The organism is Plasticicumulans lactativorans (genome assembly GCF_004341245.1).
GTDB classification, from domain to species: Bacteria; Pseudomonadota; Gammaproteobacteria; order Competibacterales; family Competibacteraceae; genus Plasticicumulans_A; species Plasticicumulans_A lactativorans.
Genome location: NZ_SLWY01000001.1, coordinates 1 through 57042 on the forward strand (window position 1 = coordinate 1; position 57042 = coordinate 57042).

The 57042-nt window shown below is 69.3% G+C and carries 50 protein-coding genes (1 of these 50 only partly in view); 31 read left to right on the forward strand and 19 right to left on the reverse strand.

The window, feature by feature from the left end:
- The first annotated feature begins 712 nt into the window (after positions 1–712).
- The 16 genes from dctA (at position 713) to EV699_RS00080 (ending at position 15504) form a co-directional block, all read left to right on the forward strand.
- Positions 713–2050 carry a C4-dicarboxylate transporter DctA gene (dctA, locus tag EV699_RS00005; protein ID WP_132537897.1) on the forward strand — a complete coding sequence of 446 codons (1338 nt, stop codon included), beginning with the start codon at positions 713–715 and terminating at the stop codon, positions 2048–2050.
- A gap of 574 nt (positions 2051–2624) precedes the next feature.
- A complete protein-coding gene (locus tag EV699_RS00010) occupies positions 2625–3734 on the forward strand; it encodes a 4-oxalomesaconate tautomerase (protein WP_132538109.1) in 1110 nt (369 codons plus the stop codon).
- 183 nt (positions 3735–3917) lie between these two features.
- Positions 3918–4907 (forward strand): Bug family tripartite tricarboxylate transporter substrate binding protein, encoded by a 990-nt coding sequence (locus tag EV699_RS00015; RefSeq protein WP_132537898.1) that lies wholly within the window; start codon positions 3918–3920, stop codon positions 4905–4907.
- A gap of 113 nt (positions 4908–5020) precedes the next feature.
- On the forward strand, positions 5021–5485 hold the full coding sequence (locus tag EV699_RS00020) for a tripartite tricarboxylate transporter TctB family protein (protein ID WP_165903965.1): 465 nt from the start codon (positions 5021–5023) through the stop codon (positions 5483–5485).
- A gap of 10 nt (positions 5486–5495) precedes the next feature.
- Positions 5496–7007 (forward strand): tripartite tricarboxylate transporter permease, encoded by a 1512-nt coding sequence (locus EV699_RS00025; protein WP_132537900.1) that lies wholly within the window; start codon positions 5496–5498, stop codon positions 7005–7007.
- A 124-nt stretch (positions 7008–7131) separates the two neighbouring features.
- Positions 7132–7599 (forward strand): CYTH domain-containing protein, encoded by a 468-nt coding sequence (locus EV699_RS00030; RefSeq protein ID WP_132537901.1) that lies wholly within the window; start codon positions 7132–7134, stop codon positions 7597–7599.
- 37 nt (positions 7600–7636) lie between these two features.
- Positions 7637–8683 (forward strand): beta-N-acetylhexosaminidase, encoded by a 1047-nt coding sequence (gene nagZ / locus EV699_RS00035; RefSeq protein WP_132537902.1) that lies wholly within the window; start codon positions 7637–7639, stop codon positions 8681–8683.
- 85 nt (positions 8684–8768) lie between these two features.
- A complete protein-coding gene (locus EV699_RS00040; protein WP_132537903.1) occupies positions 8769–9137 on the forward strand; it encodes a DsrE family protein in 369 nt (122 codons plus the stop codon).
- A 19-nt stretch (positions 9138–9156) separates the two neighbouring features.
- Entirely contained in the window at positions 9157–9717 is a 561-nt protein-coding gene (locus EV699_RS00045) for a hypoxanthine-guanine phosphoribosyltransferase (RefSeq protein ID WP_132537904.1), read from the forward strand.
- Positions 9718–9751: 34 nt separating this feature from the next.
- On the forward strand, positions 9752–10495 hold the full coding sequence (locus EV699_RS00050) for an S-methyl-5'-thioinosine phosphorylase (protein WP_132537905.1): 744 nt from the start codon (positions 9752–9754) through the stop codon (positions 10493–10495).
- Positions 10492–10710: a hypothetical protein gene (locus tag EV699_RS00055; protein WP_132537906.1), complete on the forward strand. Its 219-nt coding sequence runs from the start codon at positions 10492–10494 to the stop codon at positions 10708–10710. The genes EV699_RS00050 and EV699_RS00055 overlap by 4 nt, the downstream gene beginning before the upstream one ends.
- Positions 10711–10730: 20 nt before the next feature.
- A complete protein-coding gene (locus EV699_RS00060) occupies positions 10731–11006 on the forward strand; it encodes a hypothetical protein (protein WP_132537907.1) in 276 nt (91 codons plus the stop codon).
- 18 nt (positions 11007–11024) lie between these two features.
- Positions 11025–11687, forward strand: a complete 663-nt coding sequence (locus EV699_RS00065; protein ID WP_132537908.1) for a response regulator — start codon at positions 11025–11027, stop codon at positions 11685–11687.
- A gap of 13 nt (positions 11688–11700) precedes the next feature.
- Positions 11701–13002, forward strand: a complete 1302-nt coding sequence (locus EV699_RS00070) for an ATP-binding protein (protein ID WP_132537909.1) — start codon at positions 11701–11703, stop codon at positions 13000–13002.
- 121 nt (positions 13003–13123) lie between these two features.
- The gene (locus EV699_RS00075) at positions 13124–13579 is read left to right on the forward strand and encodes a putative immunity protein (protein WP_132537910.1); all 456 of its coding nucleotides are present in this window, start codon (positions 13124–13126) and stop codon (positions 13577–13579) included.
- A 347-nt stretch (positions 13580–13926) separates the two neighbouring features.
- A complete protein-coding gene (locus tag EV699_RS00080; RefSeq protein ID WP_132537911.1) occupies positions 13927–15504 on the forward strand; it encodes an EAL domain-containing protein in 1578 nt (525 codons plus the stop codon).
- Positions 15505–15638: 134 nt separating this feature from the next.
- Here EV699_RS00080 and EV699_RS00085 read toward each other — a convergent pair whose 3' ends face one another.
- The 4 genes from EV699_RS00085 to EV699_RS00100 form a co-directional block, all read right to left on the reverse strand.
- Positions 15639–16457 carry a sulfite exporter TauE/SafE family protein gene (locus EV699_RS00085; RefSeq protein WP_132537912.1) on the reverse strand — a complete coding sequence of 273 codons (819 nt, stop codon included), beginning with the start codon at positions 16455–16457 and terminating at the stop codon, positions 15639–15641.
- A 61-nt stretch (positions 16458–16518) separates the two neighbouring features.
- Positions 16519–16950 (reverse strand): DUF6691 family protein, encoded by a 432-nt coding sequence (locus EV699_RS00090; protein ID WP_132537913.1) that lies wholly within the window; start codon positions 16948–16950, stop codon positions 16519–16521.
- A gap of 1 nt (position 16951) precedes the next feature.
- A complete protein-coding gene (locus tag EV699_RS00095; protein ID WP_132537914.1) occupies positions 16952–17386 on the reverse strand; it encodes a YeeE/YedE family protein in 435 nt (144 codons plus the stop codon).
- A 15-nt stretch (positions 17387–17401) separates the two neighbouring features.
- On the reverse strand, positions 17402–17719 hold the full coding sequence (locus EV699_RS00100; RefSeq protein ID WP_132537915.1) for an ArsR/SmtB family transcription factor: 318 nt from the start codon (positions 17717–17719) through the stop codon (positions 17402–17404).
- Positions 17720–17815: 96 nt separating this feature from the next.
- On the opposite strand from EV699_RS00100, the gene EV699_RS00105 reads away from it, so the two are divergent.
- The 8 genes from EV699_RS00105 (at position 17816) to EV699_RS00145 (ending at position 33790) form a co-directional block, all read left to right on the forward strand.
- The gene (locus EV699_RS00105; protein WP_132537916.1) at positions 17816–18676 is read left to right on the forward strand and encodes an MBL fold metallo-hydrolase; all 861 of its coding nucleotides are present in this window, start codon (positions 17816–17818) and stop codon (positions 18674–18676) included.
- Between the two features lie 311 nt (positions 18677–18987).
- A complete protein-coding gene (locus tag EV699_RS00110) occupies positions 18988–20406 on the forward strand; it encodes an FAD-binding oxidoreductase (RefSeq protein WP_132537917.1) in 1419 nt (472 codons plus the stop codon).
- A 491-nt stretch (positions 20407–20897) separates the two neighbouring features.
- Positions 20898–21572 (forward strand): SOS response-associated peptidase, encoded by a 675-nt coding sequence (locus EV699_RS00115; protein ID WP_132537918.1) that lies wholly within the window; start codon positions 20898–20900, stop codon positions 21570–21572.
- A gap of 774 nt (positions 21573–22346) precedes the next feature.
- Positions 22347–25676 carry an AAA domain-containing protein gene (locus tag EV699_RS00125; protein ID WP_165903966.1) on the forward strand — a complete coding sequence of 1110 codons (3330 nt, stop codon included), beginning with the start codon at positions 22347–22349 and terminating at the stop codon, positions 25674–25676.
- A gap of 52 nt (positions 25677–25728) precedes the next feature.
- A complete protein-coding gene (locus EV699_RS00130) occupies positions 25729–27159 on the forward strand; it encodes a coiled-coil domain-containing protein (RefSeq protein WP_132537920.1) in 1431 nt (476 codons plus the stop codon).
- A 15-nt stretch (positions 27160–27174) separates the two neighbouring features.
- Entirely contained in the window at positions 27175–29634 is a 2460-nt protein-coding gene (locus tag EV699_RS00135; protein ID WP_132537921.1) for a hypothetical protein, read from the forward strand.
- Positions 29631–31295 (forward strand): DUF2357 domain-containing protein, encoded by a 1665-nt coding sequence (locus tag EV699_RS00140; protein WP_132537922.1) that lies wholly within the window; start codon positions 29631–29633, stop codon positions 31293–31295. The genes EV699_RS00135 and EV699_RS00140 overlap by 4 nt, the downstream gene beginning before the upstream one ends.
- Positions 31292–33790 carry a hypothetical protein gene (locus EV699_RS00145; protein ID WP_132537923.1) on the forward strand — a complete coding sequence of 833 codons (2499 nt, stop codon included), beginning with the start codon at positions 31292–31294 and terminating at the stop codon, positions 33788–33790. Before EV699_RS00140 ends, EV699_RS00145 begins: the two co-directional genes overlap by 4 nt.
- 316 nt (positions 33791–34106) lie before the next feature.
- Here the strand turns inward: EV699_RS00145 and EV699_RS00150 are convergent, their stop codons facing one another.
- The 6 genes from EV699_RS00150 to EV699_RS00175 form a co-directional block, all read right to left on the reverse strand.
- Positions 34107–34595 (reverse strand): ester cyclase, encoded by a 489-nt coding sequence (locus EV699_RS00150; protein ID WP_132537924.1) that lies wholly within the window; start codon positions 34593–34595, stop codon positions 34107–34109.
- 152 nt (positions 34596–34747) lie between these two features.
- A complete protein-coding gene (locus EV699_RS00155) occupies positions 34748–36172 on the reverse strand; it encodes a gamma-aminobutyraldehyde dehydrogenase (protein ID WP_132537925.1) in 1425 nt (474 codons plus the stop codon).
- Between the two features lie 74 nt (positions 36173–36246).
- Positions 36247–37056 (reverse strand): ABC transporter permease, encoded by an 810-nt coding sequence (locus tag EV699_RS00160; RefSeq protein ID WP_132537926.1) that lies wholly within the window; start codon positions 37054–37056, stop codon positions 36247–36249.
- Positions 37046–38002 carry an ABC transporter permease gene (locus tag EV699_RS00165; RefSeq protein ID WP_243662508.1) on the reverse strand — a complete coding sequence of 319 codons (957 nt, stop codon included), beginning with the start codon at positions 38000–38002 and terminating at the stop codon, positions 37046–37048. Before EV699_RS00165 ends, EV699_RS00160 begins: the two co-directional genes overlap by 11 nt.
- Positions 37999–39033 carry an ABC transporter ATP-binding protein gene (locus EV699_RS00170; protein WP_132537927.1) on the reverse strand — a complete coding sequence of 345 codons (1035 nt, stop codon included), beginning with the start codon at positions 39031–39033 and terminating at the stop codon, positions 37999–38001. The genes EV699_RS00165 and EV699_RS00170 overlap by 4 nt, the downstream gene beginning before the upstream one ends.
- A gap of 102 nt (positions 39034–39135) precedes the next feature.
- Positions 39136–40293, reverse strand: coding sequence for an ABC transporter substrate-binding protein (locus EV699_RS00175; protein WP_424450007.1), 1158 nt, complete (start codon positions 40291–40293; stop codon positions 39136–39138).
- A gap of 229 nt (positions 40294–40522) precedes the next feature.
- On the opposite strand from EV699_RS00175, the gene EV699_RS00180 reads away from it, so the two are divergent.
- Positions 40523–41956, forward strand: coding sequence for a Do family serine endopeptidase (locus EV699_RS00180; protein WP_132537928.1), 1434 nt, complete (start codon positions 40523–40525; stop codon positions 41954–41956).
- 14 nt (positions 41957–41970) lie between these two features.
- On the opposite strand, the gene cysE is transcribed toward EV699_RS00180, so the two are convergent.
- Positions 41971–42780 carry a serine O-acetyltransferase gene (gene cysE, locus EV699_RS00185; protein ID WP_132537929.1) on the reverse strand — a complete coding sequence of 270 codons (810 nt, stop codon included), beginning with the start codon at positions 42778–42780 and terminating at the stop codon, positions 41971–41973.
- 83 nt (positions 42781–42863) lie between these two features.
- Between cysE and EV699_RS00190 the strand changes: the two genes are divergently transcribed.
- Genes EV699_RS00190 through EV699_RS00200 form a run of 3 tightly spaced genes read left to right on the forward strand, consistent with a single transcriptional unit; the run spans position 42864 to position 44444 of the window.
- On the forward strand, positions 42864–43277 hold the full coding sequence (locus EV699_RS00190) for a hypothetical protein (RefSeq protein WP_132537930.1): 414 nt from the start codon (positions 42864–42866) through the stop codon (positions 43275–43277).
- Between the two features lie 40 nt (positions 43278–43317).
- Positions 43318–44229 (forward strand): NAD(P)-dependent oxidoreductase, encoded by a 912-nt coding sequence (locus tag EV699_RS00195; protein WP_132537931.1) that lies wholly within the window; start codon positions 43318–43320, stop codon positions 44227–44229.
- On the forward strand, positions 44226–44444 hold the full coding sequence (locus EV699_RS00200) for a DUF2970 domain-containing protein (RefSeq protein ID WP_132537932.1): 219 nt from the start codon (positions 44226–44228) through the stop codon (positions 44442–44444). Before EV699_RS00195 ends, EV699_RS00200 begins: the two co-directional genes overlap by 4 nt.
- Before the next feature lie 10 nt (positions 44445–44454).
- On the opposite strand, the gene EV699_RS00205 is transcribed toward EV699_RS00200, so the two are convergent.
- From EV699_RS00205 to ppk2, 5 genes are all read right to left on the reverse strand, one after another.
- The gene (locus EV699_RS00205; RefSeq protein WP_132537933.1) at positions 44455–44643 is read right to left on the reverse strand and encodes a PEP-CTERM sorting domain-containing protein; all 189 of its coding nucleotides are present in this window, start codon (positions 44641–44643) and stop codon (positions 44455–44457) included.
- Between the two features lie 161 nt (positions 44644–44804).
- Positions 44805–45557: a metal-dependent hydrolase gene (locus EV699_RS00210; RefSeq protein WP_132537934.1), complete on the reverse strand. Its 753-nt coding sequence runs from the start codon at positions 45555–45557 to the stop codon at positions 44805–44807.
- 67 nt (positions 45558–45624) lie between these two features.
- Entirely contained in the window at positions 45625–46695 is a 1071-nt protein-coding gene (locus tag EV699_RS00215; RefSeq protein WP_132537935.1) for a DUF2333 family protein, read from the reverse strand.
- A 167-nt stretch (positions 46696–46862) separates the two neighbouring features.
- Positions 46863–49037: a malate synthase G gene (locus EV699_RS00220; RefSeq protein WP_132537936.1), complete on the reverse strand. Its 2175-nt coding sequence runs from the start codon at positions 49035–49037 to the stop codon at positions 46863–46865.
- A 181-nt stretch (positions 49038–49218) separates the two neighbouring features.
- On the reverse strand, positions 49219–50061 hold the full coding sequence (gene ppk2 / locus EV699_RS00225; protein WP_132537937.1) for a polyphosphate kinase 2: 843 nt from the start codon (positions 50059–50061) through the stop codon (positions 49219–49221).
- A gap of 207 nt (positions 50062–50268) precedes the next feature.
- Here ppk2 and ovoA point away from each other — a divergent pair, with 207 nt between their 5' ends.
- Positions 50269–52671 (forward strand): 5-histidylcysteine sulfoxide synthase, encoded by a 2403-nt coding sequence (gene ovoA / locus EV699_RS00230; RefSeq protein WP_132537938.1) that lies wholly within the window; start codon positions 50269–50271, stop codon positions 52669–52671.
- 67 nt (positions 52672–52738) lie between these two features.
- On the opposite strand, the gene EV699_RS00235 is transcribed toward ovoA, so the two are convergent.
- Positions 52739–53122, reverse strand: a complete 384-nt coding sequence (locus EV699_RS00235) for a hypothetical protein (RefSeq protein ID WP_132537939.1) — start codon at positions 53120–53122, stop codon at positions 52739–52741.
- 33 nt (positions 53123–53155) lie between these two features.
- Entirely contained in the window at positions 53156–53404 is a 249-nt protein-coding gene (locus EV699_RS00240; RefSeq protein WP_132537940.1) for a DUF1272 domain-containing protein, read from the reverse strand.
- A gap of 202 nt (positions 53405–53606) precedes the next feature.
- Between EV699_RS00240 and EV699_RS19775 the strand changes: the two genes are divergently transcribed.
- Together EV699_RS19775 and EV699_RS00245 are read left to right on the forward strand one after the other, a co-directional pair.
- Positions 53607–53756 (forward strand): hypothetical protein, encoded by a 150-nt coding sequence (locus EV699_RS19775; protein ID WP_165903967.1) that lies wholly within the window; start codon positions 53607–53609, stop codon positions 53754–53756.
- A gap of 1 nt (position 53757) precedes the next feature.
- Complete coding sequence (locus EV699_RS00245) at positions 53758–54783, forward strand: ChuX/HutX family heme-like substrate-binding protein (RefSeq protein ID WP_132537941.1); 1026 nt, start codon at positions 53758–53760, stop codon at positions 54781–54783.
- A gap of 18 nt (positions 54784–54801) precedes the next feature.
- On the opposite strand, the gene uvrA is transcribed toward EV699_RS00245, so the two are convergent.
- Positions 54802–57042 carry the 3' portion of an excinuclease ABC subunit UvrA gene (gene uvrA, locus EV699_RS00250; RefSeq protein ID WP_132537942.1) on the reverse strand. The gene runs 585 nt beyond the window's last position, so the window shows 2241 of its 2826 coding nt (coding positions 586–2826); the start codon falls outside the window, past its right edge; it ends in the stop codon at positions 54802–54804.

Consider the following 57042-nt stretch of genomic DNA (forward strand, 5'->3'; position numbering starts at 1 on the left):
TACACGGCCAACATCGGCGTGATCAACGCCCAGGCCGCCGACATCTACCGCTACATGAACTTCGACCAGATCGACGACTTCCGCCGCCTCGCCGAAACCGTCGTGCGTGTCTGACGCCCCCACGCAGCTCCGCACCCACCGGTGCGGAGCTTTTTTTGTGTCGCCTGGATCGGGTGGCGTAGAGGCCGTTGAGTGCCTGCTCGCCCTCCCTGCCGAGCCTCCCGGCTTCGCGGTGGCCCATCCCGTGCCTCTATGGCGTGCCCAACGGCCCCGGTTCGCCTGCGCATCGGGCCTGGCCCGTCAAGACGCACTGCGCAGACCCGACGCTCAACGGGCTTGACGCTCTTCTCCCTGACTAGCGGGGACTTCTCGGTTCGTTCTCTACCCTCCTATTGATAATAAATAAGCAATAAAAATAAATATATTTGCATTTGAATCATTAAGTCGCCGATGGCAATCTGCTCTTCAAGGCAACAATCAAGTTTACTGTTGCTTTAAACGCATGTGTCCAGTGACTGAAACCGCGCAGACCACGCCTGTCAGGCCGTCGCGGCAGGCGCGACCGGTTCCTGAGCCAGGGGCACGGCGAGCACCATCGGGCAATGACACCAACGACGCCGAAGCCGGTGCGGCGAGGGCAGGCACGGAGCGATCCGGCCCCACACGCCCAGCATGTGGCCCTACCGAACACAGCAACCGAGGAGAACGAAACATGAAGATTACTGAGCAGGCTCCCGCAAAGCGCGTGCCCATCTACAAAGCGCTTTATTTCCAGGTAATCGTCGCGATCACCCTGGGCATCACCTTCGGTCACTTCTATCCGGATCTCGGTGCCGGGCTCAAACCGCTCGGCGACGCTTTCATCAAACTCGTCAAGATGATGATCACGCCGGTGGTGTTTTGCACCATCGTGCTCGGCATCACCAGCATGCCCAATTCCAAGGAAATCGGGAAAACCCTGCTGAAGGCGATGCTGCTGTTCTACGCACTGACCATCATCGCGCTCGCCACCGGCCTGGTCGCCGTTTACCTGATGCAGCCGGGCACCGGCATGAACATCGATCCCACGCACCTCGATGCCTCGGTGGCGGCGAAATACCTGAAGGCGGGGACGTCGATGAGTTTCGTGGACTTCGCCCTGCACATCATTCCGACCTCCTTCTTCAGCGCTTTTTCGGAGGGTGAGGTTCTGCCGGTGCTGCTGGTCGCGATCATCGTCGGCTTTGGTCTGAACCATGTCGGCAAGGCGGGCGAGCCCGTGCTTACGGCCATCGACTCGTTCTCGCACGTGATTTTCGTCGCCTTCGGCTACATGATGAAATTGGCTCCGGTCGGTGCCTTTGGCGCGATGGCCTTTACCGTCGGCAAGTACGGCATCCAGTCGCTCAGTTCGCTGGCGATGCTGATCGTCACCTTCTACGTCGCCTGCCTGTTCTTCATCTTCGTGGTGCTCGGCATCCTCGCCCGTACGCACGGTTTCAGCCTGCTGAAGATGCTGCGCTACATCCGCGAAGAACTGCTGATCGTGCTCGCGACCTCGTCCAGCGAACCTGCGCTGCCGCGCATGCTGCAGAAGCTCGAGAAGCTGGGCTGCAAGAAGGGTGTCGTCGGGCTCGTGCTGCCCACCGGGTATTCGTTCAACCTCGACGGCACCGCCATCTACCTGACGCTCGCTTCGGTCTTCATCGCCCAGGCCTGCAACATCCACCTGTCGCTCGGCCAGATCCTGTCGATGCTGTTCGTGATGCTGCTGACCTCGAAAGGTGCCGCGGGTGTCACCGGCAGCGGCTTCGTCGCCCTGGTCGCCACGCTGACGATCATGCCGGAGATCCCGGTCGCCGGTGTCGCGCTGATCGTCGGTATCGACCGCTTCATGTCCGAAGCCCGTGCGCTCACCAGCCTGGTCAGCAACGCGGTCGCCGTGGTGGTCGTGTCGAAGTGGGAGAACGCGTGCGACGACGCGGTGCTGCAGGCCGAACTCGATCGCCGGGACGCGACGGGCGACGAACTGCTGGCCGAAGAGGAGACGCATGTGGTGGCCGCACGGTGAACCGGCTTGATCTGATCTAGGACCAGCGCCGCCTGAGCGCCGACCCCGCCAAGGGCACGGCCTCCGCGAAAGCGGCTGCCGTGCCCTGGCCGCGCCCGACACAGCCACCGAAACGGACACCCTCGGGTGTCCGTTTGCTTTTCCCCCTGACCCCTGACCCCTGACCCCTGACCCCTGACCCCTGACCCCTGACCCCTGCATCCGGCAGTGCCCGTCGCTTTCCCGGTAGGGGGGGCCTTGCACCGTGCCACCCGCGTTCGCTGGCGTGCTTCTCCAACGCCGCGTGGTCGTTCCAGCCGACGCCGGGGGGCTCCCGAGTCGTTTCCACGCGCTCCGGGCCGCATTCCGTGCCGCCATGCCGTCGTCGCCGGGCCGGATTTGTGGCGATCAGCAGAGGAGGCGTTTTTAATGCATAAAATAAAATAAAAATAAAAATATTTGCATTTGAATCATTAAATGGTCGATGGCAATCTTCTCTTTAAGGCAACAATCAATCTAACTGTTGCTCAAGAGACATATGTCGAGTGGTCCGTACGAAGAGGCCCTCGTCAAGCTATCGAGGAACCGCCAGATGATGACCCGTATTCCCTGTGTGTTGATGCGTGGCGGTACGTCGCGCGGCCCGTACTTCCTGGCCTCGGACCTGCCCGCCGACGAACGTGCACGCGATGAAGTGCTGCTGTCGGTGATGGGGTCCGGCCACGAGCTCGAGATCGACGGCATCGGCGGTGGTAACCCGCTGACCAGCAAGGTCGCCATCGTCAGTCCGTCGATGCACCCGGAGGCCCAGATCGACTACCTGTTCGTGCAGGTGCTGGTCACCGAACGGCGCGTCGACACCGCGCCGAACTGCGGCAACATGCTGGCTGGCGTCGGACCCTTCGCCATCGAGGCGGGGCTGGTGCCCGCCGTGTCGCCGGAAACGACGGTGCGCATCCGCAACGTCAACACCGGCAAGCTCATCGAGGCCGTGGTGCAGACCCCGAACGGGCGGGTGAGCTACGAGGGCGATACCTCGATCGATGGCGTGCCGGGCACCGCGGCGCCGATCCGGCTGACCTTCCTCGATGCCGCCGGGGCCAAGACCGGGCGGCTGTTCCCGACCGGCCGCCACGTCGACACCGTGCAGGGCTGCGAGATCACCTGCATCGACATGGCGACGCCGATGGTGCTGATCGCGGCCGCGAGCCTCGGCAAGAGCGGACACGAAACGGCCGATGCCCTCGACGGCGACCGCACCTTCATGGCGCGGCTCGAAGCGATCCGCCGCGAGGCCGGTGCCCTGATGGGGATGGGCGACGTCACCCACTCGGTACTGCCGAAGCCCGTGCTGCTGGCCGAACCGGTGCACGGCGGCACCATCAGCGCGCGCTACTTCATGCCGCACGCCTGCCACAAGGCGATCGCCACCACCGGTGCGATCGGCATCGCCACGGCGTGCGTGGTCGAGGGCACGGTCGCCCAGCGACTGCTCGGAGCCTCCGCCGCCGGGCTGCGCACGATCGCCGTCGAGCACCCGCGCGGGCGCCTCGAAGTCGCCCTGCAAGCCGACCCGCAAGGGTCGGTCGAGGCGCTGCGCGCCTCGGTGATCCGCACCGCCAAGCGCCTGTTCGACGGTGCCGTGTACGTCTCCGACGCGATTTTCGGGCCCGCCGGCCGCGCCGTCGGTCCGCTCGTCTCCTGAGCGCCCACGCCGCCGTTCGCCATCGTGGCGGGCGGCATCCCGTTCAACCGGTTCACGGGCATTCGGGCAGGAGGCGGCAATGACCGGAACCGGCTCCCTGGCGGGCTGAATTCGGAGGTCTGGCGGATTCCACCCCGACGGCCCAGTACCGCTATCACATAAGAAAATTCTGGAGGAGAAGAGATGTCCACATTCAAGCGCTTTACCCGCTCGTTCATCGGTGCCGGTCTGCTGGCCGCGGGTCTGGTCGCTCCGCTGATGGCGGCGGCTGAAACCTATCCGGACAAGCCGATCCGCATGATCGTGCCAACCGCGCCGGCGGGCGGTAACGACTTCATGGCCCGCATCATCGGGCAAAAGTTGCAGGAGCGCCTGGGCAAGCCGGTGGTGGTCGAAAACAAGACCGGTGCCGGCGGCACCATCGGGACGGATTTCGTCGCCAAGGCCAAGCCGGACGGTTACACGATCCTGTTCGGCTACATCGCGACCCACGGCATCAATCCAGCGATGAGCAAGCTGCCGTACGACGCGGTCAGGGATTTCGCACCGATCACGCAGGTGGCGGAAGCGCAGACCGTGATCGTGGTGAACCCGTCGGTTCCGGTGAATTCGCTGCAGGAACTGATCACGCTGGCCAAGGCCAAGCCGGGCACGCTCAATTACGCCTCCGCCGGCAAGGGCACGCTGCCGCATATTGCCGGTGAACTGTTCAAGCAGTTGACCGGCACCGACATCGGCTACGTGCACTACAAGGGCTCGTCGCCTGCCGCCACCGACACCCTCGCCGGTCACACCCAAATCATGTTTGGCAGCCTGGTAACGGCGATCAGCCACATCAAGGCCGGAAAGCTGAAGGCGCTCGCGGTGACCGGGTCGAAGCGCTCGCCGCTGCTGCCGGACGTGCCGACGGTGAGCGAGGCCGGACTGCAGGGCTTCGAGGTGGCGCAGTGGTACGGCCTGTTCGCGCCGGCGAACACGCCCAAGGCAATCATCGACAAGCTCAACCAGGAAACCATCGAGGTGCTCAAGAACCCCGAGGTCGCCACCAAGTTTGCGGAACAGGGCGCGGACGTGGTCACCGGTTCGCCGGCTGATTTCGGTCGACTGGTCGAGGCCGAGATCGCTCGCTGGAGCGAGGTCAGCAAGAAAGCCAACATCACCGCGGATTATTGAAGCTGGAATCAGGCCACATAAGCCAAGCAGCATGGCTGCCCTGCCGGATGGTGGCGCGGCAGTCACGCGACGGGACCCACCAGAGACAAGCAGCAATCGAGAGAGGAGGCCATATGCGCGGCATTTCCGATAAACGGGATTTCGTCGCCGGACTGATGTTCACGACATTCGGTCTGGCGGTGGCATGGATTTCCAGCGGTTACGAGATCGGTTCGGCGCGGGCGATGGGGGCGGGCTATCTGCCCCTGGTGCTGGGTGGCCTGCTGGCCGTGATCGGGCTGGTGATCGCCGGTGCGGCGCTCAGGCAGGGCACGCCATCGCTGCCGCGGGTGTCGCCGCGCATCGACTGGCAACCGTTGCTGGCCATCACGGCGACGGTGGTGCTGTTCGCCCTGGTCATCCAGGTCGCCGGCGTGGTGCTGACCACGGCGGCCGTGGTGATCGTCAGCCGTCTGGCGCGCCGGGGCTATGCGTGGTGGGAGACGCTGATCCTCGCGGCGGCGCTGACCGCGGTGTGCGTCGCGGTCTTCTATTACGGGCTGGGGCTGCAGTTCCCGCTGTGGCCGGCATTCGGTTGAGGGGGCCGGCATGGAACTGATCGACAACCTCGTGCTCGGCTTTTCGGTCGCGCTCACCATCCAGAACATCCTGTACTGCCTGCTCGGCACCATCCTCGGCACCCTGGTCGGGGTGCTGCCGGGGCTCGGCCCGTTGGCGACCATCGCGATGCTGCTGCCGATCAGCTTCGGTCTGGAGCCGACGACGGCGCTGATCCTGCTGGCCGGCATCTACTACGGTGCCCAGTACGGCGGCTCCACGACCGCGATCCTGGTCAACCTGCCGGGTGAAACCAGCGCCGTGGTGACCGCGCTCGACGGTTACCAGATGGCGCGCCAGGGGCGCGCCGGCGAAGCGCTGATGGTCGCGGCGCTGGGCTCGTTCTTCGCCGGTACCGTCGGCACGCTGCTGATCGCCGCCTTTGCCCCGTCGCTGTCGGAGATGGCGCTCAGGTTCGGGCCGGCCGAGTACTTCGCGCTGATGGTGCTGGGGCTGATCGCCGCGGTGGTGCTGGCGCACGGCTCGGTGATCAAGGCGATCGCGATGATCATCGTCGGCCTGCTGCTCGGCCTGGTGGGCACCGACGTCACCAGCGGCGACGCCCGCTTCACCTTCGGCTCGTCGCACCTCGCCGACGGCATCGACTTCGTGGTGGTGGCGATGGGGCTGTTCGGCATCGCCGAGGTGATTTCCAACGTCGCCGGCCCCGAGGAGGAGCGCAAGGTGCTCGGCAAGCTCGGCCTGTGGAAGCTGTCGAAGGAGGACTTCCGGCGGGCGGCGCCGGCGGCCGTGCGCGGCACCTTCCTCGGCTCGATCCTGGGCATCCTGCCCGGCGGCGGTGCGGTGCTCGGCTCGTTCTCGTCCTACATGCTGGAGAAGAAGCTGTCGAGGACGCCGCAGGCGTTCGGCAAGGGCGCGATCGAGGGCGTGGCGGGGCCGGAAGCCGCCAACAACGCCGGCGCGCAGACCTCGTTCATCCCGATGCTGACGCTGGGACTGCCGTCCAACGGCGTGATGGCGCTGATGATCGGCGCGCTGACCATCCACAACATCCAGCCCGGGCCGGGCGTGATGAGCAGCAATCCCTCGCTGTTCTGGGGCCTGATCGCCAGCATGTGGGTGGGCAACCTGCTGCTGGTGATCCTGAACCTGCCGCTGATCGGCGTGTGGATCAAGCTGCTGACGGTCAGGTACCGGTTGCTCTACCCGGCGATCGTCGTGCTCTGCTGCATCGGCGTGTTCAGCGTCAACAACTCCGAGTTCCACGTGCTGCTGATGGCGCTGTTCGGCGTGCTCGGCTACGTGTTCACGAAACTGGAGTGCGAACCCGCGCCGTTGCTGCTCGGTTTCGTGCTGGGGCCGATGATGGAGGAGAACCTGCGCCGCGCGATGTCGCTGGCCAAGGGCGATCCGAGCGTGTTCGTCACCCGGCCGCTGTCGCTGGTGCTGCTGCTGGTCGCGGCGGGCCTGCTGGTGATGATGCTGGCGCCGGCGGTGGCCAGGCGGCGCGAACAGGCGTTCGAGGAGTCCCACGAGGCCTGAGCCGCCCCGCGGCGGATCGACGCGAGGGCCGACGTCCGCACGGGCGCCGGCCCTCGCGCTATCCCGCCGGCGCGGGCGATTGGCTACCATGCCCGCCTCTGCAACCGCCGGAGCGCGTCCCCGCATGGCCACCGAGATCGAGCACAAGTTCCTGGTCGTCGATGACGGCTGGCGCGCCGGCGTCGAGCGCGCGGTGGCGATGCGCCAGGGCTACCTGGTCAGCGACGCGGTGCGCTCGGTGCGCGTGCGCGTCGAGGGCGACAGCGCCGCGCTCAACGTCAAGGGCGCGGTGGTCGGCATCGCCCGGCGCGAGTACGAGTACGCCATCCCGCTCGCCGATGCCGCCGAGATGCTCGACGAGCTCTGCGGGCAGAAGGTCGAGAAGACCCGCCACTACGTGCGCCACGCCGGCCACCTGTGGGAGGTCGACGTGTTCGAGGGTGCCAACGCCGGGCTGGTGGTGGCCGAGATCGAACTGGCGCACGCGGGCGAGCCCTTCGTCCGGCCGCCGTGGGTGGGCGCCGACGTCTCGCACGATCTGCGCTACTACAACTCGCAGCTCGCCGTGCACCCCTACCAGGACTGGCGCTGAGCGCCGGCCTGTTCCGCCCGCCAGGAGGACCCCGCCGATGTCGCTCGGCCCCGTCATGCTCGGCCTCAGCGGCCTGCGCCTCGATGCCGAGGAGCGCGAACTGCTGCGCCACCCGCGCGTCGGTGGCGTGATCCTGTTCAGCCGCAACTACGCCGACCCCGACCAGCTCACCGCCCTCACCGCCGAGATCCACGCGCTGCGCCACCCGCGGCTGCTGATCGGCGTCGACCACGAGGGCGGGCGCGTGCAGCGCTTCCGCGAAGGCTTCACGCGGCTGCCGCCGGTGCGCGCGCTCGGTGCGATCTACGACGTCGACCGCATGCGTGCCAAGGCGCTGGCGCGCGTCAGCGGCTGGCTGATGGCCGCGGAGCTGCGCGCCTGCGGCGTCGACTTCAGCTTCGCGCCGGTGCTCGACCTCGACGTCGGCGCCAGCACGGTGATCGGCGACCGCGCCTTCCACGGCAACCCCGAGGCCGTCGCCGACCTCGCCCACGCCTACCTGAGCGGCATGCAGAAGGCCGGCATGGACGGCGTCGGCAAGCACTTCCCCGGCCACGGCCACGTGCAGGCCGATTCCCACCACGAACTGCCGGTGGACCGGCGCCGCTACGCCGACATCGCCGCCTGCGACCTGGTCGCCTTCGAGCGCATGGTCCACTACGGGCTCGCCGCGGTGATGCCGGCGCACGTGCTCTACCCGCAGGTCGACGACCGCCCGGCCGGCTTCTCGCCGGTGTGGCTGCGCGAGGTGCTGCGCGGGCGCCTCGGCTTCCAGGGCGCGATCTTCTCCGACGACCTCGACATGGCCGGCGCGCACGTGGCCGGCGGCCCGCTGGCGCGTGCCGAGGCCGCGCTCGCCGCCGGCTGCGACATGGTGCTCGCCTGCAACGACCGCGACGCGGCGCTGGCGATCGTGCGCGGGCTCGCCGATCCGGCCGACCCCGCCGCGCAGCTGCGCCTGGTGCGCCTGCACGGGCGCGGGCGGCTGGCGCGTGCCGAGCTGCAGGCGAGCGAGCCGTGGCAGCGCGCGGTGCGCCTGGTCGCCGACTACGACGCCCACCCGCTGCTCGACATGGACATCTAGGCGCGGCTGGCGGGGGCGGGGGGCGCTCCCTATAATCCCGCGTCCTCGCACCGCTGCCCGCGGGCGCCCCCGCGCGGAACCGAAGATGGCCGACAAGCTGTTGATCCTGATGACCAATACCGATCCGGAGCAGGGTCAGGCGCTGGCCGCGGTGTTCGCCCAGGCGACCGTCGCCGCGGCGATGGAGTACGAGGTCGAGATGGTCCTCACCGGCCTCTCCGGGCGCCTCGCGATCCGCGGCTACGCCGAGAGCGTGCGCCTGGGGCACGACGACCAGCGCAGCGCCTACGACCTGATCCGCGACGCCGCCGACAACGGCGTGGTGTTCAAGGTGTGCACCAACACCCTCGAAAGCTGGGGGCAGGACCTGATCCCCGAGGTGCGCGAGACCGTCGGCGCCGCCTACATCATCAGCGAGGCGATGGACGACGCCACCGTGACCTTCACCTACTGACCGCGCCCGAGGCCTCCCGATGACCACCGTGCTCCCCGAAGAGGTGCGTGCCGTGCAGGCGCGCGCCGACCTGCTGCACTCCGCGGCCGAGGTCGATGCCGCCTACGACCGGCTGGCGGCGGCGATCACCGAGCGCCTGCACGACGCCAACCCGGTGGTGCTGGTGGTGCTGAACGGCGGCGTGGTGCCGGCCGGGCAGCTGCTGCCGCGCCTCGCCTTCCCGCTGCAGATGGGCTACCTGCACGCCACGCGCTACCGCGGCGACACCCGCGGCGGCACGCTGCACTGGGTGGTGAAGCCGCGCCCCGAGGTCGCCGGGCGCACCGTGCTGGTGCTCGACGACATCTTCGACGAGGGCTACACGCTCGAGGCCATCGTCCGCGAGCTGCACGCGATGGGCGCGCGCGAGGTGCTGAGCGCGGTGCTGGTCGACAAGGTGCACGCGCGCAAGGTGCCCGGCTTCAGCGTCGACTTCGTCGGCCTGCAGGTGCCCGACCGCTACGTGTTCGGCTGCGGCATGGACTACCACGAATACCTGCGCAACCTGCCCGGCGTGTACGCGGTGGGCGCCGGCGACTGAACCCGTTCCCCCCCGCAACCGAGTACCCGCGCCCATGTCCGACCTGCTTGCGATCATCGGCGGCACCGGCCTGACCGCGCTCGCCACGCTGCAGATCACCCGCAAGGAGATGGTCTCCACGCCGTACGGCGAGCCCTCCGGGCCGCTCACCCACGGCGTGCTCGCCGGCCACGACGTGGTGTTCCTGGCGCGCCACGGCTACGGCCACACCATCCCGCCGCACCAGGTCAACTACCGCGCCAACCTGTGGGCGCTGCGCCACATCGGCGTCGAGCGGGTGATCGCCGTCGCCGCGGTCGGCGGCATCACCGCGCGCATGGCGCCGGGCCTGCTGGTGTTCCCCGATCAGATCGTCGACTACACCTACGGCCGCCACCACACGCTGTTCGAGGGTGACCTCAGCCACGTCACCCACATCGACTTCACCTGGCCCTACGACGAGACGCTGCGCCAGAGCCTGATCGAAGGCGCGCGCAGCGCCGGCATCGCCGCGATCGAGTCCGGCACCTACGCCGCCACCCAGGGGCCGCGGCTCGAAACCGCCGCCGAGATCTGCCGCCTGGAGCGCGACGGCTGCGACATCGTCGGCATGACCGGCATGCCCGAGGCCGCGCTCGCCCGCGAACTCGGCCTCGCCTACGCCTGCTGTGCGGTGGTCTCGAACTGGGCCGCCGGCCGCGGCGAGGGCGAGATCACGATGGAACAGATCGAGCAGACGCTGATCGGTGGCATGGAGCAGGTGCGCCAGTTGCTCGGTGTCGTCATTCCCACGCTATGAACCCGCAGACCGCCTGGCTCGCGAGCGTGCCCTGGCTGCCCTGGGTGCTGCTCGTCGCGGGGGTGTTGAACCTCGCCTTCGCGTGGCGGCTCAAACGCCTGCTCGCACGCCACCCCGACGCCGCCACCGGCGTGCTGCGCGCGGTGCCGGCGCTGACCCTGATCTGTGCCGGCGTCGCCCTCGCGGTCGGCGTCGGCCTCCTGCTGTTGCGCTGAAAATTCCCGGAGAAACCGCCATGTCGGTACTGAACGAACTGCTGCAGGGCCACTTCACCGCCGAGGTGCTGCAGGCGCTGGCGCGCACCAGCGGCCTGATCTGGGCCGGCGTGCTCGGCCTGCTGCTCGCGCTGTGGGTGTGGTCGGAGGCCATGCTCGGCCTCGCCGGCGGGCTGCGCGGCGGCGCCCGCACCGCCGTGTTCGCGCTCCTGTTCGTGCTCACCGCGGTGGCGCTGCCGCTCGCGCTGCTGGCGCTCGCCCCGCACCTGCTGCCCGTCGTCGCCCCGCAGCCCTGAGCCGCGCCGGCGCGCGCCATGCGCCTGCTGCTGGTCGAGGACGACCCGATGATCGGCGAGGCCGTCGTCAGCGGCCTGCGCCACGAGGGCTACACCGTCGACTGGGTGCGCGACGGCCGCGCCGCCGAACTCGCGGTCGAGCAGCACGCGCACGACCTGGTGCTGCTCGACCTCGGCCTGCCGCGCAAGGGCGGGCTGGAGGTGCTCGCCGGCCTGCGCGCGCGCGGCGAGCAGGTGCCGGTGCTGGTGCTGACCGCGCGTGACACCGTCGGCGAGCGCGTGCGCGGCCTCGACGCCGGCGCCGACGATTACCTGGTCAAGCCCTTCGACCTCGACGAACTCGCCGCGCGCGTGCGCGCGCTGCTGCGCCGGCGTGCCGGCCGCGCCGAGCCGCGCCTGCAGCTCGGTGACCTCGCGCTCGACCCGGCGACGCACGAGGTGTGGCTGAAGGGCGAGCCGCTCAGCCTCACCGCGCGCGAGTTCGCGCTGCTCGCCGCGCTGGTCGAACGCCCGGGCACCGTGCTGTCGCGTGCCCAGCTGGAGGAGAAGCTCTACGGCTGGGACCGCGACATCGACAGCAACGCCGTCGAGGTCCACATCCACGCGCTGCGCCGCAAGCTCGGCGCCGACTTCATCCGCAACCTGCGCGGCGTGGGCTATTTCGTGCCCAGGCCCGACTGAGCGCGCCGCGCGCGTGAACTCGATCCGCCGCCGCCTGCTGCTCGGCCTGCTCGCCGGGCTCGTGCTCGCCGGCATCGCCGCCACCCTCGGCGTCTACTTCCAGGCGCGCGAGGAGGCCAACGCGCTGTTCGACTACCAGTTGCGGCAGATGGCGGCGTCGTTCCCGAGCGGCGTGCTGGTGCTGCCACAGGCGGGCGAGCCGGGCGCCGGCGAGGACGTGGTGATCCAGATGTGGAACCGCAGCGGCGTGCGCCTGTACCTGTCGCGCCCCGGCGTGCGCCTGCCGCCGCGCGCCGAGCTCGGCTACACCACGCTGGTCACCGAGGACGGCCACTGGCGCGTCTACAGCGCCTTCGTGCGCGACAACCTGGTGCAGGTGGCGCAGCCGCTCGCGGTGCGCCAGGAACTCGCCGCCGCGCTGGCGCTGCGCTCGGCGGCACCGCTGGCGCTGCTGCTGCCGCTGCTCGGCGGCCTCGTCTGGTGGGTGGTGGGGCGCGGCCTGCGCCCGCTCGCACGCGTCACCCAGGCGCTGTCGCGGCGCAGCGCCGTCGCCCTGCAGCCGCTGTCGGAAGCCGGTCTGCCGAGCGAGGTGCGCCCGCTGGTGCAGGCGCTCAACGAACTGCTCGGCCGCCTCGACCATGCGCTCGCCGCGCAGCGGGCCTTCATCGCCGACGCCGCACACGAACTGCGCACCCCGCTCACCGCGGTGCGCCTGCAGGCGCAGCTCGCCGAGCGCGCCAGCGGCGACGCCGAGCGCGCCCGCGCCTTCGTCGCGCTGCGCAGCGGGCTCGACCGCGCCACCCACCTGGTCGCGCAACTGCTCACGCTGGCGCGCAACGATCCGGGCGTCGCCGAGCGCCCGCTGGTTCCGACCGCACTGCTGCCGATCGCCGAGCGCGTGCTCGCCGAGCAGGCGCCGATCGCCGCCGCGGCCGGCATCGACCTCGGCCTCGCCCGCGCCGACGCGGTCAGCGTCGCCGGCGATGCCGAAGCCCTGCGCACGCTGCTCGGCAACCTGGTCGACAACGCCATCCGCTACACGCCCGCCGGCGGCCACGTCGACGTCGACGTCGGCAGCGAGGCCGGCGTCGCGCGGCTGGTGGTGCAGGACGACGGCCCCGGCATTCCCGCCGCCGAACGCGAGCGCGTGTGCGACCGCTTCTACCGGCGCGAGGACAGCCCCGGCGCCGGCAGCGGCCTCGGCCTCGCCATCGTGCGCAGCATCGCCGAGCGCCACGGCGCCACCCTCGCGCTCGACGCGGGCCCGGACGGGCGGGGGCTGCGGGTGACGCTGCGGTTTCCGCCGGCGGCGTGAGCCCGACGTCCGCGGCGAACCCGTCTGCGCCGAGGCGCAGGCGTGATGGCGATGCCCGGCATGGCCGCGACCGCCGCAGGTGTTCCCCGCATTCGACCCCACCCCTGGACACGGAGGCACGATGAACCAGGCTCTGGCTGAACTCGCCGCGGCGGCGGAGCTGGCGCAGCCGTCGCAACAGGCGCTACGCCTCGCCTTCGGCCTGGCGTGCGTGGAGCGCATCGCGCATCTGCTGGAGGACCCGCGCGCCGTGGCCGGCCTGGAGGTGCTGCGCCGCTACGTGGCGGGGGCGGCGGACCGCGCGGCGCTCGACGTCGCCGCGGCCGAGCTGCAGGCGGTGGCGCGCAGCCACCACGGCTCGCCGTCCCTCGACGGTTCGGCGCACGCGGCCGTGTCGGCCACCTATGCGGTGGCCAACGCGCTGGCCGGCCGTGCGCTGGAGGCTGCCGGCTACGCCGCGTACGCAGCCGTCTACGCCTACGGCGGCTACGCCGTCAGCGACCCCTCGGCCTTCGCGCCGGAGTACGCGTGGCAGCTGCGGACCTTGGAGCAGCTCCTGTCCGGCACCGATCCCTAGCGCGCCGGCATGCGGCGCCGGGGTGACGGGGCGCCGAACACCGGCGTAGGCGGCGCCCGGCACGCTGGGCTACGCTTGCGTCGGTTCGCGCGCTCCGGTGTCACGGGGGCCTTCCCGTGCGACGGCGGGGCCGGGCTGCCGTGTTCCCCACCCGATGATGCGCCCGACCGTCCAGCCGCGGACGGTACGGCGCGTGGGCCCGTGGCGCCGGCGGGGCTTTCGGCACGTCAGACGGTCGACCGCGGGCGCGCCGCCGGCGGCACAGTGCCGGTGCGAACCACCGACCCTCTCGGGGATGTCCACAGGAGCGTCATCAGGATGCCGTCGCGCACGGGGTCGACCCCGCCATGAGGAAGCGCACTGCCATCATCGTCACATCGATCACGGCCCTGCTCGCGGTCGCGCTGCCGATCCTGCTGGCACTCCACATCGCCAGTCGCGAAGGGCTCAAGGGCGAAATGGAGCGCGCGCTGTCCTACGCCCGGGATACCCTCGGCCGCTCGGAGCGCACCGCCGAGCAGATCGACGCCGGCATCAGGACCCTGGCCGGCGCGGGCACCGGCGACCCGTGCTCCGACGCGAGCCTCGCGCTGATGCGGCGCATCGACCTGGCCTCCAGCTACCTCCAGGCGATCGGCCACCTGCACGGCGACCGCCTGATGTGCACGTCGCTGGGCCGGGAGGAGGGTGAGGTCGATCTCGGCCCGGCCGACCTGATTCAGCCGACGGGCGTGCGGCTGTGGACCGACGTGGCCTTGCCGTGGGCCAGCGACTTCAAGTTCATGGTCGTCGAGCGTGACGGCTATGCGGCGATCATCCACAAGGACCTGCCGATCGACGTGACCCGCGACGTCCGGGACGTGTCGCTCGCCACGCTGTCGGGGGTCGAGCGGCAGATCCTGACCTCGCGCGGCTACGTCAAGCCGGAATGGGTCGCGGCGCTGCGCGGCAAGCACGAGGCGGCGTTCGTCGATGGCGATTACGTGGTCGCCGCGGTCGCGTCGCGGCGTTTCTACATCGGCGCCGTCGCCGCGCTGCCGATCGCCCACCTCGCCGAGCGCACCCGCGCCGCCGCGCTGACGCTGGTGCCGGTGGGCATCGCCGCCGGCCTCGCGCTGGCGTTCGCCGCCTTCCAGTTCGCCCGGATGCAGCTGGCGATGCCCGCGGTGATCAAGGCGGCGCTGAGCCGCGACGAGTTCCAGCTCGTCTACCAGCCGATCGTCGACCTGCGCACCGGCGCGTGGGTCGGCGCCGAGGCGCTGATCCGCTGGCAGCGGCCGGGCGACGGCATGGTGCGCCCGGACGTGTTCATCCCGGTCGCCGAGGACGCCGGGCTGATCCAGCGCATCACCGAACGCGTGGTCGAGCTCGTCGGGGGAGATGCGGCGGGCCTGTTCCGGCGCTGGCCGAACTTCCACCTCGGCATCAACCTGTCGTCGGCGGATTTGCACGCCGGGTCCACGGTCGGCCTGCTGCGCCAGCTGGCGCGCCGCACCGGGGCCGGTGCGGGCAACCTGATGGTCGAGGTCACCGAGCGCGGCTTCACCCGGCCCGAGACCGCGGGGCCGATCGTCCGCGAACTGCGCGCGGGCGGGGTCAGCGTCGCCATCGACGACTTCGGCACCGGCTACTCCAGCCTCTCCTACCTGGAGCGCTTCGAGCTCGATTTCCTCAAGATCGACAAATCGTTCGTCGACACGCTCGGCACCGGCGCCGCCACCAGCCAGGTCATCGTGCACATCATCGAGATGGCGAAATCGCTGCGTCTGGCGATGATCGCCGAGGGCGTCGAAACCGAGGCGCAGGCGCGCTTCCTGCGCGAGCACGGCGTCCAGTACGCGCAGGGCTGGCTGTTCGGCAAGCCGATGGCCTTCTCCGAGCTCGTCGAGGCGCTGCGCCGGGGCGAGACCGCTGCCGCGGCGTGAGCGCGCGCCGCACCCCGTGCGGGCGATCGCCCCCGGCGCGCAGGCTTCCGATGGGAGCAGGGCCGACGGGCCGGTCGAATGCGCAGCGGTGCCCGGACTGTCTTTCTGACCATCCAGTACGGGAGCGCCGACGCTCACGCGCTCATCATGACCCGCAGGACCATGCCGGCGGCGATGAGGCCGGCGACCACGGCGAATCCCTGCTGCAGCCTCGCCCCGCTGAGGCGGCCGGCGGCGAGCCTCCCGCCCAGCATGCCGACGATGGCGCCGGCCGCGAATGGCGCGCCGACATGCCAGTTCATGCGGCCCGCGAGGGCGGTCGAGACGACGCCGGAAGCCGATACCAGGGTGATCACGGCCAGCGACGTTGCCACGATCATGTGCATGGGGGCATGGGTGGCACGTTTCAGCGCCGGAACGATCACGAAGCCACCACCGACGCCCAGCAGGCCGGAGAGAAAGCCGGCGCCGACGCCTGACAGCGCAAGCGCACGGCTGCAGGGGCCCGTCCAGATGAATCGCCCGGTGTCGGCGTCCAGTCGGCAGGGCGGCGACGGGAAGGCGGTGTTCTCCGCATGTCGTTTCACCGCGGTCGCCTGCGTGAACATCCGCAGGGATACAAAGGCCAGGACGCCCGCGAACAGCAGGGTCAGGGGGCCGTTTGGCAGGCGATGCGCAAGCCATAAACCCAGGGGTGACGACAGCATGCCGGTGAGCGCCATCAGGCCGGCCGCCTTGTAACGAACGATGCCCGCGCGCAATCCGATGATGGCGCCGACGGCTGCGGACAGGCCAACCGCGAGCAAGGCCACGGGGGCCGCCTCGGCCACACCGAGATGCAGCACGAAGAGCAGTAGGGGCACGGCGAGAATGGCGCCGCCGGCGCCGGTCAGCGCCAGGATGAGACCGACGATGCCGCCCAGCACCGCACTGCCTGCAACGATGCTGTCCATTGCTTCACCCCCTCAGTGGCCTTGGCATTGGCGACCATCGCCGCCGTTCCTGCGCAGTTGGCTAGGCGCGCCGCCGGCTCGATCGCGCCCGCTCGATCATCTCGAAGACGCCCATGCCGACCAGCATCGCGGCGACGAAGCCCCATGCCTTCGGGTATCCGGCACCCAGGACGACGAGCGCAGGTCCCGGACAAAAGCCCGCCAGGCCCCAGCCGACACCAAACGCCGCACTGCCCAGAACGAGCCTCGACGTGATCGCCGCAGGGGCGGGCAACTGGATGGGAAGCCCCAGGAGCGACCGCTCGCGGCGTTTGGCCATCCGGAACGCGATGGCGCCGATGGCGATTGCGCCCGCCATGACGAACGCCAGCGAGGGATCCCAGCGTCCCGCCAGGTCGAGAAACCCCAGGACCTTGGCAGGGTTGGCCATACCGGACACCAGGAGCCCGATGCCAAAAAGGAGTCCGGCCATCAAGGCACTGAGCAGGGCCATTTCAGCCTCCCATCAGGTGTTGGTGCACGAAGACGGTCAGAAAGCCGGCCGCCATGAAGGTCGCCGTCGCAACGAGTGAACGGATCGCGCCCCGCGACAGACCGCAGACGCCGTGGCCGCTCGTGCAGCCGCTGGCATAACGTGTACCCAGGCCAACGATGAAGCCGGCCACGAGGATCTCGCCCCATCCGGCCTGGATATCGAGCGTCGTCGATCTGCCCAGCAGGCTGGCCAGGACCGGCGCACCGATAAGCCCGGCCAGGAAGGCCACGCGCCACGCGATGTCATGGCGCGGCAGGCTCAACAAGCCCCCGAGGATGCCGCTGATGCCGGCAATGCGTCCGTTGAAGAGGATGAGAACGGCTGCCGCCGCGCCAATACCGATGCCGCCGGCCAGCGACGGACCGGGCGTGAAGTGCACGAGATCGATCGACATATCGGTTCCTGTCACCTATTGGGCACAAAACTGCTCATACAGCACGGCGATTACGGCAAGCGCTGGTTTGCTCGCAATCGAATAGAAGATGTTTTTGCCCTCGCGACGCGTCGTCACGAGGCCGTTCTCACGCAGCACGCCGAGTTGCTGCGACAGCGTTGGTTGCCGAATCGCGAGTTGTGCCTCCAGTTCGCTCACGCACGCTTCCCCCTGCGACAACTGGCACATGAGCAGCAGGCGATCGGGGTTCGCCAGCACCTTGAGCAGGGCGCATGCTTCCGTGGCAGCGGCATGCATCGTGGCTACGTCGACGGGTGGGTGACTGTGCGTCATGTCGGTTCATCTCCACGCTGGGCCAAGCGTCATTATATTGACTGACAATATATCAATCAGTATATTGATGTGCAACCCGTATCGGAGCCCTTCGAGATGCAAGCCATCGTTCAGCCGTTCTTCGATCCCGCGACGTCCACGATCACCTATGTCGTCTATCAGGAAGGTCGACCGGAGTGCGCCATCATCGACTCCGTGCTCGATTACGACCCCAGGGCGGGGCGCACCTCTACCGCACGTGCTGACGAGGTCATCGCGTTCGTTCGCGAGCACGCTCTGCAGGTGGAGTGGATTCTGGAAACCCATGCGCACGCCGATCACCTGTCCGCCGCGCCTTATCTGCGGCGCGAACTGGGCGGCAGGATTGCGATCGGCCGCAACATCCGCATCGTGCAGGAGACGTTCAAGAAGCTGTTCAATCTGGAACCGGCGTTTCGGCTCGACGGCTCCCAGTTCGACCATCTGTTCGACGAGGACGAGACATTCGCCATTGGCGGGCTGACGGCGAAAGCCCTCTTCGTGCCCGGGCATACGCCGGCGGACGTGGCATATCAGATTGGCGATGCGGTCTTCGCGGGCGATACGCTGTTCATGCCGGACGTCGGCACGGCGCGCTGCGATTTTCCGGGCGGCGATGCGCACAGGCTGTATCGCTCGATCCGGAAGCTGTTCGACCTTCCGGGCGACACGAGGCTCTTCATGTGTCACGACTACCCGCCAGAGGGCCGGGGCCCCCGGTGGGAAACGACCGTACAGGCGCAGCGCACGTCCAATGTCCAGGCGCATGCGGGCGTGACCGAGGAACAGTTTGCCGCCATGCGTCAGCAGCACGACGCAACGCTCGGCATGCCGACGCTGATGCTGCCGGCGGTCCAGGTCAATATCCGCGCCGGAGCGTTTCCTCCCGCTGACGCGAACGGGATCCGCTACCTGAAGATTCCACTGAACGCGCTATAGAAACGGACGGTGTCGCGCTCGTCATCGCGACCGCCTTCCTCCGCGCGCTCACCGCGCGGCGCATCTTCGCCGGCGCGCCGCGCCTGCCGGCATCGGCGCCGCTGCCGTTCTGCGCCTACCCTGTATTCGTCGCGACGCCGTGCGGCTGGAGGGCGTCGCTCCCGAGGGCGGCCGGTCCGGACCGCTGACGCAGCCGGTTCGCGGGCACCGCGGGGCCCCGGCGCAGGGGGAGCGGGAGCCCTCCCGCCGCTGCGTCCGGCGGGCGTGCGGTCCGTTTCGAACGTGGTGCAACGATGGGGGAGGGGACGGAAATGCCAAGCGCGAGAACGCTGGACGGTCGCGAGATCGAGGTGTCGCCCGAGGCCCTGGCCGGGCTGCAGATGCGCCTGCGCGGGCCGCTGCTGCTGCCGGGCGACGCCGACTACGAGGCCTCGCGCAGCGTCTGGAACGCGATGATCGACCGCCGGCCCGCCGCCGTCGCGCGCTGCCTCGGCAGCGCCGACGTGATCGCCGGCGTGCAGTTCGCGCGCGAGCACGGACTGCTGCTCTGCATCAAGGGCGGCGGGCACAACATCGCCGGCCTGGCCGTGGCCGACGGCGCGCTGATGCTCGACCTGTCGCTGATGCGCGGCGTCTGGGTCGACCCGCGGGCGCGGATCGCCCGCGCGCAGGCCGGCTGCCTGCTCGGCGACGTCGACCGCGAGACCCAGGTGCACGGGCTCGCCGCGGTGCTCGGCTTCATCTCGCTGACCGGCATCGCCGGGCTCACGCTGGGCGGGGGCTTCGGCTACCTGACCCGGCGCTGGGGCTGGACCTCCGACAACGTCGTCGGCATGGACCTGGTGACCGCCGACGCCCGCCTGGTGCGGGCGAGCGAGGACGAGAACCCGGACCTCTTCTGGGGGCTGCGCGGCGGCGGCGGCAACTTCGGCGTCGTCACCGGCATCGACTACGCGCTGCACCCGCTCGGCCCCGAGGTCGTCGGCGGCCTCGTCGCCTGGCCCGCGAGTGCGGCGCCCGAGGTGCTCGAGCTCTACCGCACGCTCGCCGAGACGGCGCCGCCCGAACTCACCCTGGTTGCGCTGATGCGCCGCGCGCCGCCGGCGCCGTGGCTGCCGAAAGAGGTGCACGGGCAGCCGATCGTCGCCATCCTGGCCTGCTACAGCGGCCCGCCCGCGGAGGGCGAGCGGCTCGTCGCCCCGATCAAGGCCTTCGGCAAGCCGGTCGGCGACGTGCTGCTGCGCCGGCCGTATGTGCAGATGCAGGCCCTGCTCGACGCCACGCAGCCGAAAGGCCGGCGCTACTACTGGAAGAGCGAATACCTGCCGCGCATCGAGCCCGCGCTGTGCGCGAAGGTCATCGAGCACGCCGCGAAGATCCGCTCGCCGCATGCCGCGGCGATCCTGTTCCAGATCGCCGGCGCGCTCAACGAGCGCCCCGACGCGCATTCCCCGGTCGGCAACCGCGACGCCCGTTACGTGATCAACCTGACCGGCGCGTGGGAGGCGGCGGTCGACGACGCCGCCAACGTCGCCTGGGCGCGCGAGGCCTGGCAGGACGTGCGCGTCTTCTCGACCGGCGGCAACTACATCAACTTCCTGACCGAGGACGAAGGGCGCGAGCGCGTCGAGGCGGCGCTCGGCCCGGGGCTCGCGCGGCTCGCCGAGGTCAAGGCCGCGTGGGACCCGCTGAACGTGTTCCGCGTCAACCGCAACATCGAACCGACCTGAAGGCGCGCCGCGGGCGCGGCCGTCGCGGATGGGTCCGTGACGGCACCGATGGGGTCCGCGACGGCACCGATGGGGTCGGCGAGGGCATCGATGGGGTCCGCAACGACATCGATGGGGTCCGCAACGACATCGATGGGGTCCGCAACGACATCGATGGGGTCCGCAACGACATCGATGGGGTCCGCAACGGCACCGATGGGGTTCGCGACGGCACCGATGAGGTCGGCGACGGCATCGATGGGGTCCGCGACGGCATCGGTGGGGTCCGCGACGGCATCGATGGGGTCCGCGACGGCACCGATGGGGTCCGCGACGGCATCGATGGGGTCCGCGACGGCACCGATGGGGTCCGCGACGGCATCGGTTGCGCGTCCGGTCGATCGTTCGCCCGGCGCGGACGCGGCTCCGGGGCGTGCCCGTACGGGAGGGGGGCACGCCCTTCGTCACGGAGCGGCGAGGGTTTGGGAGACCGTTGGGAGAGGAGAAACACCATGTGTGGACGCTTCGCGCAGCATCGCAGCCTGGAAGCCCTGGGCGAGTTCTTGCGTGCCCAGGTAGCGCCGGAGCCTGACTGGCGGCCGCGCTACAACGTCGCACCGTCCACGCCGGTGCTGGCGCTGGCACTGCGCAACGGCGTGCGCCGGCTCGACCGGTATCGCTGGGGCCTGGTGCCGGCCTGGAGCAAGACCGCCAGGAGCACCTACGCGACCTTCAACGCCCGCGCCGAAACCGTGGCGACGGCACCGGCGTTCCGGGCGGCGTACCGGCGGCGACGCTGCGTGGTGCCGGCCGACGGCTGGTACGAGTGGCAGACGCGCGACGGCGCCAAGTGCCCCTGGTACCTCTACCGCGCCGACGGCGCGCCGCTGCTCTTCGCCGGCCTCTGGGAGTACTGGGAGAGCGAAGGCGCCGAACCGCTGGAGTCCTGCGCGATCATCGTCACCGCGGCCTCGGCGTCGCTCGCGCCCATCCATGACCGCATGCCGGTGATCCTGGAGCCCGGGCAGCTCGACCTGTGGCTCGACCCGCAGTCGCCGCGGGACGCGGTCGACGAGTTGCTGCGCTCCGCCGCCGACGGCGTGATCGGCGCCCACCCGGTCGCCCCGCGGGTCAACAACGTGCGCAACGACGACCCGACCTGCGTGGAGCCGCTGGTGCAGGCGTGAACCGTGCCGTGGCGGCGGTTCGCGTGCGAGGCGCCGCCGCCGGGGGCGCGTGCGCCTGCTGGAACACGGCCGGACGCCCGGCGCAGCGGGCCGGCAACGGCCGGTGCGGGCGCGGTGGACGTCGGGCCCCAGGCCGCGACGCCCACGCTGCCGTGCCGGCGAGGAGGAGGCGCCGTACGGGCAGCGCCTCCGCGGGACTCACGCCATCCGGAGTCGCGATGACCTGGAATAGGCCCAGTCCAGTGCCAGCATGATCACGAGGGAAAGACCGACGAGAGGAAAGAGCACGCCTCCGAGGACGAGCAGCGCCAGCAAGCCGCGGAACACGCGCCGGTCGTGCGGCACGAGGTTGTCAGTTTCTGGTCCGCCGAGTCGGTGCCGGAGCCGGACGAAGCGCACATCGAGTGCGAGCTACAGGCGTTGCGAGACGTGCTGGCGCAAGAAGTTCGCCGTCCGCGCGGCGTGAGGCGGAGGGGCGAAAAGGGGAATGCCGGTCATTGCCGGACGAGTGCACCTTAAAATGTGCGGCAGGGGGCGCCCGCGGGCTGATCCATTTGGCAGAATGGCCGTGCATGCGACGATCGAGCGCGGGAGACGGCTGACCCTGATGGACAAACGCGCTTTGAGCGAGCGGGACATCTGCACTAAGTTCATCACGTCGTGGCTTGACAGATGTTTGCCTTGACCGGTCGAATAGCCCCATTCGGGGCCGTGTACTTTGCAAATGGGCCGAGGTGCCCGAAAAACCGGTCTGGAGCCAGGACAAGAATTACAGTGCGCGAACCCCACCGGTTACTCACAGCCCGCTTATTGGAGTTGATCGAAACCCATCCCGAAGGATTGCGACTCGACGAGGTTCAGGCGCGTACGCGTGTTGAAGGGTGTCGCGCGGGAGTCGATGATCTCGCAGCAGCGCTACTCGATCTCCAGCACCAAGGTCTTGCACATATAAACGCAGCCCGGCGCTGGTTTCCGAAGCGGGCGGCGAGTGTACGACCATCCTCCGCAGTCACTGGTTCGGATGACGTGGCGGGTGCAGGGCTGGTGCTGCAGGCGCTACCGGCGCGCATCACTGGCAACGATATGGCGGTAGCACCAGCACCTGCATTGAGTGCTACCGGCACCTCGCTCAAGCCGACTTGGGGCCTGTTACGCAGCCTGCTGCCGTATTACGCCGAGGCGCTAGCCCGCAATGAACGGGCGTTGCTACTCGGAACGCCTGAGCGCTACGGCGAGCAGTTCCTGCTCGTGGCACCACGCGGCCGATGGTGGCCAGCAGCAGGGTTAGGCTACGGGCTAGAACTCTCGCGTACGCATCTGCCGGTTGCTTTTCTCACCGCGTTAGCCCGACGCACGCGCGAACCGATTCATGTAGCCTACCCCATCGCGCTGGTGCGGCCCCGCGACGCCGCGCGCAGCCCCTTTCTGTTACCAGTGGCAACTGTGGCAGCGGACTGGACCCTCGACGCCGAGAAACTGCGCCTGAATCTGCCGGCCCAAACGCCGGCGATCGAATGGTCGTGGGTGCGCGGACAGCGCCAGCGCGGACGCCAGATTCGCGAGTTGCTCGATGCACTTGATGTCAATGCTGACGACGAAGTCTGGCGGGCAGGCTCCTTCGTCGACTGGGCGACCTTCGTCGATCGTCTCGCTGCAACCACCCCTACCGAGGTGCGCACACCGCTCGATCTCGCTCAGCCCAACAATGAGTTGGATTGTGGCCAGGCGGGCGGTATTTACGGGGCGTTGGGGCTGTTCCTGTCGAGCGAATTGCAGTTCGCGCGCGGGGCGGTGCGTGATCTCAAGTCCATGACGCAGTGGTCAGATGACGAGCTGGCCACAACGGCGCTGGCTGCGTGCTTCAGCGATGCCATCCACAAGGCACCGAATCCGGTCATCGTTCCGGTGCTGGAGCCGCTTGTGCTTGGCGAGGATCAGCTTGCGGCCGTGCGTGCCGGGCTAAACGATCGGCTGACCGTGGTAACCGGGCCGCCCGGGACCGGCAAGTCACAGGTCGCCGTTGCCCTGATGGCTAGCGCAGCGCTTGTCGGTCGCAGCGTCCTGTTTGCCAGCCGCAATCATCAGGCGATCGACGCAGTCGTCGGGCGGCTGGCCGAAGTAGTTGAAGACCGGCCGCTGGTAATCCGTGCCAATGCGCGCGAAAGCGATGACAGCTTCGACTTTACCCGTGCGATCGAAGCCATCCTCGCGCGGCCCGGTGGTGAGAGGCCCGGCGAAGGGCTGGCTGGCTCGATCGAAGTGCTGACGCGGCTCGATGCGGCACGGACCGCTGCGATCGAACAGGCCGCCACTGCTAACCAAGCGATCAACGAACTCGGGCGGCTGGAAGCAGCGATCGGAGATCTGACGGCAGCCCTTGGCATCGACGCAGCCGCTCCACTACCGCGGGATCTGCCCGCTGCCACACGACCCTTGCATAGTTGGCTAGAGCGCCTGTTTGCGCCTTGGGTACGGTACCGGCGACTACAACGGCTACGGCGTCTAGCGCTGGGATGGGGCCAGCTTGGTTTTGGCGAGTGCGACGAATCGACGCTGGAGCTACACGAACAACGTCTACTCGACCTGCAGGAGCTGGCTGCGCTGCGGGTCGAGCGGGATCAGGCAGAGGCAGCCGTGCGTCAACTCCGTTCAACCGGCGATCCGATCGCGCTCGGAGAGCGGCTGTGCGCTTCATCCAAATTGCGTCTGCAGGGGCTCGCCGAACTGCTTATCGAGTGTGCGCCTGAAGATCGCCGTGCGTTGACCGCGTTGCGCGGCGATCTGGCTCTGGCGCGCGGTGATGGCGCCGCCGGTGCTGCCCGTGCTCGGGAACTCTGGTCGGCTCAGCGAGCCCTGATCCTCGGCCAGATGCCGCTATGGGCCGTGTCAAACCTCGGCGCAGCCAGCCGCATTCCGCTGGTACCCGGGTTGTTCGATTATGTGGTGCTTGACGAGGCATCGCAGTGTGATATCGCTTCGGCTTTGCCGCTGCTGGCCCGGGCTCGGCAGGCGATCGTGATTGGTGATCCCGCGCAGCTTACGCATATCTCCCAAGTGCGCCGGGAGTGGGAAGCCGAAACCCTGCGCAATGCCGGCTTGATGAGGCCTGGCATCGGCAGCTATTTGTTCTCGACCAACAGTTTGTTCCATCTTGCTGCTGCTGCCGCCGGCGACCATCACCTGCTGCGCGATCACTTCCGCTGCCATGAAGATATTGCCGACTACATTAGTGCCACATTCTACGGCAATCGCCTGCGGCCATTGACCGACCCGCGTAGCCTGCGGGCACCAGTCGGACAGGCAGCCGGTTTTCACTGGACGACCGCGCCCGGTCCGATCCAACCAGCCCGCACCGGCTGCTTTGCACCAGCCGAGATCGAAGCCATCGTGCACGAATTGCATTGGTTGCTGGGTGAGGGCGGCTTCACTGGAAGCATTGGCGTAGTCACATCGTTTCGCGAACAGGCCAACCGTCTACGCGACCGCATCGAGCATTGTTTGAGTGCCGAGGCGATTGCAAGCGCACGATTGGAGGTTCACACCGCTCACGGCTTCCAGGGCGATGCGCGCGATGTGATTCTACTCAGTTTATGTATCGGTCCGGATATGCCGGCTGGGGCGCGAGCCTTCCTGCACGACACGGGAAATCTCGTTAATGTTGCGGTGAGCCGTGCCCGCGCCGTTTGCCATATCTTCGGCAACCTGGAGTATGGAGCTCACTGCGGTATCCGGTATGTCGAGGCACTGCTGGCACGGCGCCATCGAACAGGCGATGCCACTGCCAGTTTCGAATCCCCCTGGGAAGAAAAGCTCTGGCGCGCCTTGGCTGAGCGCGGTATCGAGACAACACCACAATACCCGATTGCCGGTCGCCGGCTTGATCTGGCATTGCTGACCGACAGTGTGCGTCTCGATATTGAGGTCGATGGCGACCGTTTTCATCGCGACCTCGACGGTCGGCGCAAGGTGGGTGATCTATGGCGAGATCATCAATTGCAGGCGCTCGGCTGGCGGGTCGTGCGCTTCTGGGTTTACGAACTGCGGGAGAACATGGATGGTTGCGTCGAACGCATCCTTGTCCACATCCGAAGCACCGATTACTGAGCATCACCGTTCCCCACCAGCAGCAGCCGTGCCACCAGCGAATTGGCGGCGAATGCAACTCGTGCTCGGGCTGGCCGGGGCTCTGGCGCTGGCTAGCCTCGTCACTGTATTGGTGGGTGTAATCGGCGACGCCACCGAACGCGAGAGTTGGCGAGTACGGCGTAGCGAGCATCAGGAGGTGCTGGGCGCGCTCAGCACCGCACGTGCCCAGCTTGATGAGGAAGTCGCCAACCTACGCCGTAATCGTGCTGCGCTCGATGCAGACCTGAATCGTCTCCGGACCAGCGCCGAAGCTGAGCAGGGCGGCGCAGCACGGCTGCGTGAGGAAGTCGCCGCACTACGCCAGGAGCTCGCCGCCGGCCGCGCCGAGTTGGCTGTGGCTACGCAGCGGCGCGACACCCTGCAGGCTGCAGTGAAGACGGCCGATACGACGCTGGCGGAACTGAACGCGCGCCGCGATGAGGCCGAGCGTCAGACCGGTGAGGCAGCAGAACGCCGGCGGGTCGCGGCCGAAGCCGAGCGGGCCGCGAAGGCCCAGCAGAGCAAGGCCGAACAAGCCCGCGACAGTGCGGTTGCACAGCAGAAGGAGGCTGAGCGGCGCATCGAGCAGATCCTTCAGGACCTGAAAACCGCCGAAGAACGAGTAGGTGGACTGCGCACGCAAGAGGCTCAACTAAAAGCGGCTACAACTGCCTCCACTGCCGAACGTGACCGGCTGGATGCTGAAGCCAAGCGGCTCGGACTGGAGCTTGTCAAGCTCGATCAGCAGCGCCAGCAGCTTGAGCGCGATACCCGTACTACCGCCGAAACTCGACGGACGGCCGAGGGGCTCCAGCAGCAGCTCGACCAAGCGAACCGGGATCTCGGTACCGTCCGCGAAGCCCTGAAGACCGCGCAGGGGCAGCTAGCCGAAACGCGCGGCCAGCAGACCCAACTCGCCGACGAACTGGCCCGGCTGCGCGCACAGAAAACCGGCCTGGATGGCGTGATCACCGCGGCTGCTAACGCTCAAGCGGAACTTGACAAACTGCAGGCTCAGCAGAAACGGGCGGAGCAAGCAGCAGAAACGACGCGTCTCGATGTTCGTCAGCTCGAATCTCGGAAAACGGCACTGGAAGCCGACATCATCAAATTCACCGCCAGCGGCAAGGATTTGGAAAAGTTCCGTGCCGAACTGGCTGATACCAATGCAGAACTCGAACGTCTGCGTCAGCAATTGGTTGAGGCACGGAGCCGGCGCGAGACTATCGCGATTGAAGTGGAACGCCTAACGCAACAGCGCGGCGAACTGGAGCGCACCATCGGTTCACTAACGCCGCGAGCGCAGGAGGCCGAAGCGCTACGGATCCGGCTCCAGCAAGACAACGGCACTTTGCTCGCCCTGCGCGAGCAGATTGAACGCTTGCGCACTGAACGTGACAGCTTGCAGCAGCCGGTCACATCTTCCATGCATGTCCCCGGCGACAACGCCGCGGCACGCTGATCAAGGATCGCGCTGATGGACACGAACACCCTGGTCTGGCTTGCATCGGGTGGCACGCTTGCCGGCATCGTCAGTGTTATCACCGCATTGGTGTGCGGCATGCACTACGGTGCGGCGCTACGCCGCATACCGGCTGCGGCCTTTTTGGAAGATATCGTCGCACGCGTCGCAACTCGTCGCGAGGAACTCGAACGGCTGGATGCCCAATTGGGCGAGCGCCACAACGGCCTCCAGGGCCTGCGGGGCGAAACGGAGATGCTGACGGCCCGCCGGGATGCCTTGGCAGCGCAACTGCGCGAACTGCAGGAGGACCTGGTTGCACTCGATGGGCGCCGGGCCGACATCGCTTCGGTGCGCGATGAGTTGGCGGAAGCACGGACGCAACTTGCCATGCTCGTCAGTGAACTGACCGAACGGCGGACGCAGCAGGAGCAACTCGAACGCGCGGCCGAACGTGCCCGTGCACAACTGTCCCTGCTCGAAGAACGCCGGAGCGAGATCGAGGCAATCGATACAGCCGAGCGCGAAGCACGGATACGGCTCACCGAGGCGCAGACGGAACTGGGCACCGTCGTCCAGGCGCGGGAAGCGGCACGGCGTGAAGCCGAGGCGGCAGCGCGCGACAGGGAGATGCTGGCAACGAACATCGACCGGCTCACCGATGAGCGCAACGAACTGCGCGCTGACATCGCCAGTCTCCAAGCCGAACGCAATCCGCTGTCGACTGAAGTTCAGGGCCTGCGCCGGCACTTGGAGCAGTTGCATCTTCAGCAGCAGGCACTCGACGGCGATCTTCAACGCCTGCAATCCCTACAGCCGGTACTGGAAGATAAAATCAGCGGCCTGCAACAGGAAGTTGTTACCCGGACCGCTGAACTCAAAGACCTTCAGGCCGAACGTGATCCGCTGTCGACTGAAGTTCAGGGTCTGCGCCGGCACTTGGAGCAGTTGCACCTTCAGCGGCAGACACTCGACGGCGATCTTCAACGCCTGCAATCCCTACAGCCGGTACTGGAAGACAAAATCAGCGGCCTGCAACAGGAAGTTGTTACCCGGACCGCTGAGCTCAAAGACCTTCAGGCCGAACGTGATCCGCTGGCAGCGGACATTGATGGCCTGCGTCGGCAACTCGAACCGCTGCGTACACAGTGCGACGAAGTCGAAGCGGAACTCGCCCGCCGCCGCGCCGAACTCGCCGCGATCGAGCAGGAGATCCGTACCAAAGGCGGTGGTAGCGTCGGCAACCCGGAAGACGTGCTCGCCGATCTCGAACAGGCACCGGCTTGTCTGGTCGGCGACGGCGGCAGGGGACCGTTGATGCCGAATCCGCAGCGCGACGACGACGAAACAGCAATGCTCGGCCGCGTGCGGACACACCTTGATCGGCTCCGTCTGCACTTTCCCGAGCGCACTCTTTATGCTTTTCATACTGCGCTCAAGACGGCAACGATTAGTCCGCTTACAGTGCTGGCCGGCATTTCCGGTACCGGCAAGAGTCAGCTGCCGCGCCGCTATGCCGAAGCAATGGGTATCCATTTCTTGAAACTGCCGGTTCAACCACGTTGGGATAGCCCGCAGGACATGCTCGGTTTCTACAATTATTTGGAGAAGCGCTACAAAGCGACCGAATTTGCACGGGCTCTGGTGCATTTCGACACGTACAACTGGCCGCTTGCCCGGCCTTTCAAGGATCGGCTACTGTTGATCCTGCTTGACGAACTGAACCTCGCTCGCGTCGAGTACTACTTCAGCGAGTTTCTGAGCCAACTCGAAGGCCGTCCCGCCCCGGGCGATCGCGATCCTGAGCACATCCGCAGTTCGGAAATCGTGCTCGATACTGGCGGCGTTGGCGGACCGCCGCCACGCATCTATCCCGGCCACAACCTGCTGTTCGTCGGCACGATGAACGAGGATGAGTCGACACAGACACTTTCCGACAAGGTGCTCGATCGCGCCAACCTGCTGCGCTTCCCGCGCCCCGAAAAACTGGCCGGAGAAACGCTGGCGAGCGGCGGCGAGCCGGCGGAAGGCTTCCTGCCGGCCTCTCGCTGGCATGCGTGGCGGCGCAGTTTTGGCACGCTGCCGGCAACGCTGCGCGAACCAGTCGAACGTTGGATCCACGATCTCAATGAGCATCTAGACGGGCTGCATCGACCGTTCGCGCACCGTGTCAATCAGGCGATGCTCGCCTACATCGCCAACTATCCGGGTGTCGCCGAGCCGATGGCGCAAACCAGTCCTCTGGATCAGGCCCGCATTGCCTTTGCCGATCAACTCGAACAGCGCATTCTGCCGAAGCTACGAGGCATTGACCTGGGTGACTCTGGAGTCACCCAGCACCTCGACCGCATCCGTGCGTTGATCGACAACGAGTTGCATGATGCAACACTGGCTCGCGCCTTTCAGCGCGCCGCGCAAGATGACGGCAGCGGCAGGCCGTTCGTGTGGAAAGGCGTACGCCGTGAATCGATATGATCCCGCTGGTGCTGGCTATGCCATGGGGACTACTGGCACAGACTCCGATCGCCGGCCAGCCGACGCGCCGACCGTTACATGACGGTGAAACGGTCGAACTCGATGGGCGGTACGGTGCCATGGTGGCGCTACCCGAGCGGACCGACCTGCAACTGGGCAGTCGGCGCTGGCCGGTGCAGGTGGAAGGTGCCGCCTTTGCCTGGTTCGAGGGATCCTTTCGGTTGGTGTCGCTGCCGACTGCAGCCTTGACCAGCGAACGTCAGATCCGGTTCGATCTTCTAACGGCGGGCGAGTCTGTGCTGAGTGTCGGGCTCGTGTTGCGTAATCATCTACTGCGTCCGCGCGGAGCCGGACGTGACGATCCGGCCGCCGATGCATTGCACACCTTTGTGTTGCAGGTTCTCGACCGCATCCGTGAGGCCGAACCGTCCGGTGCCGGAGACGATTGGGATGATCTCGGCACCGGTTGGGCGCGGCTGCGCACCGCCTGGCTTGAGCGCGATGCGCAGATCGAAGAAGCGCGCCGCGATCTGATCGTCGAACATGCTGAACAACTCCCGGCCCACATCACAGAAATCGCTATCCACCCGCGTCGGGTGCTCAAACGCACCCGCGAGTTGCTGCCGATCGATCGTATCCAGGAACTCGACACCGCCTGTCTCGAATGGCTGATCCGGCAGCCCGGCGTTACCGTTGCCGAAAAGGCCGGTCCGCGCCAGCGACTGCTCGGCATCGCGCGCGAGGAGCATCTCGATACGCTCGAAAACCGGGTGCTGAAAGATTTCCTGCGTCTGAGCGTCGAGGCTGCCAGCGTCTGGCAGCGGGAGAACCGGCGTTTTCACAACAGTGAGCGCGCCCGGCTGGTCGGGCGTTATCTCGCGCTGTGCCGCATGCATCATCGCGAACTGTGCGCGGCTGGCATCGGTGACCCCATGCCCCCGGTCGCTCCGAATTTCGTGCTGCAACAAGATTCCCGCTACCGCGTGATCTGGCGCGCGTACCGCGAACTGTTGAGCGCTGAGCAGCGTATGGACGATCTCTGGCGCTGGCAGTGTCGGTTGTGGAGCGACTTCGCTCGGCTTGTCGTGGTGATGGGGGTGCAAGAGTTGTGCGACAAGCCGAGTGCGCTCTCGCCCCTCTTCGTGCGCAGGGAACAGGCAAGCGGACGCTGGTCGGACACGCTCGGCCTGCTCGGTGTATTCCTGATCGACCTGAACGGCAGGTCGTATGTGGCGGAAGTCTGTGATGCGAGCCAGTTGCCCCGAAACGACACGTCACGAGCGAAGCTGGCGTCCTGGCAGTATGCACTCGGTTGCACAGCACTCATCCGCCTCATCGATTTGTGGAGTGGGCATTGTGCGAGCCTGTGTGTCTGGGCCATGCATAGCGCTACAGCCGAGACGCTTCCGTTGACCGAGTTGGTCGCTTCAGCCGATGAAGCCCTGAGTACGGCCATCAGACAGGAAGGTCTGCGCAACGGCGAGCAACTTCGGGCACGTGGACTGGTGATCCGCTCGGCGCCGCCGGGAAAGACCGAGTACGCCACCCAGGCTGGGCAGGTCTACGGACTGACGCTGGCCATCGGGTCGGAACATATCCGCGAGGCGCTTGGCGAGTGCACTTTGATCCTGCAGGACAGTCTGGAGCGCCTGTTTGCATGAGCGGAGTGCACGGCATTGATCTCAATGGTGTGCTCGATTGCGTGGTGCGCCTCGATCGGGCACCGCGACCAGCGCCGACACCGCCGGTGATCGTCTCCGGTTCACCACAGGGCCTGCTGACGGGAGCCGCGGCACTGCAATCGCCCTGCGGCCGACCTGGCATGGAAGCCGAGGAAGGTATCCGCCTGCCAGTGCTGGCCCTGCTGCACGCGCTCAGTGGTGAGGGGCGGCACGATACGCACGATACGGCCGTGCTGCTCGGCCGACACCTGCGTAGCCTGTTGTCCGATGATACGCATGCTGCTGTCGTCGCAGTGCCTGACACACCTGGTTTCGACGAACGAGCTCGCACCCGGCTGCTGGATGGCGCGCTACGCGCCGGGCTCGATCTGCACCTACTATGGCGCCCGGTCGCAGCGTTGCTTGGTTGGGGCGAAACACTGGGAAACGGCGAACTCCAAGCCCTGCACGGCCGGACGGCCTGCGTCGTGCAGTTGTTGCCGGACGGCATCTCGATTGGCGATTTCGGCCTCGAATGCGTGGTGCAGGGTGGCCGGCCGACGTTAGTACCGGTGCGCCGGCGCGACGGCGAACGTCAATTTTACTCGTGGAGCGGTGGTGGACTGGTTGCACTGCTCGCGCGCGAAGCTGGAACCGACGAAGCCAGTCTGTGGGTCGGACCGTGGGTATGGAAGGTCTTGCTTGGGCAGCCTGCAGAACGCGAGGTGCTGGCCGACCCGCATGCACCGGGTGGTTGGCGACTCGCCAGCGGTCCTTCCACACTGTGCGGCGCCTTAGCCGCGGAGTTGCGCACAGGCCTGCGTATAGCACTCGGAGCCGCGCGCTCGGCACTGCGCAATGCAGCGGTCATTCTGATCGAGGGGCCTATCGCCGATGCACCGCTTTCGGACGCAATGCAGCCAACACTCGCGCTACGCCAGATCGTGGCTGCGGAACTGACCGTGGTGCTCGGCCCGACGGTGTCCGCAAGACTCGTCGCCATGCCGCTCGCCGATGCTCTAATTGCCAGAGGGGCCGCTATCTGTGCTGCGCGTCAAGCGGCGCGGCAGATCACGTATTACGATTTCCTGCCGATGCTCGAAATCAATGTGCTGCAGGCCGGAGAGCATGCGTTCGTTGAACTCATCGGTCGCGAAGAGCGCATCGCGGGGGGCATGAGTTACACGAATACGTTGGCCGATCGCTTCACCGTTGCCGCAAGCACGCGCTCGCTCGAGTTCTACCTGCTGAAAGAGGACGAAGCAGGCGCTCGTCACAGCGAAACGGTGCTGCCGGTACCGCCGGCAGCCGACGTGGAAATCAGCCTGCACGTCACGCAGACACCCGCTCAAGGCTACGCACGCGTGGAGATACTCTCGGCCGTCCGGGGCGCGCTCGGTGAAGCACCGATCCTGCTCGATTGGTCAGCGATGACAGAGATTGAAGGCTCGCGCGAGGATATTCTGCGCGAACTCGAATTCGAGGGGCTCGGCTATCCGGACATCGTACCGCAACGTGCACATCACCTGCTCTGGGATTACCAGCGCAGTGACGGCATGACTATCGCTGCCGCGATGCGGGCCTTCAATTGTAAGCCTATCCTAAGTTCACCGCGCAACCAGTACAATCAATTGGTTAAACAAACGCGCGCACTCGTCGGGCTGCGCAGCAATCTGTTTTTTCTGACAAAGGGCACCAGTTCTGATCGTAGTGCTTACACCGCCGTCGATTCGGATGGCCAATTGCCACCTGGAATCGCGCCGACAATCCAACAGGAATTCGAAAACTTTCGAGTGCGGCTCGACACGGATTTTGCCGCAATCACCAGCGTCCGTAATCGACAAGATATCGCAACCCGGCGTGAATTGGCGCGACTGGGCGCCTGCTTGTATGCAGCGTGTCCTAATGCAATTGTTCATTACTTCCAACGCATTGTCGCACGTAGCGCCGATGACCTGACACTGGTGTTGCATGCCGGCAAAGTGCTGAGCACCGAACCAGATCTTGACAGTCTTTTCCATTATTGCGCGTCTCGCTACGATGAAGCCATCCGCGCTGTCAAGAGACTGTCGGTCCACGTGGTACGCGCGGCAGGCGATGCTTTGGCTTATCATGAAAAAGCTGGAGGCATTCTTGATAACCGAAGCGCTGACAAGTTGGCTGAAGCTGCGCTCCTATTGCTAAAGGAGGAAATCCAGGCACATAATTACAAAATACGATTCCGTGCCGCCGCGCGACTCGGCCTATTTCTGTTACGCCACCGGCAGCGGCGGCGCGATTTCCTGCATCCGAGTAGCGCTGACACGGCTAATCGTCGGCGTGCCAAAGAGTTCGATGCCCTGTTGATCCAGGCTATCGCATCGAAGCGCCTTAACCAAGATCTGGAAAATGCCTTGGAAGAAATCCGTGCACAAATCCGATATCGCGGTACAAATGCGATCGTTGATATCGATCCTGACGAAGATGGCGAGATTAACGAGAACGAAGTGGAGTAGAGGCTGTTGGGCACCCGCTCGCCATCCCTGTCGAGCATCCCGGCTTCGCGGGCGCCCATCCCGTGCCTTTACGGCGTGTTCAACGGCCCCGGTTCGCCCTGCGTATCGGGCTCCTGCTACGCCCGTCGAGACGCGCTGCGCAGACTCGACGCTCAAATGGCTTGACGCCATTCTCCCTGGCTACCGGGGGCTCCTCGGCTCGCGGGGCGCTCCATGCCTCCTCGAAGGAACACCGCCACGACCCGGCACCATGGCGCTGCCGTGCCGGTTCAATGACCCCGAACGGTCTCCTGCAGGTGCCGCGGCGATGGGCAGCTCAAAGCCCGAGCTGCTTGTTGAAGCCGAGGGCGTCGTAGTAGTCGCCCTGGTAGACGATCTTGCCCTGCTTCACGCGGATCAGCGTCAGCCCGTGCAGCACCAGCGGTTTGCCGGTGGCCTTGGTGCCGTCGGCGAAGGCGCCGGTGTTGGTGCCGGTGAAGGTCCACTGGAAGGCCACGCCGTCGCGGTCGACCAGCGGCTTGCCGTCCATCGTCCACTGGCAGTCCGGGAAGGCGTTGATGAAGGCCTTGATGACGTTGTCGCGGGCGACGACCACGCCCTGCTGCGGCGTGCCGACGCTGGCGTCGTAGTAGGTCACCTCGTAGTCGAGGTAGCTCGCGGCCAGGTTGGCGTTGTGCGCGTTCCACGCGGCCATGTAGGCGCGGACCACGGACAGCGGGTCGTTCGCGGCCTGGGCGAGCCCGGTGGCGAGGAGGGTGGCGGCCAGCAGCAGGCCGGTGGCGAGGCGGTGGTGGACGTGCGTCATGGTGGGCCTCCGGGGGATCGTGGTGGCGGGGATCGGGCGGGGGTGCCGGGGCCCGGCGGGGCGGAATCCCTCGCCCCCGGGGCCGTGCCGCACCCTCGCGGTGCTCGTGGACGTCGCGCGACCGCTGCGGGCCGCGCCCGTGCGCGGTGCCTTCAGTGCCGGATCATCACGTGGCGCACGGCGGTGTACTCCTCCAGCGCGTACATCGACATGTCCTTGCCGTAGCCGGATTTCTTCAGCCCGCCGTGCGGCATCTCGCTGACCAGCATGAAGTGGGTGTTGATCCAGGTGCAGCCGTACTGCAGCGCGGCGGCGACGCGCATGGCGCGGCCGACGTCCTGGGTCCACACCGAGGAGGCGAGGCCGTAGTCGGAGTCGTTGGCCCAGCGCACGGCCTCGTCGGCGTCGCTGAAGCGGGTGACCGACACCACCGGGCCGAACACCTCGCGGCGCACGATCTCGTCGTCCTGGCGCGCGCCGGCGATCACCGTGGGCGCGTAGAAGAAGCCGCCGGCGGTGCCGCTGCGCCCGCCGGTGACGACCTCGATGTGCGGCTGCGCGGCGGCGCGCTCGACGAAGCCGGCGACGCGCGTGCGCTGGCGCGCGGAGATCAGCGGCCCCATCTCGACGCCGGCTTCGTCCTGCGTGCCGACCTTGATGCTGCCGACGGCGCTCGCCAGGTCGGCGACGAAGCGCTCGTAGATCTTCGGGCCGGCGTAGACGCGGCAGGCGGCGGTGCAGTCCTGGCCGGCGTTGTAGTAGCCGAAGGTGCGGATGCCGGCGACCACGGCGTCGAGGTCGGCGTCGTCGAACACGATCACCGGCGCCTTGCCGCCGAGTTCGAGGTGCGTGCGCTTGAGCCCGCGGGCGGCGACGTCGAGGATCTTCTGCCCGGTCGCGATGTCGCCGGTCAGCGAGATCAGGCGCACCTGCGGCTGGCTGATCAGCGGCGTGCCGACGCTCTCGCCGCGCCCGGGCACGACGTTGACCACGCCCGCCGGGAACAGCTCGGCGAAGTGTTCGGCGAGCAGCAGGGTGCTGAGCGGCGTCTGCTCCGAGGGCTTGATCACCGCGCAGTTGCCGGCGGCGAGCGCCGGGGCGAGCTTCCACGCCGCCATCATCAGCGGGTAGTTCCACGGCGCGATCGACGCCACCACGCCGAGCGGGTCGCGGCGGATCAGGCTGGTGTGGCCGGGCAGGTACTCGCCCGCCGCCGAGCCCTGCAGGCAGCGCGCGGCGCCGGCGAAGAAGCGGAACACGTCGGCGACCGCGGGGATCTCGTCGGCGAGCGCGGCGGCGTAGGGCTTGCCGCAGTTCTGCGACTCGATGCGGGCGAAGCGCTCGGCGTTCGCCTCGATGCGGTCGGCGAGCCTGAGCAGCAGCGTCGCGCGGTCCTTCGGCGGGGTCTGCGCCCACGCCGGGAAGGCGCGCTCGGCGGCCTCCACGGCGGCGACGACCTGTTCCACCGAGGTTTCCGCGACCTCGGCCAAGGCGCTGCCGGTGGCCGGATCGAGGATGGTTTCGACCTCGCCGGCGCCGGCGACGAACTGGCCGTTGATGAACGCGCGGGTGTTCATGGGCGGTCTCCTGCTGGGGGCGCCCCGGCCGCGGTGGCGGGGCGGCGGTGGGAAGAGGGGGGCATCGTCGCGCCTCAGCCGTTGCGCCCGCCGGCGTCCGCGTCGTCGCGGGTCGCGCGGTAGGCGAGCAGGATCGGCACGGCGGTGACGAGGATCACGGCGACGGCGACGACATTGGTCACCGGCCGGTCGCGCGGCCGGAACAGTTCGTTCATGAACCAGATCGGCAGCGTGCGCTCGTGCCCGGCGGTGAAGGTGGTGACGATGATCTCGTCGAAGCTCAAGGCGAAGGCGAGCATGCCGCCGGCCAGCAGCGCGGTGGCGAGCTGCGGCAGCACCACGTAGCGGAAGGTCTGGAAGCCGTCGGCGCCGAGGTCCATCGAGGCCTCGATCAGGCTGCGCGGGATGCGCCGGAAGCGCGCGAGCGCGTTGTTGTAGACGACCACCACGCAGAAGGTCGCGTGGCCGGTGACGATGGTCCAGAACGAGGGCTCGACTTCGGCGAGCTTGATCGCCGACAGCAGCGCGATGCCGGTGACGATGCCCGGCAGCGCGATCGGCAGGATCATCGCCAGCGTCACCGCCTCGCGGCCGAAGAAGCGCGCGCGCGCCATCGCCGCGGCGGCCATCGTGCCGAGCACCAGCGCCGCGGCGGTGGCGCTCGCCGCCACCTGCAGCGACAGCCACAGCGCCTCGCGGATGTCGGCCCGCGACCACGCCACCTCGAACCAGTGCAGCGTCAGCCCCGGCGGCGGGAACTGGTAGGTCTTGTCCTCGGTGGTGAAGGCGTAGAGCACGATGATCAGCAGCGGCACGTGCAGGAACGCGAGCCCGCCGAAGGCGGCGAGCCTGAGCCAGCGCGAGGCGCGGCCGTCAGAGCGCATCGAAGGCCCCGAGGCGCCTGGCGAGCGCGAGGTAGGCGGCGATCAGCAGCACCGGCACCACCGAGAACGCCGCGGCGAGCGGCACGTTGCCGGCCGTGCCCTGCTGCACGTAGACCATCTGGCCGATGAAGAAGCCGGGCGTGCCGACCACGCCGGGGATGATGTAGTCGCCGAGCGTCAGCGAGAAGGTGAAGATCGAGCCCGCGACCACGCCGGGGAAGGCGAGCGGCAGCACCACGTGGGCGAAGGTCTGCCGCGGGCGCGCGCCGAGATCGGCCGAGGCCTGCAGCAGCGAGCCCGGCACGCGCTCCAGCGCCGCCTGCACCGGCAGGATCATGAACGGCAGCCACACGTAGGTGAACACCAGGAACATGCCGAGATAGGACGACGACAGCGTCGGCCCGCCGACCAGCGGCGTCGCCAGCACGGCCTCCAGCACGCCGCCGAGGCCGAGCTGCGCGCACACCCAGGCGACGATGCCTTCCTTCGCCAGCAGCAGCCGCCACGCGTACACGCGCACCAGGTAGCTCGACCACAGCGGCAGCATCACCGCGAGGTACATCGCCGCCTTCATCCGGCCGCGCGCGTGGAAGGCCATGAAGTAGGCGATCGGGAAGCCGATCAGCGCGCAGGCGAGCGTCACCGCCACGGCCATCGCCAGCGTGCGCAGCACGATGTCGATGTGCGCCGGCGCGGAAAAGAGCGCGACGTAGGTGTCGAGCGTCAGCACGCGCTCGATCTGCCCGGTGAAGTCGTTGAAGGTGTAGAAGCTCTGCAGCAGCAGCGCGAACAGCGAGCCCAGGTAGACGATGCCGAACCACGCGAGCGGCGGCAGCAGCAGGAGCAGCAGCAGGAGCCCGCTGCGGCGGTAGAGCAGGTTCGACAGCCGCCGCCCGATGCCGCCGCGCCGCGGCGGCGTCGAGTCGAAGGCCGGCGCGGCGTTCACGCGCCCTCCCCGCCGTCGAGGACGTGCATCGCCGCCCGCGGCCAGCTGAGCCGCGCCGGCGCGCCGACGCCGGGCAGCGGCGCGGCCGGCGCGCCGTAGCTCGGCACCAGCGCGGTGAGCCGCCCGCTGCCGGCGACCTCGACCTCGAAGCGGCTGTGCGCGCCGAGGTACTGGATGTCGACCACGCGCCCGTCGAGCGCCACCGCATCGGCGGCGGGCGCCGCCTCGGGCGTGCTCACCGCGATGCGCTCCGGGCGGATCGAGAAGGCGCCGGCGCGGCCCAGCAGGCGCTCGGCGACGCCACCCTCGACCACGTTCGAGGTGCCGACGAAGGTGGCGACGAAGGCGGTCGCCGGTGCCTCGTAGAGCCCGCGCGGCGTGTCGATCTGTTCGATGCGCCCGTGGCGGAACACCGCGACGCGGTCCGACATCGACAGCGCCTCGCCCTGGTCGTGGGTGACGAAGATGAAGGTGATGCCGAGCCGGCGCTGCAGCGCCTTGAGCTCGCTCTGCATCGCCTCGCGCAGCTTGAGGTCGAGCGCGCCGAGCGGCTCGTCGAGCAGCAGCACGCGCGGGTGGTTGATCAGCGCCCGCGCCAGCGCGACGCGCTGGCGCTGCCCGCCGGACAGCTCGCCCGGCCGGCGCCGGCCGAAGCCGCCGAGCTTGACCAGTTCGAGCATCGCCTCGGCCTGGCGCAGCCGCTCGGCGCGCGCCACCTTCTTCACCATCAGCCCGTAGGCGACGTTGTCGGCGACGTTCATGTGCGGGAACAGCGCGTAGTCCTGGAACACCGTGTTGACGTCGCGCTCGTAGGGCGGCACGCCGGCGGCCTCGCGGCCGTGGATCAGGATGCTGCCGGTGCTCGGCTGCTCGAAGCCGGCGATCAGCCGCAGCGTCGTCGTCTTGCCCGAGCCGGAGGGGCCGAGCATCGAGAAGAACTCGCCGTCGGCGACGCGAAAGCTCAGCTCCTCGATCGCGTGCACGCTGCCGTAGCGGCGGCTGACCCGCACGAACTCCACCGCGGTGCTCACCGCCGTGCCCCCGCGTTCCGCGCCGTCCCGCGACGGCGCAGCGCGTGCACGGGGTGCGGCGGCGGCCGCTTGCGCTCGCCTCGCATGTCGGCGCGCCCCGCGTCAGCGACCGCCCATGATCGCGATGTAGTCGGTGGTCCAGCGGCTGTAGGGGACGCAACTGCCCTGCGTCGCGCACTTCGCCTGCGGGGTCTTCCAGAAGTGGATCTGCGCCATGTTGCCGATGCCGTTGGTCGCGCAGCCCTCCTTGCCGAGCAGCTCGCTCGCGCCCTCGCAGGCCCTGGGCACGGCCGGCACCGAGCCGAACCACGCGGCGACGTCGCCCTGCACCTTCGGCGTCAGCGACCACGCCAGCCAGCGGTAGGCGCAGTTCGGGTGCTTCGCCTCGGCGTGCAGCATCGTCGTGTCGGCCCAGCCGGTGGCGCCTTCCTGCGGCACCGTGCTCGCGACCGGCTGCGCGTTGCCCTTGAGCGTGTTGACCTGGAACGGCCACGACCCCGAGGCGACGATGCCCTCGGAGGTGAAGTCCTGCACCTGCACGTTGGCGTCGTGCCAGTAGCGCTGGATCAGCGGGTGCTGGCGGCGCAGCACCTCCAGCACCGCCGCGTACTGTTTCTCGTTGAGTTCGTACGGGTCCTTGATGCCCAGCGCGGGGTTCCTGTGCATCAGGTAGAGCGCGGCGTCGGCGATGTAGATGGCGCCGTCGTAGGCCTGCACGCGGCCCTTGTTGGGCTTGCCGTCCGGCAGTTCCTGCGGCTCGAAGACCACGCTCCAGCTCTTCGGCGCCTCCTTGAACACGGCGCTGTTGTACATCAGCACGTTCGGCCCCCACTGGTAGGGCGTGCCGTAGTGCTTGCCGTCGACGGTGTGCCAGGGCGCGTTCTGCAGCCGCGCGTCGACGCCGTCCCAGCCGGGGACGCGCGCCGGGTCGATCGGCTGCACCTTCCTGCCGTAGATCAGCCGCAGCGAGGCGTCGCCCGACGCGGTGACGAGGTCGTAGCCGCCCTGGTTCATCAGCGACACCATCTCGTCGGAGGTGCCGGCGGTCTTCACGCGCACCTTGCAGCCGGTCTCGGCCTCGAAGGGCGTCACCCAGTCGTAGGCCTTGTCGGTGTCGCCGCGCTCGATGTAGCCGGGCCAGGCGACGATGTCGAGCGCGCCTTCGCCGGCGCCGGCCTCCGGGGCCGCGGCCGCCGCCGTCTGCGCGAGGGCGAGCGCCAGCAGGGTGAGGGAGGGCATCACGAGGGGTTTGCAGGCCATGGGGTTCGTCTCCGTCCGCAGTCGTCATCGGCTGGGCCGGACCCTGTCGGGCGGGCGCCGGCTCGTTCACCGCCCGCGGCACGCGTGCCGCGCGCAGGGCTCGTGATGAGTTTTGTAGAGCTTTGCCAAAACACCAGTGCGGCGGGCGTCTTAAGGTTCGGCTAAGGCGACCGGTGCACGCTCTCGTCATGCCCGGACCGCAGCGGTCCGCTCACGAGAGGAATACGCCATGCAAGCGAAGAGGTTCTCCCGCAGCATCATCGCCGCCGCCGTGCTGGCGGCGCTCACCGCCGGTTACGCGCCGCTGCGCGACACGCTGGTGAGCGAGGCGCACGCCGCCACCTCGGCCGCCCCGGCGGTCAGCGGCCTGCCCGATTTCAGCAGCCTGGTCGAGCGCTTCGGGCCGGCGGTGGTGAACGTGTCGGTGGTCCGCGATGGCACGCGCGACGAACGCGCGCAACTGCAACGCGACGACCCGATGTACGAGTTCTTCCGCCACTTCCCGGGGCTGGTGCCGCCGCCGTCATCGTCGGTGTCGCCGTCGCGCGGCCTCGGCTCGGGTTTCATCGTCGATGCCGACGGCGTGATCCTGACCAATGCCCACGTCGTCGACGGTGCCACCGAGGTGCGCGTGAAGCTCACCGACCAGCGCGAGTTCCCGGCCAAGGTGATCGGCAGCGACCGCCAGACCGACGTCGCCGTGCTGCGCATCGACGCCCACGGCCTGCCCACCGTGAACCTCGGCGACGCCGCCGACACGCACGTGGGCGAATGGGTGCTGGCGATCGGCTCGCCGTACGGCTTCGAGAACACGGTGACCGCGGGCATCGTCAGCGCCAAGTCGCGGCAGCTGCCCGACGAGACCTACGTGCCCTTCATCCAGACCGACGTGGCGGTGAACCCCGGCAACTCGGGCGGCCCGCTGTTCAACCTCAAGGGCGAGGTGATCGGTATCAACTCGCAGATCTACAGCCGCACCGGCGGCTACCAGGGGCTGTCGTTCGCGGTGCCGATCGACGTCGCGATCCAGGTCAAGGACCAGTTGCTGCGCGACGGTCACGTCAGTCGCGGGCGCCTGGGCGTCAGCGTGCAGGCGGTCGACCAGGCGCTCGCCGATGCCTTCGGCCTGGGGCAGCCGCACGGCGCGCTGGTCGGCGAGGTCGACCCGGACGGCCCGGCGGCCCATGCCGGGCTCAAGCCCGGCGACATCATCGTCGCCCTCGACGGCAAGCCGCTGGAGCGCTCCGGCGACCTGCCGATACGGATCGCCGAGCAGAAGCCGGGCACGCGGGTCACGCTCGAGGTGTGGCGCCAGCGCGCGGCGCACGCGATCCCGGTGACGCTCGGCGAAGTCCCCGACGCGCGCGTCGCCGGCGGCGATGCGGCGGCCGGGGAGGGGGGCCTGGGGCTCGCGCTGCGGCCGCTGAGCCCGCAGGAGCAGGCCGCGCTCGGCGTGCCGAACGGGCTGCGCGTGGAGGCGGTGCGCGGCGCGGCGGCGCGCGCGGGGGTGCAGCCGGGTGACGTGGTGCTGGCCGCCAACGGCACGCCGGTGAATTCGGCCGAGCAGCTCAAGCGCCTGCTGCCGCCGCCCGGGCAGCCGCTCGCGCTGCTGGTGCAGCGCGGCGGGGCGACGCTGTTCCTGCCGGTGCAGCCGGCGGGCTGAACCGTGGGGCCGGCTCAGTTCTCGGCGATGTGGTGGTCCATGGTGCGCGAGGGCTCCTCCTCGTGGCAGCGGCAGACCACCCGCGCCGGCACGCCGACCACGGTGCAGTGCGGCGGCACCGGGTCGAGCACGACGCTGCCGGCGCCGACCTTGGCGCCGGTGCCGACCTCGATGTTGCCGAGGATGATGGCGCCGGCGCCGATCAGCACGCCGGCCCGCACCTTGGGGTGGCGGTCGCCGGATTCCTTGCCGGTGCCGCCGAGGGTGACGCCCTGCAGCAGCGAGACGTTGTCCTCGACCACCGCGGTCTCGCCGACCACGAGCCCGGTGGCGTGGTCGAGCAGGATGCCGCTGCCGATGCGCGCGGCGGGGTGGATGTCGACCGCGAACACCTCGGAGATGCGGTTCTGCAGGAACATCGCCAGCGCCTCGCGCCCTTCGCGCCACAGCGCGTGCGCGACGCGGTAGGCCTGGATGGCGTGGAAGCCCTTGAAGTACAGGAGCGGCACCGAGTAGCCCTTGCAGGCCGGGTCGCGCTCCAGCACCGCGCGGATGTCGGCGCGCACCTCGTCGAGCAGCCCGGGGGTGTTGTGCAGGGTCTCCTGGATCACGTCGCGGATCATCATCGCCGGCACCGTCGGGCTGCCGAGCTTGTTGGCGAGGCGGTAGCTCAGCGCCGAGCCCAGGCCGCGGTGGTTGAGGATGGTGGCGTGGAAGAAGCTCGCGAGGAGCGGTTCGGTACGGGTGGACTGGCGCACCTCGTCGAGGATGGCTTCCCAGAGGGCGTCTGCGGCGCCCAGGACGCGGCTCGGGATGGTCTGCATGGTGGTTCGACCTCGCGGTGCTGCCGGCAGGAGGGCGCGGGCCCTAGAATGTAAAGCCTTGTGGCCCGACCCGGACACTGCCGATGATACTCGTGGTTCTGCTGCTTGTGATCGCGCTCGGCGCGTGGTGGTGGCTGTCGAGCCACCATGACGCCGCGCTCGTCCAGTTGCAGGAGGCGGGTTTCCAGGCCGACGTGCGCTTCGACGACGCCGTCAACCCGGTGCTGCTCGACACCCGTGCGCGGCGCATCGCGGTGCTCGCGGTGCCGACGCCGCGCGTCTACGACTACGCGCAGCTCAGCGCCTGGGCGCTCAAGGCCTGGGAGCGGCCCGGCGGCAGCGATCGCAGCGAGCCGCGCGTGGACCACGAGCTGATCCTGCGCCTGAACGATCCGGAGCACCCGCACGTGCGCCTCACCGGCTTCGACGCCGCCACCGCGCGGCGCTGGCTCGAGCAGCTGGAGCGCGAACTGCCGCAGGCGCGGCAGGCGCCCTGAGCCCACCCTTTCCACCCCGACCCCGGAGGTTCCAGTCACGATGCCCGCCCTTTCCGGCACTACGATCGGCTTCATCGGCCTCGGCCTGATGGGACGCCCGATGGCACTGCACCTGCACCGCGCCGGCGCGACGGTGGTGGTGTGCAACCGCTCGCAGACCGTCGTCGACGCCCTGGTCGCCCAGGGCCTGCAGGCGGCGGCCACGCCGCGCGAGGTTGCCGCGCGCACCGACACGGTGATCCTGATGCTGCCCGACACGCCGTCGGTGGAGACGGTGCTGTTCGGCGCCGACGGCGTACTCGCCGGCCTGCGCCCCGGCGCGCTGGTGATCGACATGGGCACCACGGCGGTGCTCGCCACGCGCGAGTTCGGCCGGCGCGTGCGCGAGGCCGGCGGCGACTACCTCGACGCCCCGGTGTCGGGTGGCCAGGTCGGCGCCGAGGAGGCGACGCTGACCATCATGGTCGGCGGCAGCGACGCCGCCGTGGTGCGGGCGCGACCGCTGCTCGCGGTGCTCGGCAGCCGCCTGACCCACGTCGGCGAACTCGGCGCCGGGCAGGTGGCCAAGGCGGCGAACCAGGTGATCGTCGGGCTCACCATCGGCGCGGTGGCCGAAGGGCTCGCGCTGGCGCAGCGCGCCGGCGTCGACCCGGTGCGCGTGCGCGAGGCGCTGGTCGGCGGCTTCGCCGCCTCGCGCATCCTCGAACTGCACGGCGAACGCATGGTGAGCGGGCGCTTCGCCCCCGGCGGGCGCGCCACGGTGCAGCACAAGGACATGAGCCAGGCGCTCGAGCTGGCGCAGGCGCTGGGGCTGGAGCTGCCGGCGACCGCGCTCAACCGCGAGCTCTACGCGCGCCTGATCGCGCTCGGCGAAGGCGGGCTCGATCACAGCGCGCTGTACCGGCTGATCACCGGCGCCGCCGGCACGCCGGCGGAAGGGGCCGGACGATGAGCCGCGAGGAGTCCGGCGGCGCACCGAACCTGTGGCAGGTGGTCAAGAGCGTGCTGTGGTCCTTCCTCGGCGTGCAGAGCGAGCGCAACCGCGAGCGCGACTTCAGCCGTGGCAAGCCGGTGCACTTCATCGTCGTCGGCGCGGTGATGACGCTGCTGTTCATCCTGCTGCTGTGGGGCGTGGTCCGTCTGGTGCTGAGCGCGGCAGGCGTCTGAGCCGCGGCGTTCAGCGCTTGCGGCGGAACAGCGCGAGGCAGGCGAGGCCGAGGCCGATCAGCGCGACCAGCGTGGGTTCGGGGATCGCGTGGACGTCGCCCGGCAGCGTCGGATCGGCCCAGGCCGGGGAAGCGGACGCGATCAGCGCCAGGGTGACGCTGCTCCAGTTGCCGGTGCCCTTCGTGCTTGCGCTACCCATCGCCTTGCCACTGCCGCTGCGTCCGGACGCCACGCTGGCGTCCAGACCTCGCTGCAGGTAGCAAGCAAGAGTCGCGCCCGCCAGGACAAATCCTTGCCGATCATCAGCCTGCGCGTGCCTTCCCCTGCGGCACGGTTAAGAACTGTAAGAGGTATTGACACCTATTGCAGTTTGTGAAGCGCGTCGCCCAGCAGCGTCAGCCCGCCTTCGAACCAGCCGTGCGCCGGCCAGGCGCGCTGCTGCAGCGTGTGCAGCAGGCGCTGGTCGGTCAGGGCCTCCCACAGCAGCGGCGCCGGCGGGGCGAGCGACCACAGCAACGCCGCGGCGGCGTAGACCGCGAGGGTCGCCAGCGGCTGGCGCGGATCACCCAGCGACAGCGCGGTGCCGAAAGAGCGCTTCAGGCGCCGACCCAGCAGGTCGACGCTGAAGCACTCGTCGAGCAGCAGGTGGACGAGAAAGCCGAAGCCGATGAACAGCCCGGCGAGCCAGGCGGTGGTGGCGCTCGCGCCGAGCCCGCGGTGCACGCCGACCACGGTGGCGAGCGCGAACACCGCCGCCGCCGGCAGCGAGTGCACCAGGCCGCGGTGCACGGTGTAGCGGTTGACCAGCCCGAACACGCCGTGGCGCAGCAGCCCGTAGGCGGCGCACCAGAGCACCGCGAGCTCGGCGAGCGAGTGCTTCGGTGCGGCCACCAGCATCGCCGCGAAGGCGCCGAGCAGGGCGACCAGCGTGAAGGCGACACGCCCGGGGATCGAGCTTTCGAGGTCGATGTCGGGGAGCAGGCCGCCGACGGTGCCGAGCGCCCAGCAGGCCGTGGCGAGTTCGCGCGGCAGCACGCCGCCGACGGTGAGGGCGGTCGCGGCGACGCCGCTGAGGGCTGCGGCACCGATCAGATGGGTGTGGAAGTTGGCCAAGGTGGGAAGGTGACGGGCGTGGGGCCGCGCCGGCGCGAAGCCCGGCGCGGCGGGTGGGGGACGGTTCTCAGCCCTGGGCGATCAGGCTGCGCAGGTCGATGATCGCGGCGTTCGCGCGCGAGATGTACGAAGCCATGATCAGCGAGTGGTTGGCGACGATGCCGAAGCCGGTGCCGTTGAGGATCAGCGGGCTCCACACCGGCTGCTGGGTGGATTCGAGCTCGTGGATGATCTGGCGCAGCGAGACCACCGCGTTCTTGCCCACCAGCACGTCGCGGAAGTCGATCTCGATCGCGCGCAGCGTGTGGATCAGCGCCCAGCAGTAGCCGCGTGCCTCGTAGAAGTTGTCGTCGATCTCCAGCCAGCCGGTCTGCACGCGCATCAGCTCGGGGGTGGTCGTCGACTGGTGCGCGGCCGGGTCGCCGGCGAGGTTGGTGTTCACGCGCTCCTGGCCGACGCTCGCCGACAGCCGCTGCGAGTACGAACCCAGGCGCTTCTCGACCGTCGCCAGGTAGTCGCGCAGGTTGTCGGCGCGGGTGAAGAACTGCCCGTCATGGATCTTGTCGTCGGCGAGGCGCGTGAGGTAGCTCTTCAGCGCCGCGATGCCGGCGCGGTACTCCGACTCGCTCGACGGCAGGATCCAGCTGTTGTTGTCGAAGTTGAAGCGTGGCTCGGCCGCCTGCAGGTCGCGGTCCTCCACCGACTGCGTCTGCGCCCGCGCGAAGTCGTTGCGCAGCGCCCGCACCACGTCGCGCAGCTCGGTGAGCACGCCGAATTCCCAGTTCGGCATGTTGTCCATCAGTACCCCGGGCGGGGTCCTGTCGTTGCTGAGGTAACCGCCGGGCTTGTCGAGCAGGGTCTCGGCGGTGTGCACCACCACCGCGGTGGTCAGGAAGCCGGGTACCAGCTTGTTCGCGTCGCCGTTCGCCGCCGCGAGCGCGATGGCGCGCACGTCGAAGGGGGCTGGCTTGTTGTCCCAGATGAACCACAGCACGCCGACCACTACCACGTAGGTCGCGAGCATCAGCCCCGCGGTCCACATCAGCCCTTTCTCGCGCCAGGTGCGCGGGTGATACACGTACAGCAGCCGGTCGATACCCGCTTTCGACGAACCGGCGATCTTGTCGAATCCACTCATGGTGGTTCTCCCTGTTGCTCGAAGTGCGACGCTTCATGGTGGGGGCTGCGGGGGGCGATGCAAGCCCCGCAGGCCCGCGCATGAGACTGGACGGACGCGCGCGCGTTCCGGGGCGGGCAAGAAAAACCCGGCGCGGGGCCGGGTTTCGGGGGCGCTGGCGGGCGGGTTCAGCCGCGCGCCTTCGCCTTCAGCTCCAGCCGGCGCTTGTGCAGGTGCGGCTCGGTGTAACCGTTGGGGGTCGTGCGGCCGAGGAGCACCAGGTCGAGCGCGGCCTGGTAGGCGATGCCGTCGAAGCCCGGCGCCATCGGCCGGTACAGCGGGTCGCCGGCGTTCTGGCGGTCGACCACCGCCGCCATCCGGCGGAAGGTCTCATGCACCTGTGCCTCGGTGACGATGCCGTGGTGCAGCCAGTTGGCGATGTGCTGGCTGGAGATGCGCACCGTGGCGCGGTCCTCCATCAGGCCGACGTCGTCGATGTCGGGCACCTTCGAACAGCCCACGCCCTGGTCGATCCAGCGCACCACGTAGCCGAGGATGCCCTGGGCGTTGTTGTCGAGTTCCTGCTGGATCTCGGTGGCCGTCCAGTTCGGCTGCGCGGCGACCGGTGGCGTGAGGATGGCGTCGAGGCTCGCGCGCGGGCGGCTGGCGAGCTCGGCCTGGCGCGCCGCCACGTCGACCTGATGGTAGTGCATCGCATGCAGCGTCGCCGCGGTGGGCGAGGGCACCCAGGCGGTGCTGGCGCCGGCGCGCGGGTGGGCGATCTTGCGTTCGACCATCGCCTTCATCTCATCGGGTATCGCCCACATGCCCTTGCCGATCTGCGCGCGCCCGCGCAGCCCGCAGAGCAGGCCGGTGTCGACGTTCCAGTCCTCGTAGGCCTTGATCCACGTGGTGTCCTTCATGTCGCCCTTGCGGACCATCGGGCCGGCTTCCATCGAGGTGTGGATCTCGTCGCCGGTGCGGTCGAGGAAGCCGGTGTTGATGAACACCAGGCGCTCGCGCGCGGCGCGGATGCACTCCTTGAGGTTCGCCGTGGTGCGGCGCTCCTCGTCCATGATGCCGAGCTTGACGGTGTTGCGCGGCAGGCCGAGGGCAGCCTCGACACGGTCGAACAGCGTGACCGCGAAGGCGACCTCGTCCGGGCCGTGCATCTTCGGCTTGACCACGTACATCGAGCCCTTGTGCGAGTTCTTCAGGCGCCCCAGGCCCTTGAGGTCGTACAGCGCGATCAGCGTGGTGATCATCGCGTCGAGGATACCCTCGGGGACTTCCTCGCCGGCGGCGGTGAGGACCGCGGGGGTGGTCATCAGGTGGCCGACGTTGCGCACGAACAGCAGCGCGCGGCCGGGCAGCGTCAGCGGCTGGCCGTCGACGCCGGTGTAGCGGCGATCCTCGGCGAGCGAGCGGGTGACCGTGCCGGTGCCCTTTTCGAACTCGGCGCTCAGGGTGCCCTGCATCAGCCCCAGCCAGTTGGCGTAGACGCCGGCCTTGTCCTCGCCGTCGACCGCGGCGACCGAGTCCTCGCAGTCCTGGATGTTGGTGATCGCCGATTCGAGCACCACGTCCTTGACCCCGGCCGGGCTCTGCTTGCCGACCGGGTGCGCGCGATCGAGCTGGATCTCGACGTGCAGGCCGTGGTGGCGCAGCAGTACGGTTGTGAGCGCGCCACCCTGTTCGATGTAGCCGACGAAGGTGGCCGGATCGGCGAGCCCGGTGCGGCTGCCGTCCTTCAGCACGGCGACCAGCGTGCGACCGTCGCGGCGGTACTCGACGACCTCACCGTGGCGGCCGGCGGCGAGCGGCGCGGCCTCGTCGAGGAAGGCGGCGGCGTAGGCGATGACCTTGTCGCCGCGCACCGGGTTGTAGCCCTTGACCTTCTCGGCGCCGCCGGTCTCGGGAATCACGTCGGTGCCGTAGAGCGCGTCGTACAGCGAGCCCCAGCGCGCGTTGGCGGCGTTCAGCGCGTAGCGCGCGTTGTTGACCGGCACCACCAGCTGCGGGCCGGCGACGTTCGCGACTTCCGGATCGACGTTCTCGGTCGTGATCTGGAAGTCGGGCCCTTCGGGCAGCAGGTAGCCGATCTCGCGCAGGAAGGCCACGTAGGCGGCGTGGTCGTGCGCCTGGCCGCGGCGCGCGACGTGCCAGGCGTCGATCTGCGCCTGCAGGGCGTCGCGCCGGGCGAGCAGTTCACGGTTGCGTGGTGCCAGTTCGCCGACGATGGCGTCGAGCTTCGTCCACACGTCGTCCGGGGCGATACCGGTGCCGGGGGCGATGCGATCCTTGACCAGATCGTAAAGCGGCTTGGCGATTCGCAGCCCGCCGATGGCAACGCGCTCAGTCATCTGGGAGTCTCCGGATTCTAGGAATGTGCAGGCATCGGCGCCGCGGGCGTCAGGGCGGGGCGCGCGAAGGCGGGCATTTTCGCCGCTCGCTCCGGGTGTTGCAATGCGAAACCCGGCCGCAGCACCGGCACGCTGCCGTCAAAATGGCAGGTCGCCCGCCCTCTGCCGGCTGCGGCGCCGCTCAGTAGGGCATCGGGACGAAGCGGAACTCGTAGCGCGATTCCTGGTAGTCCTTGGGCTTCTGGCGCTTCGGCAGCGTCACCTTCTCACGCGGTGCGGACTCGTAGGGCACCTGGCTCAGCAGGTGGTGGATGACGTTGAGCCGCGCGCGTTTCTTGTCGTCGGAGTGCACGCAGTGCCACGGTGCCCAGGAGGTGTCGGTGGCGGCGATCATCTCGTCGCGCGCCCGCGAGTAGTCGTACCAGCGGCTGTAGGACTTGAGGTCCATCGGCGAGAGCTTCCAGATCTTGCGCCCGTCGTCGATGCGCGCCGTCAGCCGCCGCGTCTGCTCCTCGGGCGAGACCTCGAGCCAGTACTTGAGCAGGATGATGCCGGAATCGACCATGGCCTTTTCCACCATCGGCGCGCCGGTGAGGAAGCGCTTGACCTCGTCCTCGGAGCAGAAGCCCATCACCCGCTCGACGCCGGCGCGGTTGTACCAGCTGCGGTCGAAGATCACGACCTCGCCGGCCGCCGGCAGGTGCGGGATGTAGCGCTGCCAGTACAGCTGCGACTTCTCGCGCTCGGTCGGCGCCGGCAGCGCCACCACGCGGAACACGCGCGGGCTGACGCGCTCGGTGATCGCCTTGATCGTGCCGCCCTTGCCGGCGCCGTCGCGGCCCTCGAAGACGACGCAGACCTTGAGGCCGCGGTGGATGACCCATTCCTGCAGGCGCACCAGCTCGATGTGCAGGTCGCGCAGTTCCTTTTCGTAGAAGCTGTTCTTGAGCTTGCCTTCCTTGTTGAAGCGATCGGCATCGGGACGGGCGGCTTCGTCGCCGTTTTCAGCTTTCTTCTTGGCCATGTTGCAGGGTGTCTCCGCAGTATCTTGAAACGGTCGGTGTGGCCGGACGGCTTGCGTCGCGCGCCACGACTGTCGAGTCTAGTGGGCGCCGTGCGGCGCGTCGCGTGGTCTCGCGCAAGCGAACCGCAGCGGCCGCTGCGCATCCGATGACCAGAGCCCGGCACCGAACGGGCCGTCGAACCCGATCCCGAACAGAGAGGAGCCGGCATGCAAGTCGCAACCCCCGAGCCCGAAGCGGTCGCCGAACCCTGGCGCCGCAACCTGCGCGGTACGCTCGATCGCGTGTTGAACGGCCCGCGCCCGGATTGGTGGTGGACCGGCCGTCACCCCGACGCCTGCCCCGGGCGCCGCGCCGACGGCACCCTCACCTCGCTGCCGCTGCCGAACCTCGCCACCTGCACGCGCGAGTCGGTGCGCGACTACTTCGACAACACCTGGACGCTCACCGAGGTGCTGTTCTCCGGCCTGCGCGGGGAGGAGGCCTTCTTCCGGCCGCCCTACCACCACCTGCGCCACCCGATGATCTTCTACTACTGCCATCCGCCGGCGCTCTACATCAACAAGCTGCGCGTGGCCGGGCTGATCCCCGAGGCGCTCAACCCCTACTTCGAGCGGCTGTTCGAGACCGGCGTGGACGAGATGCGCTGGGACGACATGTCGAAGAACGCGATGGCGTGGCCGTCGCTCGACGAGGCCCACGCCTATCGCCGACAGGTCTACGCGCGGGTGCGGCAGGTGATCGACACCCACCCGGGGCTCGCCCCGGGGCACGCGCCGGTCACCCAGGCGCACCCGCTGTGGGCGCTGTTCATGGGCTTCGAGCACGAGCGCATCCACCTCGAAACCTCGGCGGTGCTGATCCACGAACTGCCGCTCGCGCTGGTGCAGCGCCCGGCGTGCTGGCCGCACCTGCACCCGTCGGCGCAGCGCGACGCGCCGGCGACGTTCCCGCCGCGCGCGGGCGTCGATTACCCGGTCGGCGAGTTCGTCGACGTCGCCGGCGGCACGCTGCGCTTCGGCAAGCCGGCGGACTGGCCGAGCTTCGGCTGGGACAACGAGTACGGCGAGCGCAGCGTCGCGCTGCAGCCGTTCCGCGCCGGCCGCCGCCTGGTGAGCAACGGCGAGTTCTACGCCTTCGTGATGGACGGCGGCTACCGCGAGGCGCGCTGGTGGAGCGAGGCGGGCTGGGCCTGGCGCGGCTTCCGCAACACCAAGTGGCCGACCTTCTGGGTGCCCGACGGCCCCGCCGGCCTGCACCGCTACAAGCTGCGCACGCTGTTCGAGACCATCGAGATGCCGTGGAACTGGCCGGTCGAGGTCAACGCGCACGAGGCGCAGGCCTACTGCGCGTGGCAGAGCGCGCGCGACGGCGTGCCCTGCCGCCTGCCGAGCGAGGCCGAGCACCAGGCGCTGCGCGAGTGGCCGCCGGGCCCGCCGCGCGACCCGGTGCAGGAACTCGACGGCGTCGCGCTGGCGCGCGAGACCGGCTGGAACCTCGGCCTCGCCTGGGGTTCGTCGAGTCCGGTCGGCGCCGGCCGGCCGACCGGCGCCGGCGTGCACGACGTCTTCGGCAACGTCTGGCAGTGGCTGGAGGACCACTTCAACCCGCTGCCGGGCGCGCGCGTGCACCCGTACTACGACGACTTCAGCACGCCCTGCTACGACGGCCAGCACCAGATGATCCTCGGCGGCTCGTGGGTGTCGACCGGCGACGAGGCGAGCCGCTGGGCGCGCTTCCACTTCCGCCCGCACTTCTACCAGCACGCGGGCTTCCGCCTGGTGCAGGCCGCGCACGACGGCGGCGCGGTGCGCCTCGACCACGCCGGCGCGGCGAGCCAGGTCTACGAGGACGCGCAGACCCTCAACGACTACCTGCTACTGCATTACGGCGCCGCCGCGGAGCAGATGCCGTGGGCGTTCGGTCCGGCCGGGGTCGCCGGCTTCCCGCAGCGCTGTGCGCACTGGCTGCTCGACGGCGCGCGGACCTTCGGTGTGGCCACCGGCCGCGCCCTCGACGTCGGCTGCGCGGTGGGGGGCGCGACGTTCGAACTCGCCCGCGAGCACCGCGAGGTGCTCGGCGTGGACCTGAGCCGGGCCTTCGTCGACGCCGCCGAGGCGTTGCGCCGCGACGGCGAGCTCGGCTACTGGCGCAAGGACGAGGGCGCGCTCGGCGCCACCCTGCAGGCGCGCGTCGACCCCGCCATCGAGCGCGGGCGCGTGCGCTTCCGCCAGGCCGACGCCTGCTCGCTGCCGGCGGAGCTGGTCGACTTCGACGCCGTGCTGCTCGCCAACCTGCTGTGCCGCCTGCCGAGTCCGCGCTCGCTGCTCGGCCGCCTGGGCGGCCCGCGCGGGCTGGTGCGCGTCGGCGGGCTGCTGGCGATCTTCTCGCCGTACAGCTGGCTCGACACCTTCACGCCGCCGGAGGCCTGGCTCGGCGGCGCCGAGCGCGACGGCCGCCCGCAGCGCAGCGCCGAGGTGCTGCGGGCGCTGCTCGGCGAAGAGGGTTTCGCGCTGCGCCGCGAGGCCGAGGTGCCGCTGGTGATCCGCGAACACGCGCGCAAGTACCAGTACATCGTCACCCACGCCACGCTCTGGCAGCGCGAGCGCTGACGGCGGGGGCGACGGGGCAGGGCGCCGCGGCTGCGTCAGGCGGGGGCGGCCGGGTGCGGCGCCGGCACTACGCGCCCGCGCGGTGGAACAGCCACGGCGCGAGCGCGAGCCAGGCGAGGAACAGCGGCCACAGCCGCCCGGCGCGCAGGTCGTAGTCGCGCAGCAGCGCGCGCCACGGCAGCCCGCGCCCCCAGTGCCCGAAGCCGAACTCGAAGGCCACCGTCAGCACGAGCCACAGCAGCCCGACCGCGAGCGCCTGCGCGGCCGAGGCCGGCGGCCACGTGCGCACCACCAGCGCGATGTACGCGCCGAACACGACGATGGCGGTGAGCGTGGAGCACTGGTGCGCGCGCCGTTCGCCCATGCGCCTGGCGTAGCCGAGCTCGCGCAGCGCGCCGTTGGCGATCGCGAGCGGGATCATCGCCAGCCATGCGAGCAGGTAGCGGCCCATGGCGTCCGATCGCGATAGTGGAGGGCCACCGGCTCAGGTGGGGCCGGTGCAGCCGCCCGGGCGCAGCACCCGCGTGGTCGAGGCCGGGAAGCGTGCCAGGCGGTCGGCGGGGCGGCGCGGACGCGTCACCAGCTCGCCGCCGCAGTTCGGGCAGCGGCCCTGCAGCACGCCGTCGGCGCAGCTCGCGCAGAAGGTGCATTCGAACGAGCAGATGCGGGCATCGGCGGCATCCGCGGGCAGGTCGCGGTCGCAGCATTCGCAGTTCGGGCGCAGTTCCAGCATCGGGGTCTCTCCGCTTCGGCACGCGGACTCCAAGCGTAGCGCCGCGCCAGCGGGGCTGTCGCGGGGTGCGCACGGCGCCATGCTTTTCAAACGAGAATAATTCTCATATAGTCGATCGCGTCGCTCAGCCAGCCAACGCCGCCCTCTCTCCCGGCGATCGCCAGCCCTGCGCCCACCCCCACGTGCGTACAGGAGCTAGTCGATGCTGCCCAAGGGTCCCTGCCTGTTGTTCGTCGACGGTCGTCTGCGGTTGCTGCGCGACTGCGCCGCGCCGCCGGGCCAGCCGCACCCGCTGCTGCACGCCTACGGGCGTCCGCCGCAGCCCGCCGCACCGCGGCGCAAGGGGCGCTGAGATGGGCGCCCGCATCGTCTGGCACCCGGCCGCACTGCGCCGCTTCGGCGCGCAGGCGCTGCCGCCCGCGGTGGACGCGGCGGGCGTCGACGCCGCCGCGCGGTTGTCGCCGGCGGCGGTCGTCGCGCGCGGCTGCGGCGGGCCGATCACCCGGCTCGACGGCCGCTGGGCGGCGCTGCTGCGCGCGCTGCCGGTGTTCCCCGATCTCACCGCGACGGTACAGGACGGCGCGCTCTACCAGGTGGCGCGCGGCCGGGCGAGCGCGGTCGAGGTGGGGGCGGCGGGGGGCTACATCGGCGGCCCCGGCCTGGACCTGCGCGTGTTCACCGCGAACTGGGCCTACGGTTTCGCCGCGGCCTACGACAACCCCGACGGGCCGCTGCGCATGCTGGCGTTCTTCGACGCCGCCGGCGAGCCCGCGCTGGGCCTGCGGGTGGGCACGGCGCGTGGCAGCGCGACCTTCGATGCGCTGGTCGCCCGCCACCGCCATGCCAACCAGCAGCCCGGGGTGCGCCCGCTGGCGGTGCCGACACCGCCGCCGGTGGCGCTGCTGCCGAGCCCGCCGGCGCGGCTCGGCGCCGAGTGCTACCCGCTGTTCAGCGGGGCGGCGCTGGGCCGGCAGCAGGCGCTGCAGGCGGCCGGGCCGAGCCTCGCCCGCGCCGTCGATCCGCGCTGCATCGGCTGCCTGCTGCGCATCGCGAGCGAGCAGCGGCGCGAGCTCGCCTGGCTCGCCGGCACCCCCGGCGCGCTGCTCGGCCACGCCGGCGCGATCACCCGCGTGACCCGCGAGGGCGACCGGCTGCGCCTGGGCGGCTGCGGTTTCCTCGGCGAATTCGACCCCGACGCGATCGCCCACGCCTGGGTGGTGCACCGGCCGGAGCGGGCGCAGGTGCGCACCACGCTGGAGCTGTACCGGCGCGACGGCCGCCTGCTCGCCGCGCTCACCGCCGCCGGCAGCGCGCCGGGCGGCGGCGAGTGCGTGGTGTGGCGCGCGCTGCTGCTCGGCCTGCCGGGGGTGCTGCACTGAGGCGGCGGGCGCGCGCCGTCAGCGCGCCAGCACCTCACGCAGGAAGCGCCCGGTGTGGCTCGCCGGGCAGGCGGCGACCTGCTCCGGCGTGCCGGTGACGACGACCTCGCCGCCGCGCGTCCCGCCTTCGGGGCCGAGGTCGACCAGCCAGTCGGCGGTCTTGATCACGTCCAGGTTGTGCTCGATCACGATCACCGTGTTGCCGTGCTCGCGCAGGCGCTGCAGCACCGCGAGCAGCTGCGCGACGTCGTGGAAGTGCAGCCCGGTGGTCGGTTCGTCGAGCACGTAGAGGGTGTTGCCGGTGTCGCGCTTGGCGAGTTCGCGGGCGAGTTTGACGCGCTGCGCCTCGCCGCCCGACAGCGTGGTGGCCGGCTGGCCGAGGGTGGCGTAGCCGAGGCCGACGTCGGCCAGGGTTTCGAGCCGGCGCTGCAGCGCCGGCACCGCGGCGAAGAACGGCAGTGCCTCCTCGATGGTCATGCCGAGCACCTCGGCGATGTTGCGGTGCTTGTAGCGGATGTCGAGGGTCTCGCGGTTGTAGCGCGCGCCGTGGCAGACGTCGCAGGGCACGTAGACGTCGGGCAGGAAGTGCATCTCCACCTTCACCAGACCGTCGCCCTGGCAGGCCTCGCAGCGCCCGCCCTTGACGTTGAAGCTGAAGCGCCCCGGCCCGTAGCCGCGCGCGCGCGCCTCGGGCACGCCGGCGAAGAGCTCGCGGATGGTCGTGAACAGCCCGGTGTAGGTGGCCGGGTTCGAGCGCGGCGTGCGCCCGATCGGGCTCTGGTCGATGGCGACGACCTTGTCGAAGTGTTCGAGCCCGGCGATGCCGCGGCACGGCGCCGGCTCGTCGGCGCTGCCGTTCAGCACGCGCGCGGCGCTCGCGAGCAGGGTGTCGTTGACCAGCGTGCTCTTGCCCGAGCCCGACACCCCGGTGACGCAGGTGAACAGCCCCACCGGCAGTTCGACGTCGATGTCCTTCAGGTTGTTGCCGCGGGCGCCGTCGATGCGCAGCAGCCGCGCGCGGTCGGGCGGGGTGCGTCGCGCCGGCACGGCGATGCGCGCGCGCCCGGCGAGGTAGGCGCCGGTCAGCGACTCGGCGTGCGCCATCACCTCGGCCGGCGTGCCCTGGGCGACGATGCGCCCGCCGTGCACGCCGGCGCCGGGGCCGAGGTCGACGACGTGGTCGGCGCCGCGGATGGCGTCCTCGTCGTGCTCGACCACCAGCACGGTGTTGCCGAGGTCGCGCAGCCGCGCCAGCGTGCCGAGCAGGCGCGCGTTGTCGCGCTGGTGCAGGCCGATGCTGGGTTCGTCGAGCACGTACATCACGCCGACCAGGCCGGCGCCGATCTGGCTCGCCAGGCGGATGCGCTGCGCCTCGCCGCCGGACAGCGTCTCGGCGGCGCGGTCGAGCGTCAGGTAGTCGAGGCCGACATCGACCAGGAAGCCGAGGCGCGCATCGACCTCGCGCACGATGCGCGCGGCGATCTCGCCGCGGCGGCCGGCGAGCGCGAGCCCGGCGAGCGCCGCGCGCGCCGCGTCGATCGGCAGGCGCGCGAGCTCGGCGAGCGTGTACGGCCCCACCCAGACGTGGCGGGCGGCGCGGTTGAGGCGCGCACCGCCGCAGGCCGGGCACGGGCGGTTGCCGAGGTAGCGCGCCAGCTCGTCGCGCACCGCCTGCGATTCGGTCTCGCGGTAGCGGCGCTGCAGGTTGTTGACGATGCCCTCGAAGGGGTGGCGGCGGACCGTGTTCGCGCCGCGCTCGCTGACGTAGTGGAAGTCGATCGCCGTGGTGCCGCTGCCGTAGAGCAGCACCTCGTGCACCTCGGCGGGCAGTTCGGTCCACGGCCGTTCGGGGTCGAAGCCGTAGTGCGCGGCGAGCGAGGTGACCAGCGACCAGTAGTAGGGGTTGCGGCTGTCCCACGAGCGGATCGCGCCGGCGGCGAGCGAGCGCTCGGGGTGCACCACCACCCGTGCCGGGTCGAAGAACGGCTGCACGCCGAGCCCGTCGCAGCTCGGGCAGGCGCCGTGCGGACTGTTGAACGAGAACAGCCGCGGCTCGAGCTCGGGCACCGCGTAGCCGCACTCGGGGCAGGCGTAGCCGGCCGAGAACAAGAGCGGCGGGCGCTGCGGGGCGTCGAGCGAGGCCACCACGGCGATGCCGCCGGCGAGCGCGAGCGCGGTCTCGAAGGACTCCGCCAGGCGCTGGCCGAGGTCGGCGCGCACCTTCAGGCGGTCCACCACCACCTCGATGGTGTGCGCCTT

What these genes read in the sequence shown, in the direction of transcription:
- EV699_RS00085 (WP_132537912.1), bottom strand. Translation starts at nt 16,457, where the DNA reads ATGGACAGCATCGTTGCAGGCAGTGCGGTGCTGGGCGGCATCGTCGGT.
- EV699_RS00180 (WP_132537928.1), top strand. Translation starts at nt 40,523, where the DNA reads ATGCAAGCGAAGAGGTTCTCCCGCAGCATCATCGCCGCCGCCGTGCTG.
- EV699_RS00145 (WP_132537923.1), top strand. Translation starts at nt 31,292, where the DNA reads ATGAGCGGAGTGCACGGCATTGATCTCAATGGTGTGCTCGATTGCGTG.
- EV699_RS00135 (WP_132537921.1), top strand. Translation starts at nt 27,175, where the DNA reads ATGGACACGAACACCCTGGTCTGGCTTGCATCGGGTGGCACGCTTGCC.
- EV699_RS00010 (WP_132538109.1), top strand. Translation starts at nt 2,625, where the DNA reads ATGACCCGTATTCCCTGTGTGTTGATGCGTGGCGGTACGTCGCGCGGC.
- EV699_RS00195 (WP_132537931.1), top strand. Translation starts at nt 43,318, where the DNA reads ATGCCCGCCCTTTCCGGCACTACGATCGGCTTCATCGGCCTCGGCCTG.
- EV699_RS00110 (WP_132537917.1), top strand. Translation starts at nt 18,988, where the DNA reads ATGCCAAGCGCGAGAACGCTGGACGGTCGCGAGATCGAGGTGTCGCCC.
- EV699_RS19775 (WP_165903967.1), top strand. Translation starts at nt 53,607, where the DNA reads ATGCTGCCCAAGGGTCCCTGCCTGTTGTTCGTCGACGGTCGTCTGCGG.
- EV699_RS00200 (WP_132537932.1), top strand. Translation starts at nt 44,226, where the DNA reads ATGAGCCGCGAGGAGTCCGGCGGCGCACCGAACCTGTGGCAGGTGGTC.
- EV699_RS00155 (WP_132537925.1), bottom strand. Translation starts at nt 36,172, where the DNA reads ATGAACACCCGCGCGTTCATCAACGGCCAGTTCGTCGCCGGCGCCGGC.
- EV699_RS00235 (WP_132537939.1), bottom strand. Translation starts at nt 53,122, where the DNA reads ATGGGCCGCTACCTGCTCGCATGGCTGGCGATGATCCCGCTCGCGATC.
- EV699_RS00090 (WP_132537913.1), bottom strand. Translation starts at nt 16,950, where the DNA reads ATGGCCCTGCTCAGTGCCTTGATGGCCGGACTCCTTTTTGGCATCGGG.
- EV699_RS00115 (WP_132537918.1), top strand. Translation starts at nt 20,898, where the DNA reads ATGTGTGGACGCTTCGCGCAGCATCGCAGCCTGGAAGCCCTGGGCGAG.
- EV699_RS00130 (WP_132537920.1), top strand. Translation starts at nt 25,729, where the DNA reads ATGCAACTCGTGCTCGGGCTGGCCGGGGCTCTGGCGCTGGCTAGCCTC.
- EV699_RS00245 (WP_132537941.1), top strand. Translation starts at nt 53,758, where the DNA reads ATGGGCGCCCGCATCGTCTGGCACCCGGCCGCACTGCGCCGCTTCGGC.
- EV699_RS00215 (WP_132537935.1), bottom strand. Translation starts at nt 46,695, where the DNA reads ATGAGTGGATTCGACAAGATCGCCGGTTCGTCGAAAGCGGGTATCGAC.
- ovoA (WP_132537938.1), top strand. Translation starts at nt 50,269, where the DNA reads ATGCAAGTCGCAACCCCCGAGCCCGAAGCGGTCGCCGAACCCTGGCGC.
- EV699_RS00190 (WP_132537930.1), top strand. Translation starts at nt 42,864, where the DNA reads ATGATACTCGTGGTTCTGCTGCTTGTGATCGCGCTCGGCGCGTGGTGG.
- EV699_RS00100 (WP_132537915.1), bottom strand. Translation starts at nt 17,719, where the DNA reads ATGACGCACAGTCACCCACCCGTCGACGTAGCCACGATGCATGCCGCT.
- EV699_RS00020 (WP_165903965.1), top strand. Translation starts at nt 5,021, where the DNA reads ATGCGCGGCATTTCCGATAAACGGGATTTCGTCGCCGGACTGATGTTC.
- nagZ (WP_132537902.1), top strand. Translation starts at nt 7,637, where the DNA reads ATGTCGCTCGGCCCCGTCATGCTCGGCCTCAGCGGCCTGCGCCTCGAT.
- EV699_RS00060 (WP_132537907.1), top strand. Translation starts at nt 10,731, where the DNA reads ATGTCGGTACTGAACGAACTGCTGCAGGGCCACTTCACCGCCGAGGTG.
- EV699_RS00045 (WP_132537904.1), top strand. Translation starts at nt 9,157, where the DNA reads ATGACCACCGTGCTCCCCGAAGAGGTGCGTGCCGTGCAGGCGCGCGCC.
- EV699_RS00075 (WP_132537910.1), top strand. Translation starts at nt 13,124, where the DNA reads ATGAACCAGGCTCTGGCTGAACTCGCCGCGGCGGCGGAGCTGGCGCAG.
- EV699_RS00105 (WP_132537916.1), top strand. Translation starts at nt 17,816, where the DNA reads ATGCAAGCCATCGTTCAGCCGTTCTTCGATCCCGCGACGTCCACGATC.
- EV699_RS00175 (WP_424450007.1), bottom strand. Translation starts at nt 40,293, where the DNA reads ATGGCCTGCAAACCCCTCGTGATGCCCTCCCTCACCCTGCTGGCGCTC.
- EV699_RS00050 (WP_132537905.1), top strand. Translation starts at nt 9,752, where the DNA reads ATGTCCGACCTGCTTGCGATCATCGGCGGCACCGGCCTGACCGCGCTC.
- ppk2 (WP_132537937.1), bottom strand. Translation starts at nt 50,061, where the DNA reads ATGGCCAAGAAGAAAGCTGAAAACGGCGACGAAGCCGCCCGTCCCGAT.
- EV699_RS00095 (WP_132537914.1), bottom strand. Translation starts at nt 17,386, where the DNA reads ATGTCGATCGATCTCGTGCACTTCACGCCCGGTCCGTCGCTGGCCGGC.
- cysE (WP_132537929.1), bottom strand. Translation starts at nt 42,780, where the DNA reads ATGCAGACCATCCCGAGCCGCGTCCTGGGCGCCGCAGACGCCCTCTGG.
- EV699_RS00030 (WP_132537901.1), top strand. Translation starts at nt 7,132, where the DNA reads ATGGCCACCGAGATCGAGCACAAGTTCCTGGTCGTCGATGACGGCTGG.
- dctA (WP_132537897.1), top strand. Translation starts at nt 713, where the DNA reads ATGAAGATTACTGAGCAGGCTCCCGCAAAGCGCGTGCCCATCTACAAA.
- EV699_RS00140 (WP_132537922.1), top strand. Translation starts at nt 29,631, where the DNA reads ATGATCCCGCTGGTGCTGGCTATGCCATGGGGACTACTGGCACAGACT.
- EV699_RS00240 (WP_132537940.1), bottom strand. Translation starts at nt 53,404, where the DNA reads ATGCTGGAACTGCGCCCGAACTGCGAATGCTGCGACCGCGACCTGCCC.
- EV699_RS00205 (WP_132537933.1), bottom strand. Translation starts at nt 44,643, where the DNA reads ATGGGTAGCGCAAGCACGAAGGGCACCGGCAACTGGAGCAGCGTCACC.
- EV699_RS00160 (WP_132537926.1), bottom strand. Translation starts at nt 37,056, where the DNA reads ATGCGCTCTGACGGCCGCGCCTCGCGCTGGCTCAGGCTCGCCGCCTTC.
- EV699_RS00065 (WP_132537908.1), top strand. Translation starts at nt 11,025, where the DNA reads ATGCGCCTGCTGCTGGTCGAGGACGACCCGATGATCGGCGAGGCCGTC.
- EV699_RS00080 (WP_132537911.1), top strand. Translation starts at nt 13,927, where the DNA reads ATGAGGAAGCGCACTGCCATCATCGTCACATCGATCACGGCCCTGCTC.
- EV699_RS00055 (WP_132537906.1), top strand. Translation starts at nt 10,492, where the DNA reads ATGAACCCGCAGACCGCCTGGCTCGCGAGCGTGCCCTGGCTGCCCTGG.
- EV699_RS00150 (WP_132537924.1), bottom strand. Translation starts at nt 34,595, where the DNA reads ATGACGCACGTCCACCACCGCCTCGCCACCGGCCTGCTGCTGGCCGCC.
- EV699_RS00015 (WP_132537898.1), top strand. Translation starts at nt 3,918, where the DNA reads ATGTCCACATTCAAGCGCTTTACCCGCTCGTTCATCGGTGCCGGTCTG.
- EV699_RS00025 (WP_132537900.1), top strand. Translation starts at nt 5,496, where the DNA reads ATGGAACTGATCGACAACCTCGTGCTCGGCTTTTCGGTCGCGCTCACC.
- EV699_RS00040 (WP_132537903.1), top strand. Translation starts at nt 8,769, where the DNA reads ATGGCCGACAAGCTGTTGATCCTGATGACCAATACCGATCCGGAGCAG.
- EV699_RS00220 (WP_132537936.1), bottom strand. Translation starts at nt 49,037, where the DNA reads ATGACTGAGCGCGTTGCCATCGGCGGGCTGCGAATCGCCAAGCCGCTT.